We start from the raw sequence: 57,671 nt of genomic DNA on the forward strand, positions 1-57,671 counted from the left end.
AAGGCGGCGGAGGACCAGCAGAAGGGCGTGTTCGGCGAGATGTGGGCCGTGCACGGCGGTGGCTTCTATCACAACCAGAAGTACGCCAGCGCGCCGGCCAAGCTGCCGGCGGACCTGCACTGGTCGTTCTGGAAGGCCTACACCACCTGGCTGTCGGGCTTCGGGCTGTTCGTGCTGCTCTATATGGCCAACCCCGGCTTCTATCTGGTCAACCCGGGCAGCAGCTGGGAATGGGCCGCCAACCTCACCGGCTGGCAGGCCAACATCGTGGCCCTGGCGTTCCTGCTCGGCGGCTGGGTGGTGTACAACGAGATGTGCAAGCGCATCAGCCCCAACATGGAGCGCGACGGCCTCTTGAGCCTCGGCGTGGCGGTGCTGATGGTCGTGGTCGCCTACCTGAGCAGCCAGATCTTCGCCGGCCGCGCGGCCTTCCTGCTCACCGGCGCGGTGATGGCCACCGCCATGTCGGCCAACGTCTTCTTCTGGATCATCCCCGGCCAGCGTCGCATGGTGAAGGCGATGAAGGCCGGCGAGACGCCCAACCCGCTCGACGGCAAGCGCGGCAAGCAGCGCTCGGTGCACAACACCTACTTCACGCTGCCGGTAGTGCTGCTGATGCTCAGCAACCACTACTCCTTCACCTACACCCATGAGCTGTCCTGGGTGATCATGTCGCTGTTCATCTTCGCCGGCGCCCTGATCCGACAGTTCTTCGTGCTGATGCACGCCGGCCAGACCAGGCCCGCCTATCCCGCGGCCGGGGTGGCGCTGATCCTGGTGGCGGTGTGGATCGGCGCGCCGAGCGGTGCCGGCAATGCCGCGCCGATGGCCGCTGGTGAGACAAATGGCGAGACCGATGGCCGGGCCGTTGCCGCCGAGGAAGCGACCGTCGCTTCCGGCGGCCCCCTGGACGAGATCCACGGCATCATGGAGCGGCGCTGTGCGTCCTGCCACGCCCAGCATCCTACCCATGAGGCCTTCACGGCACCGCCCGCCGGCGTGGCCCTGGAGACCCGGGAGCAGCTGCTGCGCCAGGCCGACCAGGTCAAGCAGGTGGTGGCGAGCGGCTACATGCCGCTGGGCAACCTGACCCAGATGACCGACGAGGAACGCGCCAGCATCGCCGCCTGGACGCCCTGAGCCCGGGCCGGCTCGCGGGATCGACCGCCGCCCGTCGCCGACGGGCGGCGGTCGTCTCGTTGGGGAAAAAGCGTATACAATGTGCGTCATGAGTCGTCAGGAGGTGAGCCATTCATGAGTCAGCGCCAGGTCGATGCCGAGCGCAAGCCGGCCTCGGGGAGCGGGCGTCCCGGCAAGAACGGTGACGGCGCCGAGCGCCACGAGGCGATCCATCGCTCGATCAGCGATGCGATCATCGAGCACCGTCTCAAGCCGGGGGCGCGGCTGCGCGAGGACGCCCTGTCGGAGGTCTTCGGCATCAGCCGCACCGGCATCCGCAAGATCCTGCAGCGTCTGGCCCTGGAACAGCTGGTCACCCTCACCCCGCGGCGCGGGGCCAGCGTGACCCGGCCCACCGCCGAGGAGGCCAAGGACGTCTTCGATGCGCGGCAAATGGTCGAGTGCGGGCTGATGCCCGAGGTCGCCCGGCGCATCACCGCCGCCGATCTGGAGCGGCTGCGCGACATGGAGCGCGAGGAGCGCCAGGCCCTGAAGGCCGGCGAACAGAGCAGCGCGATCAAGCTTTCCGCGGCCTTCCATGGCGAGCTGGCGCGGCTCTCCGGCAACGACACCCTGGCGACCTTCGTCGAGCAGCTTTGTTCGCGCTCCTCGCTGATCCTCGCCGTCTACGGCAACGCCGGCCACCTGGGCTGCGAGTCCCACGACCACGATGCCCTGCTGCGCTACCTGGAGCAGGGCGATGGCGAGCGTGCCCGTGCCTTCATGAGCCGCCACCTCAAGGCCATCGAGGCCTCGCTGTCGATCCACGAGCCCGCGGACGAGGCCCCGGATCTCTACGAGATCTTCTCCGGCTGAGTCACCGTCCTTTCGACGTCCCGAATCCGACGCCCTGAAATGCCTGCGCCCCGGCCACTGTCTGTCACAGGGGCCGGGGCGCGTGCGTTGCGGCGGCGACCGGGTCGCCGCTGATCAGGCGGGTTGAGCGGCCGGCAGGCGCTGGCCGCGCATCAGCAGGAAGTAGAGGAGCCCGCCGAGCCCGGCGCCGAGCAGCCAGGCATAGCCGCCCAAGGCCTCCAGCGCCGGCACCCACACCGAGGCAATCGAGAACAGCGCGGCCAGGGCGAAGGCGGCGATGGCGCGCTTGTTCCAGCCCTTCACGTAGTGATAGGCGCCGTCCGGAGCGCTGGAGAACATGTCCTGCAGGTCCAGGCGTTGGCGCTTCACCACGTAGTAGTCGACCACGATGATGCCGTAGAAGGGCGCGACGACGGCTCCCAGGGCGTTGACGAATCCGGCGACGCCGATATCGCTGATCAAGGACACCCACAGCGCGCCGACGAAGAAGGCGATGATGGCGGTGATCAGGCCGCCGAGGCGGAAGCTGACCTTGCTCGGGAAGAGGTTGGCCAGGTCATAGGCCGGCGGAATGAAGTTGGCGACCAGGTTGATGCCCACGGTGGCGGCGAAGAAGGTCAGGGCGGCGACGATGGTCAGCGGCAGCGAGTCGACCCGCTCGATGATGTCCGAGGGATTGGTCAGCGTCTCGCCGAACAGCACCAGGGTGCCGGCGGTGATGATCAGGGCGATGAAGGAGAAGAAGGCCACGTTGAGCGGCAGGCCCACCAGGTTGCCGAGCTTCATCTCGCGCTCGCTCTTCACGAAGCGGGTGAAGTCACCGAAGTTGATCACCACCGCGGCGAAGTAGGCGATCATGGTGCCGGTGATGGCCAGGAAGGCGCCGATCGCACTGCCGTGATAGTCGCTCTGGCCCTCGAAGATGCTGCCGACCGCGGGCAGCAGCTCGTCGCCGGCCTTGACCCAGACGACGATCATCAGCGCCACCATCACCACGTAGACCAGCGGCCCGGCCCAGTTCAGGAAGTGCTTGATGCGCTCGATGCCGGCCCAGAACATCGCCATCTGGAAGGCCCACACGATCACGAACGACAGCCAGCCCAGCGCCGACATGCCGAGGAACTGGCCACCCGGATCGCCGAACAGCGACGTCAGCAGCAGTTTCATGGCGGTGGAGGCGAAGTAGGTCTGCACGCCGTACCAGAAGATGCCGATCACGGCGCGCAGCATGGCCGGCAGGTTGGCGCCGTGCACGCCCATGCTGGCACGGATCATCACCGGAAAGGGCACGCCGTACTTGACGCTGGGCTTGCCGGTCAGGTTGACCAGCCCCATCACCACCACGCCGGCGAGGATGATCGCCGCCATCACCGCCCAGCCATTGAGGCCGTAGGAGATGAACAGCGAGGCCGCCAGGGTGTAGCCGAACAGGCTCTGGATGTCGTTCGACCAGACGTTGAAGATCTCGAACCAGCCCCAGTTTCGATCGCGCTTCTTGATCGGGGCCAGGTCGTCGTTATAGAGGCGCGGATCAATGCGCCGGATTTCCAGCTCTTTGTCGGTCAGGTCCGTCATGGGATGGCCTTGGTCTCTTGTTTTGAATGACGACGATGAAAAACGGCCCGCCCCGAAGGAGAGGGCTGCGTGCCCGGGCGTGCCGCCCGGGCGCGAGGATCAGTCGCGGAAGCGCTGGCAGGGGCCCCAGTGCTTCATCAGCAGGAAGTAGGTCAGTCCGGCGGGAATCAGGCTGGCGTACCAGGACACGGTGGAGACGCTGAAGGCCGCGATCACGCCCACCGCGGTGGCGATCAGCGCCGCATGGTTGACGCCACGATAGGGGCCCTCGGCGTCGTAGAGCTTGCCGAGGTCCAGGGTGCGGCGACGGATCAGGTAGTAGTCCACCACCAGCACCGCGAAGATCGGGCCCAGGAAGGCGGAGTAGGTCTGCACGAAGATCTGCAGGCCGGTCGCGGATTCGTCCTTGACCAGTTCCCAGGGGAAGGTGGCGAAGGCCAGCAGGCCGACGATCACGGTGGCGGTGCGATACTTCAGCTTGAAGGCGTCCATCAGCACGTAGGTCGGCGGCACCACGTTGTTGAGCACGTTGGTGGTGACCTGGGCGAAGGCGATGAACAGCAGCGTGGTCATCAGCAGCGGGGTGTTGTCCACGGCGTTGGCGAACACCTTGATGGGGTCGGCGACGCCGGTGGCCTCGGAGACCATGTAGCCGATCAGGCCCATGAACAGGGTGCAGGGCAGGATCGACATGGCGTAGAGGGTGGTCAGCAGCCCCGGGCCGCTGCCTTCCTTGTGCTCGCGGGAATAGTCGCTGACGTTGAGCATCATGGTGCTGTAGATGCCCAGGAACAGCATGGTGGCGCCCCAGAAGGGCATGCCCCAGGAGCCTTCCATGGTCAGCATGCTGGCCGAGAGCTCGTCGCCGTAGCGTTGCACGGTGCTGTAGAACATGTAGACCAGCGAGGCCAGGATGAAGGCGCTGCCGATGTTCTCCAGCCACTTGATGCCCTGGAAGCCCAGCACCGAGAGGCCGATCTGCAGGAACTGGAAGGCGATGAAGAAGAAGATCAGGTTGTCGAAGCCGAACAGGGTCGCCGAGACCATGTTCAGGGCGCCGGCGCCGATCCAGCTCTGGAAGCCGTACCAGACGATGGCCGGCACGGCCCGCACCAGCCCCGGCAGGCGGGTGCCGGAGAAGCCGAAGGCGCTGCGCGCCTGGACCATGAACGGAATGCCGTACTTGTAGCCGGCGGCGCCGTTCAGCGCCAGGGCGATGCCGATCACGAAACAGCCGATGGCGATCGCCAGGGTGGCCTGGAGCAGGTTCAGCGTGCCGACCACGCTGGAGCCCATGGTGAAGGTACCGATCGAGACGCAGCCGCCGAACCAGGCCAGCAGGTAGGAGGTGCGTCCCATGATGCGGGTCTGCTGCGGGGCCAGTGACTCGTGGCCGGCCCCCTTGGTGTGATGGGCGGAATCGTCCGTGTTGGAGCGTGAAGTCGAGAGGCTCATGGTGGGATCCTCGCTAAGGGTGCCGTGATTGTGGTTATTGTCCGCACGGGGCGGTGGTGGGCGCCGCCAGTCGGCGCCGGGGCTCAGCGTGTCTCGTCGTTGCCCGATGCTTCATGGTCCGAGAAGTGGGCGTAGCGGCCGATGAAGGGCTTGGGCCGCGGGAAGGCCAGGTCGCCGACCTTGCTGGTGCCCAGTCCCAGGCCGACCAGCGCCTCGGTCAGCTTGACCGCCGCGGTCACGCCCTCGACCACCGGCAGGCCCACGGCCTCGGCGATCTCGTCAGTGAGATCGGCCATGCCGCCGCAGCCCAGCACCAGGGCGCCGATGCCGTCCTCGTCGCGGGCGCGGCGGCCTTCCTCGATGATCCGTGTCAGTGCCGCATCGCCGTCGTCTTCCAGGTCGAGCACCGGGATCTCGGCGGCGCGGACCCGACGGCAGTGGTGGCGGAATCCATACTGCTCGAGCAGGTGCTCGGCGATGATGCCGGTGCGGCCCAGGGTGGTGACCACCGAGAAGCGGGTGCTGATCAGGGTGGCCATGTGGAAGGCCGCCTCGGCGATGCCGATCACAGGGGCCCGGGTCAGCTCGCGGGCGGCCAGCAGGCCGGGGTCGCCGAAGCAGGCGATGATGTAGGCGTCCACGCCATCGCGTTCGCCCGCCGCGACTTCCTCGAGCACGCCCGTGGCGCTGATCGCCTCGTCGAAGTGGCTCTCGATGGAAACCGGGCCATGGGCCGGCTGGGTGGCGCTGATGAGGGTGCCGGGGGAGGCGATGGCCTGGGCGGCGTGGCCGATGGTGTCGGTCATGCCGCGGGTGGTATTGGGGTTGATGACGCGAATCTGCATGGGATCTCCGGCTTTGATTATCTTTGTGAACAAGGGAGATTTTCTTTGTACACAAAATAGGCCCAATCCCCGTCGGAAATCAAGGTGCCTCCGGAACCGGTGGAATGCTTTATTACCCCTTGATAAACAGTATCTTGGGAATATTCCAAGAACACCATTGTGTCGTCATTTATTGTATACATTCTTTGGTCTTCAGAATTTGAGGTGATCGGATGTCCATCGAGGTCATCACCCGTCGGATATCGCTTCATGTGCCACCAGGGCGAGATAGCTGCTCCGGTCATCGGTTGGAAGGGCGGCGTCGGGTGGGGATTGGCAATCCGGATGTTTTTGTATACAAAATAGAGGGCGAGCCGTGAGGGCTGATCGCGTGCCGTCGCCATGGCGGCCGGAAGTATTGTCTCGGATCCCGGAGAACGCCGGGGCGCACCGAGGACGGCGCAGGCTGCTTGCAAGCAAGGTGAGCACACCCTAGAATTTAATTGTATACACTTGTTGTTCATCATGGCGCTCCGAGGCGCAAGGGCCGTCGGCAACGACGGCGACAAAGGCGATTTACAACAACCACCTACAACAACAAGGAGGCGTCGCCATGACCGCGACACGCGACTATCCCCGTGACCTGATCGGCTACGGCCGCACTCCGCCCGAGGCCAAATGGCCCGGCAAGGCGCGCATCGCCGTGCAGTTCGTCCTCAACTACGAGGAGGGCGGCGAGAACTGCGTGCTTCACGGCGACGAAGGCTCCGAGCAGTTCCTCTCCGAGATCATCGGCGCCGATGCCTATCCGGACCGCCACCTGAGCATGGAGTCGATCTATGAATACGGCTCCCGGGCCGGCGTATGGCGCATCCTGCGCGAGTTCGAGCGCCGTGGCCTGCCGCTGACCGTGTTCGGCGTGGCCATGGCGCTGGAGCGCAACCCCGAGGTGGCGCAGGCGTTCAAGGAGCTGGGCCACGAGATCGCCTGCCACGGCTATCGCTGGATCCACTACCAGAACGTGCCGGAAAGCGTCGAGCGCGAGCACATGCGCCGTGCCATCGAGATCTTCCAGTCGCTCTACGGCGAGAAGCCGCTGGGCTGGTACACCGGCCGCGACAGCCCCAACACCCGGCGCCTGGTGCTCGACGAGGGCAGCTTCCTCTACGACAGCGACTACTACGGCGACGACCTGCCGTTCTGGACCCGCGAGGCCGACAGCCAGGGCCGCGAGCACAGCCATCTGGTGGTGCCCTACACCCTGGACACCAACGACATGCGCTTCGCCGCGCCGCAGGGCTTCAACACCGCGGATCACTTCTTCACCTATCTGCGCGACGCCTTCGACGTGCTCTACGCGGAAGGCGAGGACACGCCGAAGATGCTGTCGGTGGGCATGCACTGCCGGCTGCTCGGCCGCCCCGGTCGCTTCCGCGCCCTGCAGCGCTTCCTCGACCACATCGAGGCCCACGATCGTGTCTGGGTCACCCGTCGGGTGGACATCGCCCGCCACTGGGCCGAGCATCATCCGGCCAGCTGAGCCATCCGAGGCGTGCCGGGGCCGGCGACATCTCGCCCGCCCTGGTTCGCGTTCCCGCAGGAGAGAACCGCATGCTCGAACTCGAAGCCCGTCCCCTGACGCCCGAGGCCTTCGCCCCGTTCGGCGAGGTGATCGACACCCGGACGTCCGACTACTTCCCCATCAACGCCGGCCGCACCCGCCGCTATCACGACCTCGCGAAGGTCGAGACGCTGGGCGAGCAGGCGCGCACGCTGATCAGCATCTTCGTCAGCCAGCCCGTCACGGTGCCGCTGGAGCTCGCCTTCCTGGAGCGTCATCCCCAGGGCAGCCAGGCCTTCATGCCGCTGCATGAGGAGCGCTTTATCGTGGTCGTCGCCCCGCCCGGCGATGCCATCGACCCCGCCGAGGTGCGCGCCTTCGTCACCGACGGCCGCCAGGGCGTCAACTACGCGGCCGGCACCTGGCACGCCATCCAGTCGGTGCTGGAGCGCGAGGGCGAGTTCCTGGTCGTCGACCGGGGCGGCGAGGGCAACAACTGCGACGAGCACCCCATCGACATCCGCGTGACCCTGCCGTAAGGCCGCCGCGCCGATCCCGGAACAAGACACCAGATCAGAAGAGGACATCTCATGAGCCAGCGCCAGCACTCTCGTCAGTACTATGCTCCCCAGGGCGGCCATCCGGGCCAGAAGGTGATGACCACCGACCGCGCCATGTTCACCGAGGCCTTCGCGGTGATTCCCAAGGGCGTCTACCGCGACATCGTCGCCAGCAAGCTGCCGCACTGGGAGAACACTCGGCTGTGGGTGCTGTCGCGTCCGCTGTCCGGCTTCGCCGAGACCTTCTCCCAGTACATCATGGAGGTCTCGCCCGGCGGCGGCAGCGAGCGCCCCGAGACCGACCCGGGCGCCGAGGGCGTGCTGTTCGTGGTGGAAGGCGAGATGACCCTGACCCTGGCCGGCGAGCAGCACCGCATGGAGCCGGGCGGCTATGCCTTCATCCCGCCGGGCGCCGACTGGCAGCTGCGCAACGAGTCCGATGCCCCGGTGCGCTTCCACTGGATCCGCAAGGCCTACGAATTCGTCGACGGCGTCGAGGTGCCGGAGCCCTTCGTCACCAACGAGAACGACATCGAGCCGTCGGTGATGCCGGACTGCAACGAGGTGTGGGCCACCACCCGCTTCGTCGACCAGGACGACCTGCGCCACGACATGCACGTCAACATCGTCAGCTTCCAGCCCGGCGGTGTGATCCCCTTCGACGAGACCCACGTCATGGAGCACGGTCTCTACGTGCTCGAGGGCAAGGCGGTCTATCACCTGAATCAGCAGTGGGTCGAGGTCGAGGCCGGCGACTACATGTGGCTGCGCGCCTTCTGCCCGCAGGCCTGCTACGCGGGCGGCCCGGGGCCCTTCCGCTACCTGCTGTACAAGGACGTGAACCGGCATATGGCGCTGCCGTACAGCAAGCGCCGCTGATCCCCACGATCGGCCCGGCACGCCACGGTATGACGACACCCGCCTTCTGGCGGGTGTCGTCGTCTGGGGCCGGGCGCGGTCCGGTATACGAGGCATCATCTTCATCGGCCTTCGACCGTTATCGCGAATCGGTGACCCGGCGCGATTGTTGTCAACAATCCTTCTGTCTTGTTTGTTTTTATATGTATGAAATTAAAGGTATTTTTTTGCCTATATAAAATTCTGGAAAAAATTTCCATAAGTCGTTGACGGGGTGCCGGCGGCGAGCCTAGTCTCTGTATACAGAAATATTTTCCAGAAAACATAACAACGCCACTGGAGGATCTCGTCATGGCTCGCATGACCGCCGCGGAAGCCGCCGTTCACGTGCTCAGGAAGGAAGGCATCGATGTTGCCTTCGGCCTGCCTGGCGCCGCCATCAACCCCTTCTATGCCGCCATGCGCACGGTCGGCGGCGTGGACCACGTGCTGGCCCGCCACGTCGAGGGCGCCTCGCACATGGCCGAGGGCTACACCCGTGCCCGGCCCGGCAACGTCGGCGTGTGCATCGGCACGTCCGGCCCGGCCGGCACCGACATGATCACCGGCCTCTACTCGGCTTCCGCCGATTCCATCCCGATCCTGTGCATCACCGGCCAGGCGCCGGTGAGCAAGCTGCACAAGGAAGACTTCCAGGCCGTCGACATCCAGGCCATCGCCGGCCCGGTGACCAAGTGGGCCACCACCGTGCGCGAGGCGGCCCAGGTGCCGCGCGCCTTCCAGCAGGCGTTCCAGCTGATGCGCAGCGGGCGGCCCGGCCCGGTGCTGCTCGACCTGCCGATCGACGTGCAGATGACCGAGATCGAGTTCGATCCCGACACCTACGAGCCGCTGCCGGCCTACAAGCCGACCGCCAGCCGCGCCCAGATCGAGAAGGCGCTGGCCATGCTCAACGAGGCCGAGCGGCCGCTGCTGGTCGCCGGGGGCGGGATCATCAACGCCGACGCCAGCGAGCTGCTGACCGAATTCGCCGAGCTGACCGGGGTGCCGGTCATCCCGACCCTGATGGGCTGGGGCACCATCCCCGACGACCATCCGCTGATGGCGGGAATGGCCGGCCTGCAGACCTCGCACCGCTACGGCAACGCGACCCTGCTCGAGTCCGACTTCGTGATGGGCATCGGCAACCGCTGGGCCAACCGTCACACCGGTAATCTCGAGACCTACACCGAGGGCCGCACCTTCGTTCACGTGGACATCGAGCCGACCCAGATCGGGCGTATCTTCGGCCCCGACTACGGCATCGTCTCCGACGCCAGATCGGCGCTCGAACGCCTCATCGAGGTGGCCCGGGAGTGGCAGGCCGAGGGCCGGCTGAAGGACCGCAGCGCCTGGGCCGAGTCCTGCCAGGAACGCAAGCGCACCCTGCTGCGCAAGACCCACTTCGACGAGGTGCCGGTCAAGCCGCAGCGGGTCTACGAGGAGATGAACAAGGCCTTCGGCAAGAACACCCGCTACGTCAGCACCATCGGCCTGTCGCAGATCGCCGGCGCCCAGTTCCTGCACGTCTACCGGCCGCGTCACTGGATCAACTGCGGCCAGGCGGGCCCGCTGGGCTGGACCATTCCGGCCGCGCTCGGGGTGCGTCGGGCGGATCCCGAGGCCGAGATCGTCGCGCTGTCGGGCGACTATGATTTCCAGTTCATGGTCGAGGAGCTGGCCGTGGGCGCGCAGTTCAACCTGCCCTACATCCACGTGCTGGTGAACAACTCCTACCTGGGGCTGATCCGCCAGGCCCAGCGCGGCTTCGAGATGGACTACCAGGTGCAGCTGTCGTTCGAGAACATCAACTGCCCCGAGATCAACGGCTATGGGGTGGACCACGTCTCCGTGGTCGAGGGCCTGGGCTGCAAGGCGATCCGCGTCACCGAGCCCGGCCGGATCGGCGAGGCCTTCGCCGAGGCCCGCGATCTGATGAAGCAGTACCGGGTGCCGGTGGTGGTCGAGGTGATCCTCGAGCGGGTGACCAACATCGCCATGGGCACCGACCTGACCGGCATCAACGAGTTCGAGGCGCTGGCCGAGAACGTCGCCGACGCCCCGAGCTCGATCGCTGCGCTTCGCTGAGCACGGTCGTCGCCCGGCCATCGGTGGGGACCGGTGGCCGGATGGCGGGACAAGTACGCTGACCCACACCACAAGACACAGGGAGATTCACATGGCCAAGTTCGCCGCCAATCTCAGCATGCTGTTCACCGAGGTTGACTTCCTCGACCGCTTCAAGGCCGCCGCGGACGCGGGCTTCAAGGGCGTCGAGTACCTCTTCCCCTACGACTTCGAGGCCGCCGAGATCAAGAAGCGCCTCGACGACAACGGCCTGACCCAGGTGCTGTTCAACCTGCCAGCCGGCGACTGGGGCGCCGGCGAGCGCGGCATCGCCTGTCACCCGGATCGCGTCGAGGAGTTCCGCGAAGGCGTCGACCGCGCCATCGAGTATGCCAAGGTGCTCGGCAACACCCAGGTCAACTGCCTGGCCGGCATCCAGCCGCAGGGCGTGAGCCTGGAGCAGGCGCGTCGGACGCTGGTCGACAACCTGCGCTTCGCCGCCGGGAAGCTCGAGGCCGCCGGCATCCTGCTGGTCGCCGAGCCGATCAACACCCGCGACATCCCGGGCTTCTTCCTCAACCGCACCGAGCAGGCCCTGGCGATCTTCGACGAGGTCGGCAGCGACAACCTGAAGCTGCAGTACGACATCTATCACATGCAGATCATGGAAGGGGACCTGGCGCCGACCATCGAGGCGAACATCGACCGCATCGCCCACGTGCAGCTGGCCGACAACCCGGGCCGCCACGAGCCGGGCACCGGCGAAATCCATTACCCCTTCCTGTTCGCCCATCTCGACCGCCTGGGCTATCAGGGCTGGATCGGCGCCGAGTACAAGCCGGCCGGAAGCACTCAGGAAGGGCTGGGCTGGCTGGATGCGGCTAGAGGTTGAGGGCGTCGTGCCGATGCCGGGATGAGCTTTCCCGGTGCCAAGACGTCGCGAGGGCGCTGTGAACCCTTCCCTGGGCGCTACCGACGCCCTGCGGCGCTCATGCATCCTGCGCCGCTTGCAGGGCCGGTGCTGGCCATCCATGGCCAGCCCGTTCGGAGGAAGCCTCCTCACCCCTGGCGTAGGACCCTCGCTTTGTCTTGCCCCCGGCGCTCATCAGCTGGTGGCGTGGCCGGGGCCTGCCCCAATGAAAACCCGGCAGCGGTGCTGCCTTCGAGATCACGACGACAACAGAGACAAACGGGAGACGCATCATGAGCAAGATCGGTTTTATCGGACTGGGCATCATGGGCCGTCCCATGGCGGGCCACCTGCTGGACGCCGGCCATGAGCTGACCACCGTCAAGCGCGGCCCCCTGGACGAGACCCTGGCCGGCCAGGGCATGCATGAGCTCGAGAATCCCAAAGCGGTCGCCGAGGCCTCCGAGGTGATCATCACCATCGTCCCGGACACCCCGGACGTCGAGCAGGTGCTGTTCGGCGAGGGCGGCGTCATCGAGGGGCTGAAGCCCGGCACCCTGGTGATCGACATGAGCTCGATCGCCCCGCTGGCCACCCAGGAATTCGCCAGGCGCATCCACGAGGCCGGCGGCGAGTACGTCGACGCCCCGGTCTCCGGCGGTGAGGGCGGCGCCATCAACGCCGCCCTGACCATCATGGTCGGCGCCACCCCGGAAGGCTTCACCCGCGCCGAGCCGCTGCTCGAGGTGATGGGCAAGACCATCACCCATATCGGCGGCCACGGCGCCGGCCAGACCTGCAAGGTGGCCAACCAGATCGTCGTCGCCCTGACCATCGAGGCGGTCTCCGAGGGCCTGCTGTTCGCCTCCAAGGCCGGGGCCGACGTGGCCAAGGTCCGCGAGTCGCTGCTCGGCGGCCTGGCCCAGTCGAAGATCCTCGACGTGCATGGCCAGCGCATGATCGACCGCACCTTCGATCCCGGCTTCAAGATCAAGCTGCACCAGAAGGACCTCAACCTGGCGCTGGAAGGCGCGCGCAGCCTCGACCTCGCGCTGCCCGGCACCGCCAACGCCCAGCAGCTGTTCCAGGCCTGCGTCGCCTACGGCGGCGCCGACTGGGACCACGCCGGCATCGCCCGCGCCCTGGAGGCGCTGGCCGACCACGAGATCGGCAGTCAGTGATGCCATGCCAGCGCGGCCCGGCGTCACACGGCGCCGAGCCACGATGGAGGATGGGGAGGTGACTGCTCCCTGAAGGCAGGCGTCGGGTCGTCGTCTGCCGGGGCCGTCGCTTGACGGCTCCTTGCCCGGTGGCGAGTCTTCCCCTATGGACCCCTGGCTCGTCACCGGGCCCTTTTGCCAAGGAGACCCCTGAATGAATGCCCCTTCCCCGCGGACTGTTTCCCCGGAAGCCTTCGGCGAGCGCCCCGAGGCGGCGCGCGCCTGGCTCGAGCGGCTCGGCGAGATCGCCGTCTCGGCCGTGCACCCCGACACCCTGCTGCCCGACCGGCTGCCCGAGCCGCCGGCCGGCCGCACCCTGGTGGTTGGCGCCGGCAAGGCGGCGGCGGCCATGGCTGCCGCCCTGGAGCGCGCCTGGGACGCCCATCAGCCCGAGGCGCCGCTTTCCGGCCTGGTGGTGACCCGCTACGGTCATGGCCCCCAGCCGTCGGATTCCAAGGAACAGGACGCGCCGGGAGGGGGCGACGCCGATCGCCGCATCGAGATCCTCGAGGCCTCGCACCCGATGCCCGACGACCTGAGCGAGAAGGCCGCCCGCCGCATGCTCGAGGCCGTGGACGGCCTCGGCGAGGACGATCTGGTCATCGCGCTGATCTCCGGCGGCGGCTCGGCGCTGATGACCCTGCCGGCGGCCGGCGTGAGCCTGGCCGAGAAGCAGGCCATCAACAAGGCGCTGCTGAGAAGCGGCGCTCCCATCGGCGAGATCAACACCGTGCGTCGCCACCTGTCGGCGATCAAGGGCGGCCGCCTGGCCGCCGCCGCCCATCCGGCCCGGGTGCTGACCTGGCTGATCTCCGACGTGCCCGGCGACGAGGCCTCGCTGATCGCCTCCGGGCCGACGCTGCCCGACGCCTCCACCCCCGACGAGGCGCTGGCGATCCTGGAACGGCGCGGCATCGAGGTCTCCGCCGCGGTGCGCCGGCAGCTGGAGGCCAACCACGAGGCGCCGCGGCCGGACGATCCGGGCTTCGCCCGCGATGAGAGCGAGATCCTGGCCCGCGCCCGGGACGCTCTGGCGGCCGGCCGGGCCGCCGCCGAGGCCGACGCGGTCGAGGTGCGCCTGCTCGGCGACGACCTCGAGGGCGAGGCCCGCGAGCTCGGCCGCGAGCACGCCCGCATGGCCCTCGAGGCCCAGACCGGGCTCGAGCGGCCGCTGCTGATCCTGTCCGGCGGCGAGACCAGCGTGACGGTGGCCGGCGACGGCCGCGGCGGGCGCAACGTCGAGTACCTGCTGGGGCTGTTCACGGCCCTCGAGGGCGCCGCCGGCATTCATGCCCTGGCCATCGACACCGACGGCATCGACGGCTCCGAGGACAACGCCGGGGCGATCGTCGGGCCGGGCTGCTGGGCGCGCATGGGCGAGCTCGGTCTCGACGCCGACGCCTATCTGTCACGCAACGATGCCTACTCGTTCTTCGAGGCGCTGGACGACCTGATCGTGACCGGGCCCACGCGCACCAACGTCAACGACTTTCGTGCCATCCTGGTACTGCCGAGGAATTCATGACGACACTGCCGCCCCATGCCCCGATCCACGAGCCGATCCGCCGCACCAAGATCGTCGCCACCCTCGGCCCCGCCAGCGACCGTGAGGGCGTGCTGGAGCAGATGATCGCCGCCGGCGTCGACGTGGTGCGCCTCAACTTCTCCCACGGCGCCGCCGACGACCATCGCCGCCGCTTGAGTGCGGTGCGCGAGATCGCCGCCCGCCAGGGCCGAAGCGTCGCCGCCCTCGGCGACCTGCAGGGGCCGAAGATCCGCATCGCCCGCTTCAGCGAGGGCAAGGTCGTGCTGGAGGAAGGCGCGCCCTTCGTCATCGACGTGGCCCTCGACGGCCAGACCGGCGATGCCACCCGCGTCGGCTGCGACTACGAAGCGCTGGCCGACGACGTGACCGCCGGCGACCGCCTGCTGCTCGACGACGGCCGGGTGGTGCTCGACGTCGAACGCGTCGACGGCAGCGCCATCCACACCATCGTGGCGGTGGGCGGCGAGCTGTCCAACAACAAGGGCATCAACAAGCAGGGCGGCGGCCTCTCCGCCCCGGCGCTGACCGACAAGGACAAGGCCGACCTGGAGACCGCCATGGCCATCGGCGTCGACTATCTCGCCGTGTCCTTCCCGCGCAGCGCCGCCGATATGCAGGAAGCCAGAACCCTCCTGGGAGACGCAGGTCGGGAGATCGGCCTGGTGGCCAAGCTCGAGCGCGCCGAGGCGGTGGCCGACGACGCCACCCTCGACGGCATCATCGAGGCCAGCGAGGCGGTGATGGTGGCCCGCGGCGATCTCGGCGTGGAGATCGGCGACGAGGCGCTGATCGGCACCCAGAAGCGCATCATCAAGCATGCCCGCAGCCTCAACCGCGCGGTGATCACCGCCACCCAGATGATGGAATCGATGATCGACTCGCCCTTGCCGACCCGAGCCGAGGTGTTCGACGTGGCCAACGCCGTGCTCGACGCCACCGACGCGGTGATGCTCTCCGCCGAGACCGCCGCCGGCGACTTCCCGGTGGAGACCGTGGAGGCCATGGCCCGGGTGTGCCTGGGCGCCGAGCGCGAGCGCATCGCCCAGTCCTCCGGCCACCGCATTCACGAAGGCTTCGAGCGCATCGACGAGACCATCGCGCTGTCGGCGATGTACGCCGCCAACCATCTCACCGGCGTGGCCGCCATCGCCTGCATGACCTCCACCGGCTATACGCCGCTGATTGCCTCGCGCATCCGCTCCGGGCTGCCGATCGTCGGGCTGGCGCACAATCCGGTCGCCCAGCGGCGTATGGCGCTGTATCGCGGGGTGATCTCGCTGCCCTTCGATACCAGCGAGATGGACGCCGCCGAGCTCAACGACCGTGCCATGGCGCTGCTGGTGGGGCAGGGCGTGGCCGAGCCGGGCGATCACGTGATCCTCACCCGCGGCGATCACATGAACGCCCACGGCGGCACCAATACCCTCAAGATCCTCGACGTCAACGAGCGCCATCGCGCCGGTTAGTGCGAAAACGCCGATGGTGAACCGGTGATCGTGGCTTCGCCTGATATCGCCCCGACCGTTGCCGACGGTCGGGGCATTTTCTGTATACAATGCCGGGATGCGATACAGTCACTCATCCGCCCACACGCGACAGTCCGCGCGGACGATCAGGAGACCCACGTCATGAGCCAAGCCTGGCACGAGGAGTTGCAGGCCGACGTCAAGAGCGGTGCCCGCGTCGGCGACCGCGATATCGCCGACAAGGTGCGCCGAGCGGTGCTGATGCAGCGGCTACCGCCGGGCACCAAGCTGCCCGAAGTGACCCTGGGCGAGGTGTTCGGCGTCAGCCGCTCGGTGGTACGCAAGGCGCTGACCCGACTGGCCTCGGAGCACGTCGTCGACCAGCGCCCCAATCAGGTGGCGCGGGTGCGGGCGCCGAGCATCGAGGAGACCCGCGAGACCTTCGCCGCCCGGCGCCTGGTGGAAGGCGAGGTGGTCGCCCTGCTGGCCGGCACGCTTTCCGCCGAGACGCTGGACGCGCTCAGGATCCAGGCGAACGAGGAGACCGAGGCCCATCGCCGCGGCGACGAGCCGGCGCGCATCGAGCACTCGCTGAACCTGCATCACCTGCTGGCCGAGCACTCGCCCAACCGGGTGCTGGGCGGCATGCTCACCGACCTGGTGCTGCGCACCTCCATCGTGGTGGCGCTCTACAAGCGTTCCGGGCTTTCGTCCTGCTATCAGGAGGCCCAGCACGAGCGGCTGGTCGAACTGCTGGCCGCGGGCGAGGCGGAAGCCGCCCGCGGCGCGATCCACGATCACCTGCTCGGACTGGAAAACCTGCTGGACCTGAGCCCGCGGGAATCGAGCATCGACCTGAAGTCCATCCTGGGCCAGTCACCCGCGATCTGAAATCGTTCGCCGTCGACGTTTCAGACGTCGCCCCCGGCATTCCCAGACGACACCGCCGCGCCTCTTGTCGAGAGACGCGGCGGTGTCGTTTTGCGTCGAGGGCCCTGCCGGCGGCGGGGCGGGTGGCGTCAGGCGCGGGAGGCCGCCTCGGCGCCGGCCTGGGCGCGACGCTCGCGGAAGGCGATCAGGAACAGCACCAGCACCGCCAGGGCGAAGGCCGCCGGGAACAGCCAGATGCCCTGCCAGTCGTGGCCGCCCTCGGCCAGCGCGTAGTGGTCGGTGACCTGGCCGGCGATCCAGAAGCCGATCAGCATGCCGACGCCGTAGGTGGCCAGAGTGATCATGCCCTGGGCGGCGCTCTTGAACTGCTCGCCGGCCTTGGAATCGGTGTAGATCTGCCCGGTGACGAAGAAGAAGTCGTAGCAGATGCCGTGCAGCGCGATGCCCAGCAGCAGCAGGTAGAGCTGCCCCTCGGCGTCGCCGAAGGCGAACATCGCGTAGCGCAGCGCCCAGGCCAGCATGCCGATCAGCAGCGTCTTCTTGATGCCGAAGCGGCCGATGAACAGCGGCAGCAGCAGCATGAACAGCACCTCGGAGGCCTGTCCCAGGGTCATCTTGCCGGTGGGATTGGCCACGCCGACCTCGGCCAGGAAGGGGTTGGCGTTCTGGTAGTAGAAGGCCAGCGGAATGCAGATCAGCACCGAGGCGGCGAAGAAGATCGCGTAGTTGCGGTCCTTCAGCAGCGACAGGGCATCCAGGCCGAGCACCTCGCGCAGGCCGACCCGACTGCTGGCCTTGGGCGGGGTGGCGGGCAGGGTGAAGCTGTACACGCCCAGCGCCAGAGAGGCGATCGCGCCCATCAGGAAGGTGTTGCGCAGCAGGCCCTCGCCGATGCCGGCGGCGGAGTCCCAGGCGAACACGTAGCTGATGCCGAGGCCGGCGACGATCCAGCCGAGGGTGCCCCACACGCGGATGCGGGCGAACTCGGTGGCCGGGTCGCGCAGCTGGTGGAACGAGACCGAGTTCACCAGCGCCAGGGTCGGCATGTAGAGGATCATGTAGGCCAGCACCAGCGGATAGAAGGCCGCGAAGTCCTCGGCCAGGTAGAGCCCGACCATCAGCGCCGCGCCCAGCAGGTGCAGCACCCCGAGCAGGCGCTCGGCGTGGAAGTAGCGGTCGGCGATCAGGCCGATGATGAAGGGCGCGATGATCGCCCCCCAGGACTGGGTGGCGAAGGCCATCCCGATCTGGCCGCCGCTGGCCTCCAGATTACTGGCCAGGAAGGTGCCCAGGGTGACGAACCAGCCGCCCCAGATGAAGAACTGCAGGAACATCATCAGGCTCAGGCGTGAGCGTAGCAGTGACATGGCGTTTTCCTTCTCGTGAGGCTTGTTGTTGTGGGGCGCGTTCTTGTGAGGCTCGTTGGCGCGGCTCTGTCGGGGCGGCGCGCTAGCGCGCCAGCCCCAGGATGCGGCGATTGCGGGCCGGGCTGGTGTCCTGGCCGGCGAAGTCGTCGAAGGCGCGGCCGGCGCGGGTGATCAGGTGCTCGGCGATGAAGGGCGCGCCCTCGGCGGCGCCCTGGGCGGCGTCCTTCAGGCAGCACTCCCATTCGAGCACCGCCCAGCCGTCGTAGCCGTACTGGGTCAGGCGGCTGAAGATGTCCTTGAAGTCGACCTGGCCGTCGCCCAGCGAGCGGAAGCGCCCGGGACGATCGACCCAGCCCTGATAGCCGCCGTAGACGCCGCTGCGCGCGTCGGGAGTGAACTCGGCGTCCTTGACGTGGAACATGCCGATGCGTTCGTGGTAGCGGTCGATGAAGCCCAGGTAGTCGAGCTGTTGCAGCAGCAGGTGGCTCGGGTCGTAGAGGATCCTGGCCCGCGGATGATGATCCACCGCCTCGAGGAAGCGCTCGAAGGAGGCGCCGTCGTGCAGGTCCTCGCCGGGATGGATCTCGTAGCACAGGTCGACCCCGGCCTCCTCGAAGGCGTCGAGGATCGGCCGCCAGCGCCGGCCGAGCTCGGCGAAGCCTTCCTCGACCAGTCCGGCGGGGCGCTGCGGCCAGGGATAGAAGAACGGCCACAGCAGGGCGCCGGAGAAGGTGGCGTGGGCCTTGAGCCCGAGCCGCTGGCTGGCCTTCGCCGCCAGCTTGAGCTGGGCGGTGGCCCACTCGGTGCGGGCCTCGGGATCGCCGTGCAGCTCGGCCGGGGCGAAGCCGTCGAACAGCTCGTCGAAGGCCGGATGGACCGCCACCAGCTGACCCTGCAGATGGGTGGAGAGCTCGCTGATCTCGACGCCGGCCGCGGCGCAGCGGGCCTTGAGCTCGTCGCAGTATGGCTGGCTCTCGGCGGCGCGCTCGAGGTCGATGAAGCGCGGGTCATGGGTCGGCAGCTGGATGCCGCGGTAGCCCTGGTCGGCGGCCCAGCGGGCGATGGCGTCGAGGCCGTCGAAGGGCGCCTCGTCGCCGATGAACTGGGCCAGGAAGATCGCCGGGCCGCGGATGCCGGAAGACGTGTCGCTCATGGAAGGCTCCCGTTCAGTCGATGGAGGGCAGGTCGGTCCAGCGGCTGCCGCCGGCCTGGCTCTGGGTGACCGCCTCGATGAAGGCCATGCCGCGCAGCCCCGAGGCCATGCCGGGCACGCCGGCGATGTCGCCGCGGTCGCCGCGCCGGATCGCCGTGGCGGCGTTGCCGTAGAGGTTGGCCAGCGCCTCGAGATAGCCCTCGGGGTGGCCGCCGGGCAGGCGCAGCCGCGACAGGGCCGCGTCGACCAGCTCGGGCTGGTCGATGCCGGCGCGCAGCACGCGCATCGGCGCGCCCCGCGAGCGGTGGACCAGGCTGTTGGGCTCCATCTGGCGCCATTCCAGGGCGCCGTCCTCGCCGTAGAGGCGCAGCTTCAGCGCATTCTCCTCGCCGGTGCTGACCTGGCTGGCCATCAGGGTGCCGCTGGCGCCTTCGGCGGTGCGCAGCAGCACGTCGCCGTCGTCGTCCAGCCGGCGGCCGTCGACGTGGCTGCCGAGCGAGGCGCACAGCGATGCGACGCGCTGGCCGGAGACGAACTCGGCCAGTCCGAAGGCATGGGTGCCGATGTCGGCCATGCAGCCGCTGGGGCCGGCCAGGGCCGGGTCGGTGCGCCAGCCGGCCTGCTTGTTGCCCTGGGCCTCGAGGGTCTCGCCCAGCCAGCCCTGGGGATACTCGACGTGGATCTTGCGCAGCCGGCCGAGCGCGCCGGCGTCGACCATGGCGCGGGCCTGCCACACCATCGGGTAGCCCAGATAGGTGTGGGCCAGGCCGTACAGGCCGCCATGCTCGCGCCAGGTGGCCTCGAGGCCGCGGGCCTCGTCCAGCGACAGGGCGGCGGGCTTCTCGCAGAAGACGTGGAAGCCGGCGGCGAGGGCGGCCTCTGAGATCGGCACGTGCAGGTGATTGGGGGTAACGATCACCAGCAGCTGCATGCGCTGGTCGGCGGGCAGGGCGCGCTCGCCGTCCAGCAGGCTCTGCCAGTCTGCGTACAGGCGCGATGACGCCACGCCGCAGGCGGCGCCGGTGCGAGTGTTGTTGTCGGCATTGCGGCTGAAGGCGCCGCAGACCAGCTCGAAGTGGCCGTCGAGGTTGGCGGCCAGGCGATGGACCTGGCCGATGAAGGCGCCTTCTCCGCCGCCGACCATGCCCAGGCGGACTCTCGGGGTGGGGGACATCGATCGCTCCCGGATCGTGGGTGAACAGTGGTGATGTAACCGGTTACATGCTGTGTTTCGCAAAGTAGGGGACGCGGCGTGGATCGAGCAATGCGACCAAAGGCTATGCGGCCAATGTCTAGTCTTCGCGGGAAGAAGCGGGCATACGCCGCTGTGCCGGGGCTCGCAGGGTGATCGATGCTGTCGCGAGGGTAGTGATGGATGGGTTGCTCCATTGCGGCACGAAGGGTGATGACCTAAATAGTGTAACCGGTTACATAGCTGCTGGATGCGGTCATGGCTCGCCATCGAGCCCTCAACGACACGGAGACACGCCTCATGCACAACAACACGACACGCCCGCTCGCTGCCTTCCGCCCCCGCACGCTGCTGGCCTGCCTGTGGGCCGCCCTGGCACTGCCGGGGCTGGCCCACGCCCAGTCTCAGGACCCGGCCGCCTCGCCGGTGGCCGCCCAGATGTACACCCTGCGCGACGTCGGCTCGCTGGAGCAGCAGTTCGCTGCCGTCGAGCGCGCCGGCATCGCCTCGGTGGAACTGGTCGGCGACCAGGGCGTCGTGGCCGAGGAGATGAACGCGCTGCTGGCCGAGCACGAGCTGTCGGTCAGCTCCAGCCACGTGCCCCTCGACGACCTGCGCCACGATCTCGACGACGTGGTCGCCTTCCATCGCGCGATCGGCAACGACACCCTGGTGATTCCCTACCTGGCCGAGGACGAGCGCCCCGACAGCGCCGAGGGCTGGCGGGCGCTCGGCGAGGAGATCGGCGGCCTGGCCAGCCGACTCGCCGAGGACGACATGCGCCTGGCCTACCACAACCACGACTTCGAGATGCGGACCTTCGACGGCCGCACGGCGCTGGAGATCCTGCTGGAGGCCGCCGGCCCCGAGGTGATGGGCGAGGTCGACCTGGCCTGGGTGGCCCGCGGCGGCCAGGACCCGGCCGAGTACCTCGAGCACTTCGACGGCCGGCTGTTCGCGATCCACGCCAAGGACAACGCCCCGGCCGGCACTGCCGAGGACCAGCGCGGCTTCGCCATCATCGGCCAGGGCGTTCTCGACTGGGACGAGCTCCTGCCCGCCGCCCGCGAGGCCGGCGCCGAGGTCTACGTCATCGAGCACGACCAGCCGAAGGATGCCCAGGCGGTGCTGACCGAGGGCAACCGCTTCCTCGAGGCGGCGCTGTCGGCGCAGGCCGATTGATAACCGCCGGCGGAACCGCTCGAGGCTGTTCCGTCGACAGGTCTACGAGGGGGCGCTGTGAACCCTTCCCTGGGCGCTACCGATTCCATCCCTGGAATAGGACCCCCTCTGCGACCTGTCCCCGGCGCCTCTCGCCTGGATGACGCCAGGCCGGAGCGAAACGGCATAACGACAAGGACAGGGAGACCGATCGTGGCAGATCATCATTACGACGCCATCGTGGTGGGTTCGGGCATCAGCGGCGGCTGGGCCGCCAAGGAGCTCACCGAGAAGGGACTCAAGGTGCTGCTGCTGGAGCGCGGCCGCAACATCGAGCACATCAAGGACTACCACAACGCCCACAAGGAGGCCTGGGACTACCCGCACCGCGGCGAGCCGACCCAGCAGATGAAGGCCGACTATCCGGTGCTCAGCCGCGATTATCCGCTCAACGAGCAGACCCTGGGCATGTGGGCCGACGAGCGGGCCAACCCCTACGTCGAGCAGCAGCGCTTCGACTGGTTCCGCGGCTATCACGTCGGCGGTCGCTCGCTGCTGTGGGGGCGCCAGAGCTACCGCTGGGCGCCGACGGACTTCGAGGCCAACCAGCGCGAGGGCGTGGCCGTCGACTGGCCGATCCGCTACGAGGATCTGGCGCCCTGGTACGACTACGTCGAGCGCTTCGCCGGCATCGCCGGGACCCGCGAGGGGCTGGATATCCTGCCCGACGGCGAGTTCCTGCCGCCGATCCCGCTGAACCGCGTGGAGAAGGACGTGGCTGCGCGCCTCCAGCAATCCTTCGGCGGCCGTCGCCATCTCATCCACAGCCGGACGGCCAACATCACCCAGCCCAAGCCGGAGCAGAATCGGGTCAACTGCCAGTTCCGCAACAAGTGCTGGCTGGGCTGCCCCTACGGCGGCTACTTCAGCACCCAGTCGGCGACCCTGCCGGTGGCCATGGCCACCGGCAACCTGACCCTGCGGCCCTTCTCGATCGTCACCCAGGTGCTCTACGACAGGGACCGCGGCCGCGCCCGGGGCGTCGAGGTGCTGGACGCCGAGAACGGCCAGACCTTCGAGTACACCGCCGACGTGGTGTTCCTCAACGCTTCCACCTTCAACTCCACCTGGGTGCTGATGAACTCGGCCACCGACGTCTGGCCGGGCGGGCTCGGCAGCAGCAGCGGCGAGCTCGGCCACAACGTCATGGACCACCACTTCCGGGTCGGCGCCAGCGGCGAGATCGAGGGCTACGAGGACACCTATTACTTCGGGCGACGCCCCGCGGGCTTCTATATTCCGCGCTTCCGCAACGTCGGCGACGACCGCCGCGACTACCTGCGCGGCTTCGGCTACCAGGGCTCGGCCAGCCGCGAGCGCTGGGAGCGCGAGGTCGCCGAGGTCAGCCACGGCGCCGCGCTCAAGCAGGCGCTCAGCCAGCCGGGGGGCTGGAGCATCGGTATGACCGCCTTCGGCGAGATGCTGCCCCGCCACGCCAACCGCATCTCGCTGGACCCTGGCGTCACCGACGCCTGGGGCCTGCCGGTGCTGGCGATGGACGTCGGGCTCGGTGACAACGAGCGCGCCATGCGCCGCGACATGGTGCAGGACGCGGTGGACATGCTCGAGGCCGCCGGGGTGCGGAACGTGACGCCCGAGGAGGGCGACTACGCGCCGGGCATGGGCATCCACGAGATGGGCACCGCGCGCATGGGGCGCGATCCCGCCACCTCGGTGCTCAACGCCCACAACCAGGTATGGGACGCGCCCAATGTCTACGTCACCGACGGCGCCTGCATGACCTCGTCGTCCTGCGTCAATCCATCGCTGACCTACATGGCGCTGACCGCCCGGGCGGTCGACCACGCCGTGCGCGAGCTGAAGAGGGGGAACCTGGCATGAATCGCCGCGAACTGCTCAAGATGATCGCCGTCGCTACCGGCACCGCGCTGGTCGGCGGCCAGGCCCTCACCGCCTTCGCCGGCGGCAGGGGCGAGGAGGCACTGACGGACGCGGACGTGCGCCTGCTCGACGAGGTGGCCGAGACCCTGCTGCCGCGTACCGATACCCCGGGCGCAAGGGACGCCGAGGTCGGCGACTTCATGCGGGTGTTCGTGCGCGACTGCTACACCGCCGAGCAGCAGGCGCGGTTCCGCGACGGCATCGCCCGGATCGAGGCCCACAGCCGCGCGGCCCATGGCGCCGGCTTCCTGGCCCTGGACGCGCCGCGCCGCGGCGAGGTCGTCGCCGCCCTCGACCGCGAGGCTCGGGCGCGGGTCGCCGCCGAGGGCGAGCTCCACGGCTTCACCCTGATCAAGCAGCTGACCCTGTTCGGCTTCTTCACCTCGAAGGTCGGCGGCACCGAGGTACTGCGCTACGTGGCCATCCCCGGCCGCTACGACGGCGACCTGGCCTACGAGCCCGGCGAGCCGGCCTGGGCGACCACCTGAGCGCCTTCGCGCCATCCCGGCGCGGGCGTCACCGCCCGCGCGGCTCATGCAACGAGAGGAGACATCTTATGCACAAGGGAGTATCTGCGGGCGCGCTGATGACCGGGCTGGCCACGCTGGCCACCCTGGCGTCGACCGCTCCCCAGGCCGACGCGTCGAGTGACGCCGAGCGGGCGGCTAGGACGGAGGTCTGGGAGCCGGCGCCGCCGGTGGTGGCGGCACCGGCCGGCGGCGTGCCGTCGGACGCCGTGGTGCTGTTCGACGGCACGGATCTCTCCGCCTGGGAAGGCGAGGCGGGCGGGCCGGCCGAGTGGCGGGTGGAGGACGGCGCCATGACGGTGGTGCCCGGCGCCGGCGGTATCCGCACCCGGGAGGCGTTCTGCGATGTCCAGCTGCATCTTGAATGGCGCACCCCGGCCGACATCGACGGTTTCGACGGCCAGGATCGCGGCAACAGCGGCGTCTTCCTGCAGCAGCGCTACGAGATCCAGGTGCTGGATTCCCACGACAACCCCACCTACGCCAACGGTCAGGCGGCCTCGATCTACAAGCAGCACATGCCGCTGGTCAACGCCTCCCGGGGGCCGGGCGAGTGGCAGGCCTACGACATCCTCTACACCGCGCCGCGCTTCGACGAGGACGGCGAGCTGGACGCGCCGGCCCACGTCACGGTGCTGCACAACGGCGTGCTGGTGCAGCATCACGCCACGATCCAGGGCACCACCGAGTGGATCGGCGCGCCTTCCTACGACGAGGCCCACGGCTGCGCGCCGCTCGCCCTGCAGGATCACGACGCGGCGGTGAGCTTTCGCAACGTATGGATCAGAAGGCTCTAAGGATATCGCCGGCCGCATGCGATAAGCTGGGGCGTCCGCCGCGGCCGGTTCGTCGGGCGAGCCGGGGCGGCGGATCGTGTCGCATCGAGAAGAGGACGCATGTCCAATATACGCAAGGTCGCCGAACTGGCGGGCGTCTCCGTGGCCACGGTGTCGCGGACCCTCAAGTCGCCGGATATCGTGTCGCCGGCCACCCGCGACAAGGTGCGCCGAGCCATCGAGGCCTCGGGCTATCGCCCCAACCAGATGGCCGTGCAGTTCCGCTCCCGGCGCAGCCACAACCTGGCGGTGCTGGTGCCGACCATCGCCAACACCTTCTTCGCCCGGGTGATCGCCGGGGTCCAGCAGGCGGCCCGCGAGCAGGGCTACGGCGTGCTGCTGTGCAACACCCTGGGGCAGGAAGAGGACGAGATCCAGTACGCCGGCATGGTGGCCGCCCGCCAGGCCGACGGCGTCATCCAGCTGCGCGCCTTCAACCCCTTTCCGGACGATGCCGTCGAGCCGGGCCGGCCGCTGCCCATGGTCAACGCCTGCGAGGTGCTCGACGACGCCCCTTGCCCGACGCTCCGGATCGACAACCGGGCGGCGGCGCGTACCCTCACCGAGCATCTGATCGCGCTGGGCCACCGGCGCATTGCCATGATTCAGGGGCCGCGGCGCAGCCCGCTGACCCGCGATCGCGTGGCAGGCTATCGCGATGCGCTGGCGGCCGCGGGCATCGCGCCCGACGAGACCCTGCTGTGCCCCGGCGACTTCACCCCGGCTTCCGGACATGCGGCGGCGGGCAGCCTGCTGGCCGTCGAGTCGCCGCCGACCGCGATCTTCTGCGAGAGCGACGAGATGGCCATCGGCGCCATCAGTCGCCTCCGGCAGGCGGGGCTGTCGGTGCCCGCCGACGTCTCGGTGGCCGGCTTCGACGATATCGCCTTCGCCTCCTACAGCGATCCGGCGCTGACCACCATCGCCCAGCCCGCCGAGGCCTTCGGGCGTCGCGCCGTGGAGATGCTGATCGCTATCCTGGAGGGGCGCGGCGAGGTCGCGCCCAGGGTCGTGCTGCCCCACGAGCTGGTGATTCGCGACAGCACCGCGCCGCCCCGCGACGACATCCGGGACCGCGGATAGCGCCATCGGCTACCCTGTTCGGCAACCGCGCCGCATCTCCCTGAGAGGAACGTCATGAATCCGACCCGTCGCCGCCTGCTCCAGGCGCTTTCCTTGTTTCCCGCGCTGCCACTGGTTGCCTCGTGGCCCGGCCTCGCCATGGCCCAGGAGGCACGCCTGCCGCGGGTGCCGCTGACGGTGCACGGCGAGGCGGGCCCCCGGCGGCTGACCGTCGAGGTGGCGCGCCGCCTGGCCGAGCGCGCCCAGGGGCTGATGGGGCGCGAGCGTCTGCCGCAGGATGCCGGCATGCTGTTCCTCTACGACCGTACCCAGCCGTCGCGCAACGGCTTCTGGATGTACCGCACCCTGATCCCGCTGGACATCGCCTTCATCGACGAGGCCGGGCGCATCGTCGATATCCGTCGCATGGCGCCCTGCACCTCGGCGTCGGCCCGGGACTGCCCGGTGACGCGCCCGGATGCGCCCTATCAAGCGGCGCTGGAGGTCAATGCCGGCGTCTTCGAGGCGCACGGTATCGCGGTGGGCGACTGCGTCAGCTGGCCCGGTGATGGCGGTGAATGTGTCATCGACGAGTCCCGGCCTCGTGCTCAGGCTGCGCCGGGCAGCTGAATCGCCGGCGTCATTCTGCTGCCCGGCGTGAGAGGCGGCCACGGAAGCGCACCACGATCAGGGCGATGCCGGCCACCACCAGGCCGCCGCCGATCAGCTTGTTGGGGCCGAGCGGGTCGCCCAGCAGCAGCATGCCCAGCGCCACCGCCAGCACCGGCATCAGCAGCATCAGCGGCACCACGCGGTTGACCGGGTGGCGCCGCAGCAGGCCGTACCAGATGCCGTAGGCGACGATCGACGACATCACCGCCGTGTAGAGCACCGCGCCCCAGCCGCGCCAGCCGGCCTCGGTCAGGGCGGCCCAGTGCGCCTGCTCGAACCACCAGGATCCCAGCGCCACCTGCGGGGTGGCGAACAGCGCGATCCAGCCGGCCAGCGCCATGGGGGGCACCGGCGGGCCCTGCTTGATCAATAGCTGCGACACCGCCCAGGCCAGGGCGCTGGCCAGCAGCAGGGCGGTGGGCAGCGGGGCGGGCAGCGTCGGGCCGCCGGCCAGCACCACCACGCCGGCGAACGACAGCAGCAGGCCCGCCAGCCGCCGCGGGCCCAGCTTCTCCTTGAGAAATATCACTGCCAGCAGGGTGGCGAAGGGCGTGCCCATCTGCACCAGCAGGGCGCCGGTACCGGCCTCGGCCTGGCCGAGGCCGATGAACAGCAGGGCGAAGTGCAGGGTGCCGAAGGTCACCGACAGCAGCGCCAGGAACGGCAAGCGCGCCCGTGACACCGGATGGAAGGGCACCAGCAGGGCGGCCACCAGGGCGAAGCGCAGGGTGGTCAGCAGCAGTGGCGGAAGCTCGGTCACGCCGAGCTTGATGACGATGATGTTGAGCGCCCAGATGACGATGACGCCCAGTCCCAGGGCCAGGTCCTTGAGGGGCACGGCTCTTCCTTGATCGGTCGTGGAATGAAGCCACAGCCTAGCAGGAATCGCCGTGCCGGTGCCGCGCGTCACGACATCAGAAGGTCCAGCGGATCATGGCCTGGGGCAGCGACTCGTCGGTGTGCTCGAGGCCGAACTTGTTCTCCCAGTACTGATATTCCAGCCCCACGCCGAGGTGCTCGGTGGCGTGCCAGACCAGCTGTGGCTGGGTCAGCACCTGGGTGGCGAGATCGCCTTCCTCGGTGATGACGTCGATGAAGCCCTCGAAGCTGAAGTCGGCGCCGCCCAGTCGGAACGGCGCGTTCCAGGCCGCCGTGTACTGCATCGCGCTGCCCTCGGCGGTCTCGTCGTCGCGATACAAGGCGTACACCTTGAAAAAATCGAAGCCCGGCATCGCCACGTCGGCGGAAAGCCCTGCCATGTGGGTGGTCTTGCGCACGGACGCGTTGCGGTCGATGTCCAGCTGGCCGGTCAGATAGAGGCCGGTCAGCGGGCCGACGGACAGATCGAGGCCGGTGGCCTTGCCGATATTGCCGCGCAGGTTCCACTCCGCGTGGGTGCTGCCATGGTCCTGCTCGCTCGCGCTGCCCTGGTCGAGGTTGGTGAAATCGGCGAAGAAGAAGCTGTCGCCGTAGGTCCAGCCGGTGGCGTTGGCCACGGTGAAGATGGCGTGCTCGGCGTTGTCGATGCCGAAGCCGGCGTCGGCGGTGTCCTCGTAGTCCCAGCCGTAGAGCGCCTCGACCTTGGTGGTGCTGTAGACGGCGGCGCTGGCGCCCTGGGCCGCGAACAGCGCGGCGGCAAGGGCGAGCGGGGCGGTGGTCTTGATGGGCATCCGGGATCTCCGTTGTTGGTGTTGGTCGTGGAGTGGGCGATGCATGCTGGGCGCGTCGTGGTGCCGGGGACTGTCTGGCAGGGCCTGCTCGGTGTGGCTCGTCTCGGCGAGAGACGGGCGCTCCGCCCGGCATGACGTGCTCATTTTGTATTCAATGATGTTCATCATTGGTGGTTGTTATTGTGAACAGCCAATAGGCGTTTATAGGCATTATTGTCGACTTTATCAATATGTTTGTGTATACAATTTGGTGGTGACAATAGTGAGTCGACCAACGTCGACTCTTGTCGTGGCGGGGGACAGCAGGCATATTTTCTTTTTGTGAAGTATCCATAACGCCGATAACCGCTCCCCGCGGACACAAGGACACGCTATGCCCACCTCCCGCTCTCTCGGGCGTCTCGCCGCCACCCTGGCCGGCGCCGCCCTGCTGACCTCGACGCTGACCGCCCAGGCCCGCGAGCTTTCCGTCTCCACCGTGCTGTCCGACGCCTTCCCCTGGGGGCAGGCCGCCGAGAAGTGGGCGGAACTGGTGGAGGAACGCTCCGACGGCGAGCTGACCCTGCGCGTCTATCCCAACGCCCAGCTGGTCAGTGGCGACCAGACCCGCGAGTTCTCTGCCATGCGTTCCGGACTGATCGATCTGGCCGTGGGCTCGACCATCAACTGGTCGCCCCAGGTGCCGGCGCTCAATCTCTTTTCGCTGCCGTTCTTCCTCCCCGACGAGGACGCCGTGGACGCGGTGACCGGCGGCGAAGCCGGCGACATGATCTTCTCCGCCATCGAGGACAAGGGCGTGGTGCCGCTGGGCTGGGGCGAGAACGGCTTCCGCCAGCTCTCCAATTCCCGCACCGACATCGATGCGCCGAGCGATCTCGAGGGCCTGAAGATCCGGGTGGTGGGCTCGCCGCTGTTCCAGGACACCTTCACCGCACTGGGTGCCAACCCGACCCAGATGAGCTGGGCGGATGCCAAGCCGGCGTTGACCACCGGCGCCGTGGACGGTCAGGAGAACCCGCTGTCGGTGTTCGACGTGGCGCGCATCGATCAGGTCGGCCAGGCCCACCTGACGCTGTGGAACTACATGAACGACCCGCTGGTGTTCGCCGCCAACCGCCAGGTGTGGGGCTCGCTGTCCGAGGAGCAGCAGCAGATGCTGCGCGAGACCGCCGTTGAGGCCGGCGCCTGGGAGATCGCCAAGACCCGCGAGGAGCAGGCCGGGCGCCTGGCGGCGATCCGCGAGCGCGGCGTGACCGTCACCGAGCTCGACGAGAGTCAGTACCAGGCCTTCGTCGAGGCGACCGAGAGCGTTCACGACACCTGGGTGCCGCGCATCGGCGAGGAGATCGTCGAGGCCGCCCGCCGCGACATCGACGCGCCCTGACGCTCGCCTCACCCTCATGAGACGTCGCCCGGCCTCGGCCGGGCGACGTCGTCGTTCCTCACCCGTCAAGATCCCCCGTCATGAAACGTCCCGACGCAAGACTCGAGCGCGTGCTCGCGACCCTGGCCATCCTGATCATCGGCCTGATCAGCCTGGCCAACGTGGTGGTGCGCTACGTCACCGACGCCTCCTTCGCCTTCACCGAGGAATTCTCGGTGTTCCTGCTGGTGCTGCTGACCTTCGCCGGCGCCTCGGTGGCGCTGCGCCGCCATCGCCATATCCGCATCGCCCTGCTGGAGCGGGCCCTGCCGCCGGGGCCGCGGCGCGCGCTGATCCTGTTCCAGGGCCTGTGCGGGCTGGTCGTGCTGGGGCTGGTGGCCTGGTACGGCGGCAAGCTGGCGTGGCAGGAATACCAGTGGGAGACCCTGTCGCCGGGCCTGGGACTGCCCCAGTGGTGGTACCTGGTATGGCTGCCGCTGCTCGCCGGGCTGATGCTGTGGCGCCAGTGCCAGCAGACCCTCGACCGCCTGCGCGGAGGGCTCGACGATGAGTCCTGACCTGTGGATGCTGCTGGCCTTCGCCGGCCTGCTGATCGCCGGGGTACCGGTGGCCTTCTCGCTGGGGCTGTCCGGGGCGGTGGGCATCGTCGCCGGGCTGTCGCCGGCGATGCTGGCGACGCTGGGCACCAACACCTACAACAGCGTCGCCAAGTACCCGCTGATCGCCATTCCGCTGTTCATCCTCACCGGGCTGATCTTCGAGCGTGCCGGGGTGGCGGCGCGACTGGTGCGCTTCGCCCAGGCGCTGATCGGCCCGCGCCACGGGGGCCTGGCGCTGGTGGCGGTGCTGGTGTGCATGATCATGGGCGGCATGAGCGGCTCCGGCCCGGCCGATGCCGCGGCCGTGGCCATGGTGATGCTGCCCAGCATGACCAAGGCCGGTTATCCCAGGCCCTTCTCGGCGACGCTGATCGCGGCGTCGGCCTCCACGGCGATCCTGATTCCGCCCTCGGTGGCGCTGATCCTGTATTCCATCGTGGTGCCGGGAGTGGACCTGCGGGCGCTGTTCGCCGCGGGCCTGTTTCCGGGCATGCTGGCCGGGGCGGCGCTGCTGGTGCCGGCCTGGTGGCTGTCGAAGCGTAACGGCTGGGAGGCCCCCGGCGAGACGGAGCGTCCGCCGATCGGCGAGAGCTTCCGCCAGGCGATCCCGGCGCTGTTCGCCCCGGTGCTGATCCTCGGCGGGCTGCGCTCGGGACTGTTCACGCCCACCGAGGCGGCGGTGGTGGCGGTGGCCTATGGCGTGGTGGTGGGCCTGTGGCTGACCCGCGAGCTCGGCTGGCGCGACCTCTGGGCGCTGCTCGGCGAGGCCGCGGTGATCTCCGGGGTGGTGATGCTGATCATCGCCCTGGCCGGCATCTTCGCCTGGGCCGGCACCATGCTGGGCACCTTCCGCCACCTGGCGGAGTGGGTGATCGGGCTGTCGGACAACGGCACGCTGCTGCTGGTGCTGATCATGCTGGCGGTGCTGCTGGCCGGGATGCTGCTGGATGCCATCTCGATCTACCTGATCATGATGCCGATCCTGGTGCCGGTGATGCAGCACTTCGGCTGGAACCCGGTGTGGTTCGGCATCCTGCTGGCGATGAACATCGCCATCGGCCAGTTCACGCCGCCGGTGGCGGTCAACCTGATGGTCACCACCGAGGTGGCGCGGGTGCGCCTGGAGCAGACCGTGGGCTGGGCGCTGGTGTTCGTGGCGGCCATGGCCAGCGCGCTGGCGCTGGTGGTGATCTTCCCGCAGCTCGCCCTGTGGTTGCCGGAGCTGTTGGGCTACAACGTCTGAGTCAGCCTGCGCTCAGGGCCTCGAGGGTGTGCCGATGCAGCTCGGCGCCGGCGGCGTCGAACAGCACGAAGCGTACCTGCCTGACCGCCGGACAGTGGGGCAGGGTGGTGAGCACGGTGGACAGGGCGATGCGCGCCGCCTCGGCCGCCGGATAGCCGAAGGCGCCGGTGGACAGCGCCGGAAAGGCGAGGCTCTCGATGTCATGCCGCTGCGCCAGTTCCAGGGCGTGGCGGTAGCAGTCGGCCAGCAGCGCGTCGGAGGGCTCATCGACGCCGTAGACCGGCCCCAGGCAGTGAATGACATGGCGGTTGGGCAGGCCGAAGGCGTCGGTGATCACGGCCTCGCCGGGATGGATCGGCGCCAGGGGCGCGCAGGCCTCGGCGAGCTCGGGGCCGGCGGCGCGGTGCAGGGCGCCGGCCACCCCACCGCCGCTCATCAGCCGGGCGTTGGCGGCGTTGACCACCGCCTCGATGTCGTCCTGCCGGGCGATGTCGCCCTGACGGCATTCGATGCGCGATGCGTGGGCGTGCATGTCGGGATCCTCCTGGGCTGGGTGCCCTTCCCAGTCTGGCGGCCGTCCCGGGCGGCTGACAAGGCGCCGCTTGCCGCCGCGGTGCGGGCGTTGGCCAAGGCAATGGGCCACGAACGTTGACGGCAACTACACTGGGGTGGAAGCAATAAACTCCATCGGACAGACGTTTTTTCGCTAAAGTAGGTATTGTCGAATAGATCGAACTGGCTCAGGATGCGCCGTCGATCGAATGGCTTTGCCAAACGTTTTGCCAACAACGTCAACGAGGTGCGTCAATGAAACGCCATGCTTTCTCCACCGCCGCCTTCTCCGGTGCGCTGCTGGGTGCTGCCATGTTCGCGTCGCCGGCCATGGCGCAGGACGAAGAGCAGTTCATCACCATCGGCACCGGTGGCCAGACCGGCGTGTACTACGTGGTCGGCCAGTCCGTCTGCCGCCTGGTCAATCGTCTCGACGACGCCAACATCAAGTGCAACGCGCCCTCCACCGGCGGTTCCGTGGCCAACATCAACGGCATCAAGTCCGGTGAGCTGGACATGGGCGTGGTGCAGTCCGACGTCCAGTTCCAGGCCTACAACGGCACCGGCAACTTCGAGGACGAGGCCTACGACAAGCTGCGGGCCGTCTTCCGCGTGCACGGCGAGCCGCTGACCATCCTGGCCCGCGCCGACGCCGACATCGAGACCCTCGACGATCTGGAAGGCAAGCGCGTCAACATCGGCAACCCGGGCTCCGGCCAGCGCAACACCATGGAAGTGGTGATGGACGCCAAGGGCTGGACCCAGGATTCCTTCTCGCTGGCCTCCCAGCTGGATGCCGCCGAGATGGCCTCCGCCCTGGCCGACAACAACATCGACGCCATGGCCTACGTGGTCGGCCACCCCAACGGCGCGATCCAGGAAGCCACCACCACCGTCGATTCGCGCCTGGTGCCGCTCAACGACGAGGACGTCCAGGGCATCGTCGACGAGTATCCCTACTACTCCATGTCGGTGATCCCGGGCGGGCTCTACAAGGGTAACCCGGACGACGTCGAGACCTTCGGCGTGGCGGCCACCTTCGTGACCGATTCCGATACCAGCGACGAGGTGGTCTACCAGACCGTCAAGGCGATCTTCGACAACTTCGATCGCTTCAAGCAGCTGCACCCGGCCTTCGCCAACCTGGACCCGCAGGAAATGGTCACCCAGGGGCTCTCGGCACCGCTCCACGAAGGGGCCGCGCGCTACTACCGCGAACAGGGCTGGATCGAGTGATCGTCAGCCGCTGAACCTGCGTCATTCGCCAAAGCATGCGCGGCCCTCGCCGAGGGCCGCGCATTGCGTTTGTGATTCCGAAAAAAGAGTAAAGAGAGCGTCGAGCACGCCATGTGTCATCTTAACCAACCAGGGCACGCTTATGACTGACGACAAGACAAGGGCGCCGGGCGCCGAGGTCGATCTGGAGGACATGGTCGCCTCCAGCGACTCGGGGGCGCGCAAGCCGGCGGGAACGCCGGGCAAGCTGCTGGTGAGCATCGCCGCGGTCTGGTCGCTGTTCCAGCTGTGGATCGCCTCGCCGATCCCCTTCGTGCTGGGATTCGGTGTCTTCAACGCCACCGAGGCGCGCTCCATCCACCTGGCCTTCGCGCTGTTCCTGGCCTACATGGCCTATCCGGCCCTCAAGCGCTCGCCGCGGGATCGCATCCCGCTGCTGGACTGGGGCCTGGCCTTCGCCGCGGCGTTCTGCGGCGCCTACATGTTCATGTTCTACGAACAGCTGGCCCAGCGCCCCGGCGCGCCGATCACCCAGGACGTGATCGTCGGCGTGATCGGCATCGTGCTGCTGCTCGAGGCGACGCGCCGTGCCCTGGGGCCGCCGCTGATGATCGTGGCCCTGGTGTTCCTCGTCTACAGCTTGGCCGGGCCCTGGATGCCGGGTATCCTCGCCCACGGCGGGGTCAGCCTCAACGGGCTGGTCAACCACCAGTGGCTGACCACCCAGGGGGTGTTCGGCATCGCCCTGGGCGTGTCGACCAGCTTCGTGTTCCTGTTCGTGCTGTTCGGTGCCCTGCTCGACAAGGCCGGGGCCGGCAACTACTTCATCAAGGTCGCCTTCTCGCTGCTCGGCCACTATCGCGGCGGTCCGGCCAAGGCCGCCGTGGTGGCCTCCGGCATGACCGGCCTGATCTCCGGCTCCTCGATCGCCAACGTGGTGACCACCGGTACCTTCACCGTGCCGATGATGAAGCGCGTCGGCTTCCCGGCCGAGAAGGCCGGCGCCGTGGAGGTGGCCTCCTCGGTCAACGGCCAGATCATGCCGCCGGTGATGGGCGCCGCGGCCTTCCTGATGGTCGAGTATGTCGGCATCTCCTACGTGGAGGTGATCAAGCATGCCTTCCTGCCGGCGCTGATTTCCTATATCGCGCTGGTCTATATCGTCCACCTGGAGGCCCTCAAGGCCAACATGCAGGGCCTCGAGAGCAGCAATCCGCCGAAGCCGCTGGTGCGCAAGGCGGTGGGTTTCCTGGCCGGGCTGCTGCTGATGATGATCACCGCCCTGGTGGTCTACTACGGCCTCGGCTGGCTCAAGCCGGTGCTCGGCGATGCCACGCCCTGGGTGGTCGCCGTGGTGCTGGCCGCGGTCTACGTGAGCCTGCTCAAGCTGGCCTCGGGCTATCCGGAGCTGGAGCTCGATGACCCCGACGAGCCGGTCTACAAGCTGCCCCAGACCCGCCCCACGGTGATGGTCGGCCTGCAGTACATCCTGCCGGTGATCGTGCTGATCTGGTGCCTGATGGTGGAACGCCTGTCGCCTGGGCTGTCGGCCTTCTGGGCCACGGTGTTCATGGTCTTCATCATGATCACCCAGCGCCCGATCACGGCCATGTTCCGTCACCGCAGCAACCTGGCGGCGGACGTGCGCGAAGGCTTCCACGACCTCTGGGACGGCCTGGTCACCGGTGCCCGCAACATGATCGGCATCGGCATCGCCACCGCCACGGCGGGCATCATCGTCGGCGCCGTGTCCCAGACCGGCGTGGGCCTGGTACTGGCCGATGTGGTGGAGATCCTCTCCATGGGCAACCTGCTGCTGATCCTGCTGCTCACCGCGGTGCTCAGCCTGATCCTCGGCATGGGCCTGCCCACCACGGCCAACTACATCGTGGTGTCGGCGCTGCTGGCGCCGGTGATCGTCCAGCTCGGCGAGCAGAACGGCCTGCTGGTGCCGCTGATCGCGGTGCACCTGTTCGTGTTCTACTTCGGCATCATGGCCGACGTGACGCCGCCGGTGGGGCTGGCCTCGTTCGCCGCGGCGGCGGTCTCCGGGGGCGACCCGATCCGTACCGGCTTCCAGGCGTTCTACTACAGCCTGCGGACTGCGGCGCTGCCGTTCCTGTTCATCTTCAACACCGACCTGCTGCTGATCGATGTCTCGCTGTTGCAGGGCATCCTGATCTTCGTGGTGGCGACGGTGGCGATGCTGATCTTCGCGGCGGCGACCCAGGGCTTCATGATCGCCCGCAATCGCTGGTACGAGTCGCTGCTGCTGCTGCTGGTGGCCTTCACGCTGTTCCGCCCGGGCTTCTGGATGGACATGATCCATGATCCCTACCAGGACGTGCCGCCGGCGCAGTTCGTCGAGGCGCTGGGCAACGCCGACCCCGACTCCTCGCTGCGCCTGCAGATCAGCGGCCTGGACGCCTACGGCGATCCGATGACCACCTACATGACGCTGCCGGTGCCGGACGGCGAGACCGGCGAGGATCGCCTGTCGAACCTGGGGCTGATGCTCAATGTCGAGGACGATCGTGCCATGGTCGACATGGTCACCTACGGCAGCGAGGCGGCGAAGCTCGGCTTCGACTTCGACCAGGAAATCATCCAGGTGCAGGCGCCGGTGGATCGCTGGACCAAGGAGTGGATGTGGATTCCCGCCTTCCTGGTGCTGGCCCTGGTGGTGATGCTTCAGCGGCGGCGCCGCGATCGCGGTGGCAAGCCGATCTCGGCCTGATGGAGGTGACCCATGTATAGCAAGATCCTGTTGCCGGTGGACCTCAACGAGGAGGCCTCCTGGAGCAAGGCGCTGCCCACGGCGCTGGCACTGTGCAAGAGCTTCGGTGCCTCGCTGCACGTGGTGACGGTGATGCCGGACTACCGCATGCCGCTGGTGGGGGCCTATTTCCCCGAGGACTTCGCCGCCAAGGCTCACCAGGAAGTGACCAAGGCACAGCACGAGTTCATCCAGCAGCACGTGCCGGACAACGTCCAGGTGCAGAGCGTGATCGTCGAAGGCTCGCCCTGGGAGGCGATCATCAAGGCCGCCAAGAAGCTCGACATCGACCTGATCGTGATGGCCTCCCACAACAAGCGCAAGTTCGCCGATTACGTGCTCGGTCCCAACGCCGAGCATGTGGTGCATCACAGCAAGATGTCGGTGATGATCGTGCGCTGAGGCGCGTTCCGCGTTCCGCGACGCCCACGTCCCCACCCGGGGGCGTGGGCGTCGTCGTGTCGGCGGGAATGATCCGGATCACGGCGGGGTGGCGGGGGAACGACTAGAGTAACCAGTGACAGGCGGCGATGCCGGGCCGAAGGGGCGACGGCGGTCGCCTGCTCGACCCGGCAAATCCGGGACTCCAGCGTCGGCAAACGGGGGTGTCACCATGTGTGCAGCAGCCACGAAGAGCGGCGGTAAGGACAGTTCTCAGGTGCGAATCCGCATTCGTCCGATCGGCATGGACAAGCCTCGAATCTGGCTGGCCGAAGGGTTCGCCGACTTCCGGCGTGCCACGACGGTGAGTCTGGCCTACGGGCTGTTCTGGGTGGGGCTGAGCCTCGCCATCACCGCGGGGGCCTTCGTGCTGGGGCTGTGGCACTGGCTGCTGCCGCTGATCGCCGGTTTCATGTTCCTCGGTCCGCTGGTGGCGGTAGGCTCCTACGGCATCAGCCGGGCGCTGGAAGCCGGGCGCGAGCCGACCCTCGGCGACGCCTTCGGTGCCTGGACCGGCCATGTCGGCTCGCTGGCGATGATGGGCGTGATGATGATGATCTTCTTTCTCGCCTGGATCCGCCTCGCCACCCTGCTGTTCGCGCTGTTCTTCGGCCTCGGCGCCCCGGACCCGGCGACTCTCTACGCGACGCTGCTGACCACGGTGGAAGGGCTCGGCATGCTGGCCGTGGGGACGGCGGTCGGGGCGCTGCTGGCCTTCGGCGCCTTCGCCATCAGCGTGGTGGCCATTCCGACCCTGATGGACCAGGACCTGACCTTCATGGAGGGCATCGAGGCCAGCATCCGGGCGGTGGCCGGCAACCTGCGCCCGATGATGCTGTGGGCCGCCATCATCACCGGGTGCGTGATGGTCGGGGTGGCCACCTTCTATATCGGCCTGGCGCTGATCCTGCCGGTGCTCGGCCATGCCAGCTGGCACGCCTATGAGGACCTGGTGCGCATCGATACCGACGAGGGGGATACGCGGGCCTGAGCCGCAGGCGCGCGCTTCCGCTGCCGTGCCTGACGGCGTGGCGGGATTCGCGTAATCTTGGCGCCGAGACTGCCAATCCGGAGCCCCGACATGCGCCTTCGACGCCTGCTGCCCTTGATCCTGGTCCTGCCCTGGTGCCTGGCGGCGACCGCCGCCGAGCCCCTGCCCGAGCCCGAGGGGCGCGTGATGCTGACCGTCAGCGGCGACATCACGCGCACCAACGGCGAGGGCAAGGCGCGCTTCGATCGCGCCATGCTCGAGGCCCTGCCGTCCCGTATCATCGAGACTCACACCCCCTGGCACGAGGCGTCGGCCCGCTACGAAGGCCCGCTGGGCGAGGCGATATTCGAGGCGGTGGGCGCACGGGGCGACCAGGCCAGGGTGATGGCGCTGAACGGCTTCGAGGCCGAGGTGCCGCTCAGCGACTTCACCCGCTACGGCGTCATCCTGGCGATGACGCGCGACGGGGAGCCCATGCCGATCCGCCGCTTCGGCCCCCTGTTCGTGCTCTATCCCTTCGACGAACGCCCCCACCTGCTCAACGAGGAAACCCGCTTTCGCTCGGTGTGGCAGGTCGTGCGCATCGAGATCCACTGACCGACGAGGAGCCGCCCGGTGCGCCATTCTCCGCTGCGCCTGAAGCTCGGCGTCGTCGCGGCCCTGCTGCTGTTCGTCGCCGCCATCCTGCTGGTCGGACTGGTCGCCTGGCGCCAGGACAGCCTGGTCTGGCGGGTCGGCGGCGATACCGTCTGGCACGCCTACAAGCTCGACCGTGACGCCGTCGAGCTGCGCAGCTACCTGGCCATGAGCGAGGCGGCCCCCGAGGCCCTCGACGAGGCGCGGTTGCGCTTCGAGCTTCTTTACAGCCGGCTGACGCTGCTGCGTGGCGGCAAGATCGCCGATCTCATCGATCGGGTGCCCGGCTCCGAGTCGCTGGTCGACGAGATCGAGCAGCAGCTGCAAGCGCTGGACAGGCGGCTGCAGGGGCTCAATACCCTGACCCCGGTCGCCCGCCAGGACATGATCGAGCGCCTGGGCAGGATCAGCCGGCCGGCCGAGCGGTTGATCATCACCATCAACGGGCATCTGGCGAGCGTCTCGACCCACGAGCGTGATCGCCTGCAGTGGCTCTATGGCCTGTTGCTGGCGCTGATCCTGGGCATGAGCGTGGCGGCCATGCTGGTGGTGACCTTCCTGATTCGCGAGGCCCGTGACAACGCCGCCGCGCGTCGCGCCCTGGAATCGCTCAGCCGCGAGCTGGAGACCACGGCGCGTCGCGCCGAGTCGGCCAGTCAGGCCAAGTCCGAGTTCCTCGCCACCGTCAGCCACGAGATCCGCACGCCGCTCAACGGCGTGATCGGCATGAGCGACCTGCTGGTGGAGCAGTCCCTGCCCGAGCGGGCCCGTCATTACGCCGACACCATCCATGAGAGCGCCAGCCGCCTGATGGAACTGATCAACGATATCCTCGACTTCTCCAAGATCGAGGCCGGTCGCCTGGAGCTCGAGCATCGCACCCTGAATGTGTCCGAGCTCGTCGATGGCGCGGTATCGCTGTTTCGCCCCCACGCCGAGGCCCGTGGCCTGCGGCTCGAGCGAATCCTCGATCCGACGCTGCCGGCCCATGTCATCAGCGACCCCGGCCGGCTGCGTCAGGTGCTGCTGAACCTGCTGTCCAACGCCTTGAAGTTCACCGACGAGGGGACGGTTCGCGTCGAGGTGGAGCGCGACGGCGAAGGGGAGCTGTGCTTCGCGGTGATCGATACCGGCTGTGGCATCACCGCCGATCAGCGCTCCCGACTGTTCGAACCCTTCCGCCAGGGCGATCCCGGCACGGCGCGTCGCTTCGGCGGCAGCGGCCTGGGGCTGGCGATCAGCAAGCGACTGGTGGAGGCGCTAGGCGGCGAGATCGGCATGGAAAGCCGGCCCGGCGAGGGCAGCCGCTGCTGGTTCCGGGTGCCGTTGCTCGAGGCGGCGGCTCCGGCAGAGGCCTCGACGACCGCGCTGGCCTTGGACAGCCCCGCCCTGCACGACGCCCGCCTGCTGGTGGTCGAGGACAATCCGGTCAACCAGCAGGTGGCGCTGGCCATGCTCACCAAGCTTGGGTGTCGCGCCAGCCTGGCGAGCTCCGGCGCCGAGGCCCTGGCGAGCGTCGCCCAGGAGCGCTTCGATCTGGTGTTCATGGACGTGCAGATGCCGGACATGGACGGCCTCGAGGTGACCCGGCGCATCCGCTCACGGGGCGGCTGGCTGGCCGACATGCCGATCGTGGCGATGACCGCGGGCGGGCCGCTGGGCGATCAGGCGCGCTGCCTGGCGGCGGGCATGAACGGCTATCTGGCCAAGCCGCTGTTGCAGGCCTCGCTGCTCAAGGTGCTGCATCGCCATCTGGCATGTCGGGAGACGCTGGCACGACCGGCCTCGCCGACGCTCTCCGGCGAGCCCGTGACGGCGGCGGAGCCGACGCTGGACGACGAGGCGATGGCGGCGCTGCGCGAGAGTCTCGACGCCGAGGCGATGGTGGCGCTGGTGGCGCGCTATCGCCAGGAAGCCGAGGGGCATCTCGCGTCGCTGGACGCCGCCTTCGCCGCGTACCAGGCCGAGGACGTGCAGCGCCTGGCGCATCAGCTCAAGGGCGAGTCCGCCACCCTCGGGGCGGTACGGGTGGCCGCGCTGGCCGCCCGGCTGGAGCATGCCGCCCGGGACGATGCCCTGGCCGGCGAGGAGGCGACCCTGGCCGCCCTGCGCCGGCGGCTGGACGAGGCCCTGGCGGCGTTGGAGGGCGAGACCGCCGCTCCCTGAGCCTGGCATCGGACGCGGGGCGTTGTGGCCGTGGCCGGCCGCCGCCTACACTGCGCAGATCGTCGTCTCGCGAGGTCGCCATGCCCGCTGCTTCCGCCTCTCCCGCTTCTTCCCACCGGCCCGCCTCGCCGCGCACGGCCGCCAGCGACAGCCTCGACCCCGAACGGGCCGCCGCCGAGCTGTCCGAGGCGCTGGCCGGGCCAGCGCTCGGCTTCGTGCTGTTCTTCTGCAGCGCCGACTATCCGCTGGCGGCACTCGGCGAAGCCCTGGAGCGTGCCTTCGCCCCTGTGCCCCTGGCCGGCTGCACCACGGCCGGCGAGATCACTCCCGTGGGCTACGGCCGCGGCTGCATCGTGGCCATCGGCTTCGACCGGCCCGAGTTCGCCATCGCCTGCGCGCGGGTCGCCGACCTCGACGCCTTCGCGCTGCCCCAGGCGCAGCGGATGGTCGACGGCCTGCTCGCCGACTGTCGTCGCCGGTCGCCCGGCGACGACGTTCGTCCCTTCGTGCTGACCCTGCTCGATGGCCTCTCCAGCCGCGAGGAGCAGGTGCTGTCGACCCTCGAGGCCGCGCTCGGCGGCATCCCGAACTTCGGCGGCTCCGCCGGCGACGACAACCGTCTGAGTCACACCTACGTCTATGCCGATGGCGGCTTCCATGATGCCTCGGCGGTGGTGGTGATGATCGCCAGCCGCCGGCCCTTCGAGGTCTTCACCACCCATCATCTGCGGCCACGCCGCGAGAAGCTGGTGGTCACCGCGGTGGACCGGGAGCGGCGGCGGGTGCTGGAGCTCAATGCCGCGCCCGCCGCCGAGGAGTATGCCCGCCTGGTGGGGCGTTCGGTCACCGAGCTCGACCCCGGGGTCTTCGCCCACCATCCGCTGGCGGTGCGCATCGGCGAGTCCCACTACGTGCGCTCGATCCAGCGGGTCGACGACGACGGCGGCCTGCGCTTCTACTGTGCGGTGGAGAACGGCATCGTGCTGACCGCCATGGAGCCGGCGCCGCTTCTCGAGGAGCTTTCCGGAATGCTGGAGGGGCTGGAGCGACGCCTCGGGCCGCCGGCGCTGATCCTCGGCTGCGACTGCTTCCTGCGGCGCCTGGAGCTGGAGGCCCAGGGGCGGATGGAGGAGGCCTCGCGTCGGCTGGCCGAGGCACGGGTGGTGGGCTTCAACACCTACGGCGAGCAGCACCAGGGACGGCACATCAACCAGACCTTCACGGGGGTGGCGATTGGATCTCGGGACTGAGCGAGCGGACATCGAGCCCGCCACCGAGCGCGAACGCGCGCTGGTGGAGGAGAACGCGCGACTGCGGCGCATCTGCGGCGCGCTGATCGAGCGGGTGGAATCCGCCGGCATGGCCGACGGTGCGCCCTACGGCGCCTTCGAACACGCCGTGCTGCTCGCCGAGCAGGTGCGCGAGCGCACCGACAGCCTGCATCGCACCCTCGAGGCGCTGGAGGAGGCCCGGGCCGAGGCCGAGGCGGCCAATCGTTCCAAGACCCGTTTCCTGGCCGCCGTGAGCCACGACCTGCTGCAGCCGCTCAACGCCGCCCGCCTGTTCGCCAGCGCCCTGGAGGACCAGGCCCTGCCCGAGGCGGCGGCGCGCCAGGTCGGCCATATCGGCCGTTCGCTCAAGGACGTCGAGGCGTTGCTCGGCACCCTGGTGGACATCTCGCGGCTGGACGCGGGCGTGCTGACGCCGGATATCGCGACCTTCCCGGTGGCCGAGCTGCTCGACGTCATCGCCGAGGAGTTCCGCCAGCTGGCCGGTGCCCGGGGGCTCGACTTCCGCTACGTGCCCAGCGAGGCCGTGGTCAGCTCCGACCTGGCGCTGCTCGCCCGGGTGGTGCGCAACTTCCTGACCAACGCGGTGCGCTACACCGAGCACGGCCGGCTGCTGCTGGGCTGCCGGCGCCGCCGCGACGGGCTCGAGATCCTGGTCGGCGATACCGGGCCCGGCATCGACGAGGCCCAGCAGCAGGCGATCTTCCTCGAGTTCCGTCGCGCCGTGAGCGAGCCGGCCGAGGGCGATCGCGGCCTGGGGCTGGGGCTCGCCATCGTCGACCGCATCGCCGCCATGCTCGATCACCCGCTGCATCTGGCCTCGCGGCCGGGGCGCGGGGCGCTGTTCTCGATCCGGGTGCCCTATGGCCGGCGCGAGGAGGCGCCGACGGCGGAGGTGCCGCCGGGCATGCACGATCTGTCCGGCGCGCGGATCTGGGTGCTCGACGACGACCCGGCGATCCTCGAGGGCATGGCGGCGCTGCTGGAGGGCTGGGGCTGTCGGGTGCGCTGCGCGGCCACGCCGGCGGCGCTGGAGGCCGCCGGCCGGCGCGAGCGCGCCGACCTGCTGCTGGTCGACTACCAGCTGGCGCCAGGCGACCCGGACGGTCTCAGCGTGGCGGACCGGCTGCGCCGACGCCACCCCGGGCTCGGCGTGGTGGTGATCTCCGCTCATCAGGATGGCGAGCTCACGCAGCGGGCCCGGGATCGCGGCTACGACTGCCTGCTCAAGCCGGTGAAGCCGCTGCGGCTGAGGCTGTTGATCGCCCATCGGCTGGAGGCGGGCGGCGCCTAGTCGTGCTGTGGCGTCGTGGGCGACAGGCGTGCCAGCCGGGCGGCCAGCTCACCCTGGTCGGCGGCCAGGATGGCCTGGACCCGGCTGCCGACGTTGAGCTTGCGCAGGATCGCCGAGACATGCGTCTTGACCGTGGTCTCGGCGATGTCGAGATCCCGGGCGATCACCTTGTTGGCGTCGCCCCGCACCAGGCGGGCGAGCACCTCGAGCTGCTTGTCGGTGAGGGCGTCCAGCGGCGAGGGCGCCTCCGGGGTGGGGGGTGCGGCGAACGAGGCATGATCCTCCAGCGTGGGCGAAGGCGGACGGCGCATGATGTCCGGGGGCAGGTAGATCTGGCCGCTCAGCACCTGGCGCAGCGCCTCGAGCATCGCGCGGCGCGGCGTCGACTTGGGAATGTAGCCCACCGCGCCCAGGGCGATGGACTCGAGGATCAGGTTGCGTTCGCGCTCGGCGGAGACCACCACCACCGGCAGCGCCGGACAGGCCTCGCGCAGCCGCTCGAGCCCGGCCAGCCCGGCGGCATCGGGCAGCCCCAGGTCGAGCAGCAGCAGGTCGAGCTCTTCGCTCTCCTCGGCGATGCCCTTCAGGGCATCCTCGAGGCTGCCGGCCTCGAGCAGCCGACAGTTGGGCAGGCCGGCACGAATCGCCGCGCCGATCGCCTCGCGAAACAGTGGGTGGTCGTCGGCCACCATCAGGGTGTTCATGGGGGACTCCTTGGAACGCTCGGGCGCCGGTCCGTCTTTCCCTGGGCCCTCCTACCGAAGGAGGAGGCGTTCTCCTGCCATCGCAGTATGTCCTAGACGTCGGGGCTGGCCAAGACTGGGGTGGCAGTCACATAACCACAACAGCGGGAGACACGCCATGATCTACGCCAACCCCGGAAGCCCCGAGTCCGCGGTGAGCTTCGACGCGCGCTACGGCAACTACATCGGCGGCGAGTTCGTGCCGCCGGTCAAGGGCCAGTATTTCGACAACGTCAGCCCGGTCAACGGCAAGCCGTTCTGCGAGATTCCCCGTTCCACCGTCGAGGACATCGACAAGGCGCTGGACGCCGCCCACGCCGCGGCACCGGCCTGGGGCAAGACCTCGGCCGCCGAGCGCGGCAATATCCTGCTGAGGATCGCCGACCGCATCGAGCAGAACCTCGAGCTGCTGGCCGTGGCCGAGACCTGGGACAACGGCAAGGCAGTGCGCGAGACCCTGAACGCCGACCTGCCGCTGGCGGTGGACCACTTCCGCTACTTCGCCGGCTGCATCCGCGCCCAGGAAGGCACCGCGGCGGACATCGACGCCAATACCGTGGCCTATCACTTCCACGAGCCGCTGGGCGTGGTGGGGCAGATCATTCCCTGGAACTTCCCGATCCTGATGGCGGTGTGGAAGCTGGCGCCGGCGCTGGCCGCGGGCAACTGCGTGGTGCTCAAGCCCGCCGAGCAGACCCCGGCCTCGATCCTCAAGCTGATGGAGCTGATCGGCGACCTGCTGCCGCCGGGCGTGGTCAACGTCGTCAACGGCTACGGCGCCGAGGCCGGCCAGGCGCTGGCCACCAGCACCCGGATCGCCAAGATCGCCTTCACCGGCTCGACCCCGGTGGGCTCGCACATCCTCAAATGCGCCGCCGAGAACATCATTCCCTCCACCGTGGAGCTGGGCGGCAAGTCGCCGAACATCTACTTCGCCGACATCATGGACGCCGAGCCCGAGTTCATCGACAAGGCCGCCGAGGGCCTGGTGCTGGCCTTCTTCAACCAGGGCGAGGTGTGCACCTGCCCGTCGCGGGCGCTGATCCAGGAAGACATCTACGACGCCTTCATGGCCAAGGTGATGGAGAAGGTCGCGACCATCACTCGCGGCAACCCGCTGGACACCGACGTCAAGGTCGGCGCCCAGGCCTCCCAGGAGCAGTTCGACAAGATCATGTCGTACATGGAAGTGGCCCGCGAGGAGGGCGCCGAGTTCCTGACCGGCGGCGACAAGGAGCACTTCGATCCGGCCTATGACAGCGGCTATTACATCCAGCCGACCCTGCTCAAGGGCCACAACAAGATGCGCGTCTTCCAGGAGGAGATCTTCGGCCCGGTGGTGGCGGTGACCACCTTCAAGAACGAGGAAGAGGCGCTGGCCATCGCCAACGACACCGAGTTCGGCCTCGGCGCCGGGGTCTGGAGCCGCGACATCAACGTCGCCTTCCGCATGGGCCGCGGCATCCAGGCCGGCCGGGTGTGGACCAACTGCTACCACCAGTATCCGGCCCACGCCGCCTTCGGCGGCTACAAGAAGTCCGGCGTCGGCCGCGAGACCCACAAGGTCGCCCTCGAGCACTATCAGCAGACCAAGAACCTGCTGGTCAGCTATGACACCAATCCCCTCGGCTTCTTCTAGGAAAGACTGACGTGTCGCTGTGCCAGTGACATGGCGCCGTCATTCCCGGAAAGCCCCGACCCCGGGCATCGAACCCGGGGCATTCCCTCCCTGACGCAGCCTGCTCCGTCGCCTCCGGCGGCGGGGCTCTCCTACCCGTTGTTGAGGAGAAAGCACATGGACAGCACGATGCAAGCCGCCGTGGTGCGGGCCTTCGGTGAGCCGCTGAGTCTCGAGGAGGTCGAGGTGCCGCGGCCCGGGCGCGGCGAGATCCTGGTCAAGGTGGCCGCCTCCGGCGTCTGCCACACCGATCTTCACGCCGCCCACGGCGACTGGCCGGTCAAGCCCGAGCCACCCTTCATCCCGGGGCACGAGGGCGTCGGCCACGTGGCCGCGGTGGGTGAGGGCGTGACCCATCTCAGGGAAGGCGACCGGGTCGGCGTGCCCTGGCTGTATTCCGCCTGCGGCCACTGCGAGCACTGCCTGGGCGGCTGGGAGACCCTCTGCGAATCGCAGCAGAACACCGGCTACTCGGTGAACGGCGGCTTCGCCGACTACACCCTGGCCGATGCCGGCTACGTGGGGCGTCTGCCGGACAACGTCGACTTCCTCGAGATCGCGCCGGTGCTGTGCGCCGGGGTCACCGTCTACAAGGGCCTCAAGATGACCGACACCCGCCCCGGCCAGTGGGTGGTGATCTCGGGCATCGGCGGGCTCGGCCACATGGCGGTGCAGTACGCCCGGGCCATGGGGCTCAACGTCGCCGCGGTGGACATCGACGACGACAAGCTGGCGCTGGCCAGGCGCCTGGGCGCCAGCGTGACGGTCAACGCCCTGACCACCGATCCGGCGGCCTACCTGAAGCGCGAGATCGGCGGCGCCCACGGCGTTCTGGTCACCGCGGTCTCGCCCAAGGCCTTCGAGCAGGCCCAGGGCATGGTGCGCCGCGGCGGCACCATCTCGCTCAACGGCCTGCCGCCCGGCGACTTCCCGCTGCCGATCTTCGATACCGTGCTCAACGGCATCACCGTGCGTGGTTCCATCGTCGGCACCCGCCAGGACCTGCAGGAGGCCCTGGACTTCGCCGGCGAGGGCAAGGTCAAGGCCACCGTCCACGGTGACCGGCTGGAAAACATCAACGACGTCTTCCAGCGCATGATCGACGGCAACATCGAGGGCCGGGTGGTGCTCGACATGCAGTAGGCCGTGGGCGAGCCAGGGCCCGGCAAGCGGCAACAGAACGAGGCGGGGCACGACGTGAGTCGTGCCCCGCCTTCTTTCGATGCTCGGTCGGGCATGCCTCGGGCATCGAGCGGGACAAGGAACCGATAGGCGGGCCGGACACGACGACGGCGACCCGAGGGTCGCCGTCGCCAGGGCACGGAGCGTCAGACTCAGGCCGGATTCAGGTCCTGGGGCGGTTCGCCCACCGAGCCCGGCATCGCCTGGACGTTGGCGTTGTCCTGACCGGCCCGGGCCAGGAAGTAGAGATGGCGCTCGTACTCGGTGACCACGTTATGGATCACCTGGGCCCGGGTGTAGCCGTTGAGGTCCTGCTCAAGCCCGCCCTCGTTGAGGTAGACGTCGAAGCGCACGTAGTAGTCGTCGTCCACCGGCAGGAAGCTCGGGGTGCGTAGGCGGTGGGCGCGGACCTGGTAGACGAAGCTGGCGGCGTCGTCGAAGTCCACCTGCAGGGTCAGCTGGCGCAGCGGCTCGCCCTCGACGGCCTCCTCGGTCACCGTGGCCGTCTGGCCGCGGCTCTCCAGCTCCTCGGCGAACTGGCGCAGGGCCGGCCGGATGGCGTGCTCGAGGGTGGCGGCGGCGCCGGCGCGGTTGGAGGTGTCCAGCGCCCGGTCGAGGCGCTCGCGCCAGTCGCTGTGGGTGCCGGTGGCGCCGATCTGGCGGCGGGTGTCGGCCTTGGTGCACTCCAGCTTCAGGGCGCGGCTCATGCCGGCCATGATGGCGAAGATCACCAGCGAGAAGGGCAGGGCGGTGATCACCACCGCGCTTTGCAGCGCCGAGAGGCCGCCGGCCATCAGCAGCGCCACGGTCACCAGGCCGATGGTGGCCGACCAGAACACGCGCAGGCGGATCGGGGCGTCGTGGTTCACGTCCGACAGGATGGAGGTGAAGTTCGCCAGCACCAGGGCGCCGGAGTCGGCGGAGGTGACGAAGAACACGATGCCGAGGATGGTCACCACCGAGGCGGTGATGCCGATGTACGGATACTGTTCCAGGAAGGTGTAGATGGTGGTCTGCGGCGCGCTCAGCGCCTGCTCGCCGAGTTCGACGAGGCCCTGGTTGGCGACCATCTCGATGCCGCTGTTACCGAAGATCGACATCCAGGCCATCATGAAGCCGAGCGGCAGCAGCAGGGCGCCGAGCACGAATTCGCGGATGGTGCGGCCGCGCGAGATGCGGGCCAGGAACAGGCCGACGAAGGGCGTCCAGGCGATCCACCAGCCCCAGAAGAAGATGGTCCACCAGCCTTTCCACTGCTGGGCATCCTCGCCGGCGAAAGCGTAGGTGTCGAAGCTCTTGCCGACGAAGCTGCTCAGGTAGTCGCCGGCGTTGAGCACCATGGCATCGAGCAGGTGCAGGGTGTTGCCGGCGAACAGCACGAACAGCAGCAGCGCCACGGCCAGCGCCATGTTGAACTCGGACAGGCGGCGGATGCCCTTCTCGACCCCGGTGATCACGGAGATGGTGGCCAGGATCATCACCAGCACGATCAGCACCACCTGAGTGGCCAGGCTCTCGGGCACGCCGAACATGAAGGTCAGGCCGTAGTTCAGCTGCATCACGCCGATGCCGAGGCTGGTGGCGATGCCGAACACGGTGGAGATCACCGCGGTGATGTCCACGGCATTGCCGATCGGGCCGTTGATGCGCTTGCCGAGCAGCGGGTAGAGGGCGCTGCGGATGGCCAGCGGCAGGCGATGGCGATAGCTGAAGTAGGCCAGCGCCATGCCCATCAGCACGTACATGCCCCAGCCGGACAGGCCCCAGTGAAGGAAGGTCTGCGGCACGGCGGCGCGCATGGCCGCGGCGCTCTCCGGCGCCATGTCCGGCGGCGTTAGATAGTGCGACAGCGGCTCGGCCACGCAGAAGAACAGCAGGTCGATGCCGATGCCCGCGGCGAACAGCATCGAGGCCCAGGACAGCAGCGAGAACTCGGGCCGGGCGTGGTCGGGGCCGAGTCGGATGTTGCCGACGCGTGAGCAGCCGATGGCGATCACGAAGACCAGATAGACCACGGCGGCCAGCATGTAGTACCAGCCGAAGGTGTCGCTCACCCAGGCCAGGGCGGCGTCGAAAAAGGCGCCGGCCTCCTCGGTGAACGTCATGGTCAGCACCAGGAAGACCAGAATGCCTGTCACGCTGCCGTGAAAGACGGTGCGATTGATGCGATCTCGTCGCTCGGGATGGGCGGTGTAATCCGACATTCGCAAATGACTCCTGTCGCAGGGGTGACTTCTTTTTTTGAATGAACGTTCAAATAAAATACGCACATCCCCTGATGCCTGCAACAGCACGGATCGCAAGGCGAAGTATTCTTTTGCTTTCGGACACGAAAACGCCCGGCCAGTGGCCGGGCGTGGTGTGCTGTAACTTTATGAAATTTAATCGTTAATAGGCGTCTTGCTCGGCCCGCTCGGGACCGCCATGCGAGCCGGGCTTGCCGTGATGGCCTCGCTCGCCGCGATGGCCCGGGCCGTCATGGGGCGGGCGCATGGCCTGCTCCAGCTCGGCGATCTGGGTCTCGCTCAGGAGCTCGGCCAGGGCATCATGGTGCTGGTCGCGCATCGCCTTCCAGGCCTGGCGGCGTTCGTCTCGCGAGTCGAACGACTGGGCCTTCAGCGCCTGGGCATCATCCATGAAGGCGTGGTGCAGCTCGTCCAGCGACTGGCGGGTCTCGTCGTCCAGGTCCCAGCCGTCGATCACCGCATCGACCCGGGCCTTGATCGCCTCCCGCGCCTCGGTGCGATGTTCCTGGCGGATCTGCTGGCGGGCCTCGTCCAGGGCCGCGCGCTGCTCGTCGTCGAGGATCCCGTCGATCTGCTCGCGATAGTCCTGACGCAGTGCCTGGATGGCCTCGCGATGCGCCTGCTGGGCCTCGGCGAGCTCGTCACGGGTCTCGGCATCGATGCCGGCGCGGTCGAACAGTGCCTCGCGCTGCTCGGCGTGGAAGCCGGGCTGGCCATGGGCCTCGCCGTGGGCGGGGGCGGCGCTGGCGGAGAACGCCAGCGGCGCGATGGCGGCGGCCAGCAGGGCGGGGGCGAACAGCGTGCGGGTCAGGTGCGTCTTCTTCATCTCGGGCAATCCTCTTGGCCTCGAATGGACACCTTCACTGTCGCCCCCGGGTGTGCAAGCGGTTTGCAGCCAGCGTGCAAACTTCGAGGACGCCGTCCGGCTCGTGCCCTGTCACTCCTCCGGCTGGTACTTGTAGCCGACGCCGTAGACCGAGCGGATGATCTCGCGCTCGGGCCAGATCTCGGCGATCTTCTTGCGCAGTTTCTTGATGTGGCTGTCCACGGTGCGTTCGGAGACGATGCGATGGTCGCGGTACATGTGATCCATCAGCTGCTCGCGGGAAAAGATGCGCCCGGGGGAGTGCATCATCACCCGCAGCAGCTGGAACTCCACCGCGGTCAGCCCCAGGTCGTGGCCATCGGCCAGCGCTCGCCAGCCCTCGTCGTCGAGGCTCAGCTGGGCCTCCTCCGGTGCCTCCTCCGGCGCGGTGGCGGCGCGGCTGCGACGCAGCACGGCCCGGGCTCGGGCCACCACCTCGCGGGGGCTGAACGGCTTGCAGATGTAGTCGTCGGCGCCGAGCTCCAGGCCCAGCAGGCGGTCGACCTCCTCGACCCGGGCGGTGAGCATGATGATCGCCACGCCGGGCCAGCGCTGGCGGATCTCGCGGCACAGCGTCAGGCCGTCGGTGCCGGGCAGCATGAGGTCCAGCAGCACCAGCTCGGGCAGCACCTCGCGCTCCTCCAGCCAGGGCATCACGGCGTCGCCGTGCTCCAGGTGATGCGGCGCGAAGCCGCTGCCCGTCAGGTAGTCGGCCACCAGGCGGGCGATCTTGGGTTCGTCCTCGACGATCAGGACGGTATCGGTCGCGAGTTCCGTTGTGCTCATGCGTCTTCCTCCCTGAGCTGATGATCGGCGATGGCGGGAAAGGTCAGGGTCCAGCATAGCCCGTTGAGCGACGAGGCACTGGGCGTCATCTCGGCGCCGTGGGCACGGGCCAGGGCCATGGCGATGGAGAGGCCCAGGCCGCTGCCGCCGCTGGCGCGATTGCGCGAGCCCTCGACCCGGTAGAGGCGCTCGGTGAGCCGCGGCATCTCCGCCTCCGGCACGCCGGGCGCGCTGTCTTCCCAGCACAGCCGGTAATGGTCGCCTACCGCAGTGAGCGTGACCCGCAGCCGTCCTGGCGTGTGGGTGTAGGCACAGGTGTTGTCGAGCAGATTGGTCCACAGCTGGCGTAGGCGCTGGGTGTCGCCGCGGATCCAGGCCGGGCCGGGGATGTCGGTCTCGAGCGTGATGTCGGCATCCTTCAGCCAGGTGCCGGCCTCGTCGAGGCGATCGCCCAGGCTGGCGGCCAGGTCCAGCGGTGCCAGCTGCACCTCCAGGGCGCCGGCATCGCTCTGCGACAGCAGCCGAAGGTCGGCCACCAGGCGCTCCAGCTGCCCGACCTCCTGGCCCAGCGAGCCGAGGCTGTCGAGGTCCAGCGGACGGATGCCGTCCTGCATCGCCTCGATTTCGCCGCGCAGCACGGCCAGCGGGGTGCGCAGCTCGTGGGCGATGTCCGAGACCCAGCGGCTGCGGGCCTCGCGGCTGGCCTCCAGGGTCGCGGCCAGCACGTTGAAGTCCCGCGACAGGCTCGACAGTTCATCGCGGCCGCGTTCGGGCAGGCGGATGCTGTAGTCGCCCTCGGTGAGCCGGCGGGTGCCGAGCATCATGCCCCGGGCCCGCCGCCCCAGCCACCAGGAGAGCCCCCCCGCGAGCAGCAGCGAGGCCAGTCCCAGGGCGCCGACGATGATCGTCAGGTTGCGCTGCTGCTGTGTGAGAAAGATGCGATCCATGCGCGCCATCAGCTGCTGTGGCGGACGATAGCCGAGGGTGCCGACCCGCTCGCCGTCGCTAACGATGGGCAGCCAACGCAGCTCCGCGGCCTCGAGATCGTTGTCCGGCGGCAGGCCGATGACCGGCAGGCCGCCGGCGTCGTGGAGCACGAAGTCCTTGGGGTCGCCCAGGCGGCGTTCGATGCCCTCAGGTGGCGCCTCGCCGGGCCACAGCTGGCGGCGCACCACCTGATGCCAGGCCCGTGGCGACTGGCGCAGCCACTGCCAGTCGCCGCGCCTTGCCCACTCGTCGGCGAGCCCGGTGGCCAGGGTCTCGGCGCGGCGGGTCTGGGTCCGGTCCAGGTACTCGATGAAGCCCTGGTCGAGGCTTCTCGACACGGCAATGAAGACCAGCCCCGAGATGGCGACGTTGACGATCAGGATGATCGCGAACAGCTTGACGCCGAGTCGGGACACGGCCGGATTCAGGGCGTGGCGAAGGGACATGGCATGGGCTCTCGGCTGAACGGGCAAAGTGCCCTAGCGTAGCGCACCGGGTCACCGGGAGGATGCAATTCCGGTGCAAGTCCGCTCAGGGGCAGCTTTCGCCGATCAGCAGCTCGGTGGCCAGCAGCCGGGGGCTGGCAGGCTCCAGCCCCAGCACCATGCGTGCCGCGATGCGGCCCTTCTCGACGCTGTCCTGGCGCACCGTGGTCAGCCGCGGCGAGCGGTACTGGCCTTCGGCGATGCCGTCGAACCCGGTGATGCGCAGATCCTCGGGAATGCGAATGCCACGCCGTTCGGCCAGGGTCAGTACCGTCAGGGCGATGCGGTCGGACATGCACAGCAGCAGGTCGGGCCGCTCCTCGTCGGGGAGGTCGAGAATCGCCTCGATCACCGGGGTGCAGACATCGAAGGTGTTCTCCTCGATGTTCCACATCGGCAGCGTGGCGGGATCGATATCGTGCTCGGCGAAGGCCTGGAAGAAGCCGTCCAGGCGTGCGCGGGTGATGGTCTGATCCGCCGACAGCAGTGTCTGGTCGTCGCCGATGCGACCGTTGCAGGCCTGCTCGGTGAGGCGCAGGTTGATGATGCCGGCGCGACGCGGCGGACTCCTCAGCGCATGACAAGCGATGGCATGTGCCGCGGGCGCGTTGTCCACATGGACGCTGGCCTGACCCGAGATGTCGAAGTCCACCGCCACCTGGGGCCGTTGCGAGGGCAGGTCGCCGAGCAGCGATGGGCTGGGCATCAGGCCGTAGACGATGAAACCGTCAGCGATGCTCGCCGAGCCCGGCATGCGATCGTTCGCCTGTCGCCCGGATAGCAGCAGCAGGGTGTGGCCATGGGCGTCCAGCACCTCGGCGATGCCCGACAGCAGTTCGCTGGCCACGGCATCGTTGAGGCTGTAGGTCAGGCTCTCGGCGAGCAGTACCGCGACGATCTGCGAACGGCCGGTACGCAGGCTGCGCGCCTTGGCGTCGGGGCCGCGGTAGCCCAGCTGGCGGGCCTCGGTGAGGATCCGTTCGCGCAGGTCCTGGGACAGCTGGTCCGGGCGGTTGAAGGCGTTGGACACGCTGGCCGTGGATACGCCGAGGTGTTGGGCCAGCTCCTTCAGGGTGATGCGGCGTGACGAAGACACGGGATGGCTCGCTTCTCTGGCGGCGATACAGGGTCGCCTCTGAATCGATTTAGTTAGGGGCCTATCCTAGCCGCCCCTGGCGGCGATGAACAGTGACCGAGGGCCGCTTCATCGGCAGTATGCCCGCCCGTGCCATGGCGCGGGCGGCATGGTGAGCGGCGCCGTACGGCGTCAGGCCCAGGCCAGCCAGGCGGCGGTACCCGGTCTCAGGCTCAGCTTGCGTTCCTTCAGGGCAGGAGACGGCATGCCTGGCAGGTCGAGGGCGCGGCCCTCCTCGGGGCCGGCATCCAGCGCCTCGAGGTCGATCTCGATCGGTGCATCGCCATGGCCGAGATGTGCCAGGCACAGCAGGCGCTGGCCGCCCCGAGTGCGGATCACGCCGAAGACCTCGTCGGGCAGGGCCTCGGGAGCGATCAGCTGCTGGTCGCCCTGACGCAGGAGGTCGCTGTCGGCGCGCCGCCGGAGCAGCTGGCGGACCCGGTTCAGCAGGCTGTCGGCGTCCTTGTCCTGTCGTGCCACGGCCAGCGGCCGGTGACGCGACTCGATCGGCAGCCAGGGAGTGGCGCCTGCGTCACAGAAGCCGCCGTTGGCGGCCTCGTTCCATACCATCGGGGTGCGGCAGCCATCCCGGCCCTTGACCTCCGGCCACAGGTTGATGCCGAACGGGTCCTGCAGGTCCTCATAGGCCAGCTCGGCCTCGGGCAGGCCCAGCTCCTCACCCTGATAGAGGCACAGGCTGCCGCGTAGCGAACAGAGCACCGTCAGTGCCAGCAGGGCGCGTTCCTGGCCCCAGCTGCTGGCGCTGCGCTGGACGTCGTGGTTGGAAAGTGCCCAGCAGGGCCAGGTGTCGTCGCCGAGTTCGGCGAGGCGCGCCAGGACGTCGTGGAGCTCGCGCGCCTCACCGGTGCTGTCCAGCAGGTCGAAGGTATAGGCCATGTGCAGGCGCGATTCGCCGGCGGTGTAGGCGGCCATGGTCGGCAGCGGATCGTTGCCGCCGATCTCGCCCACGGTGGTCGAGCCCGGGTATTCGTCGAGCAGGGCACGGACACGCTCGAGGAACGCCAGATTCTCGGGCTGTTCGATGTTGTGTCGCTGGCACTGGTAGCTCTGCGGGTTGCCGGGCCGGCGTTGCGCAAGAGGCATCGGCGGATTGTCGGTGAGGGCGCGATCGTGGAAGTAGTAATTGACCACGTCGAAGCGGAAGCCATCGACGCCGAGTTCCAGCCAGAAGCGCAGGTTGTCGAGCTGCGCCTGCTGCACCTCGGGGTGGTGGAAATTGAGGTCCGGCTGGCTGGGCAGGAAGTTGTGCAGGTAGTACTGCCGGCGCCGGGCATCGAAGGTCCAGGCGCGACCGCTGAAGGCCGCCATCCAGTTGTTGGGCGGATTGCCATCGGGCTCGGGGTCGGCCCAGACGTACCAGTCGGCCCTGGGATTGGTGCGGTCCTGGCGGCTCTCCTGGAACCAGGCGTGCCGGTCGGAGCTGTGCGACAGCACCTGGTCGATGATCACCCGCAGCTCGAGTTCGTGGGCGCGATCGATCAGCGTGCGGAAGTCGCCGAGCGTGCCGAACATCGGGTCGACGTCGCGATAGTCGCTGACGTCGTAGCCGAAGTCGTCCATCGGCGAGGTGAAGAAGGGCGACAGCCAGATGGCGTCGACATTGAGGCTCGCCACGTGCTCGAGCCTCTCGGTGATGCCCTGGAGATCACCGATGCCGTCGCCGTTGGCGTCCATGAAGCTGCGTGGATAGATCTGGTAGAGGGTGGCGCCGCGCCACCAGTCGTGTCGAGCGTCGTGCTGGTCGTGAGATAACGGCATGCGCGTCTCCAGAGACGGGAGCCGGGGCTCCCGTCACCAAGGGAAAGGAAGGGTGAGGAGGGCGTCGGTTCAGGCGGCGCGACGCTGGCCGGCAAGCGCCAGTGCCCGGTCATCGGCATCGAACAGATGCACGTGCTGGAGTTCGGGAGCCAGTGCCACCCGTTGGCCGACGTCCCAGCGGCTCGGGGCCTCGCTGCGATGGATCAGCAGGGTGTCCCCGGCCTTGGGCTCGAGGTAGACGTAGACCTCGTTGCCCAGGTACTCGACGTTGACGATCTCGAAGGCGTTGTCGCCCTCCGCTTCGGTCAGGTGCAGGTGCTCGGGGCGTACGCCGAGGGTCAGGCCGGTGCCTTGGGCGGCGCTGCCAGCGTCCTGGGGCAGGGCCAGCTCGCCGAGGCCCGGGGCCTGGACCTTGCAGCCGTCGCCATCGCTGCCGAGCAGCTCCGCCGGCATGAAGTTCATGGTCGGCGAGCCGATGAAGCCGGCCACGAACTTGGTGGCCGGTTGCTGATAGAGCGTCTGGGGGCTGCCGACCTGCTCGACGCGGCCGTCGCGCAGCACCACGATCTTGTCGGCCAGGGTCATGGCCTCGACCTGGTCGTGGGTGACGTAGACCATGGTCGAGCCCAGGCGGTGGTGCAGGCGGGCGATCTCGTTGCGCATCTGCACGCGCAGCGAGGCGTCGAGGTTGGACAGCGGCTCGTCGAACAGCAGGATGCGCGGCTCCCTGGCCATGGCGCGGCCCATGGCCACGCGCTGGCGCTGGCCGCCGGACAGCGCCTTGGGCTTGCGGTCGAGCAGCTCCTCGAGCTGCAGGATGCGGGCGGTGGCCATCACTCGCTGCTCGACGGTCTCCTTGTCGGTCTTGGCCAGCTTGAGACCGAAGGCCATGTTCTCGTACACCGTCATGTGCGGGTAGAGGGCATAGGACTGGAACACCATGCCCACGCCGCGTTCGCGGGGCGGCAGGTCGTTGACCACGTCGCCGGCGATCCTGAGCTCGCCGTCGGTGATCGATTCGAGCCCGGCGATCAGCCGCAGCAGGGTGGACTTGCCGCAGCCCGAGGGGCCGACGAAGACCACGAATTCGCCGTCGCCGATCTCGAGGTCGACGTCCTTGATGATAGGGGTGTGGCCAAAGACCTTGTTGAGCTTTTCCAGGGTCACGCTTGCCATCTGGCGACTCCTCGCCGGCCCCCGGGGCCGGCGTTGTTGTGTAGTGTTAACGGTCGAGCTGGAGAAAGGCGGCCTGGTAGGGCGGCAGGGTCAGCGTCGCGCCGTCCAGATCGGCGGTGAAACCATGACCGCCGAGCAGGGGGCCGGCCATCGGCAGTGTCGTGCTACGCGTCTCGTCGTCCAGGTTGAAGACGCACAGCAGCGTCTCCTCGCCTCTCTTGCGGAGGAAACCGAGCAGGTCCTGGCCGACGTCGACCAGTTCGAGGTCGCCGTCGACCAGCGCCGGGTGTTCGCGGCGGAACGCCAGTAGCCGACGGGTGGCATTGAGCACCGAGGCGGCGTCATCCTGCTGGCGCGCCACGGCCAGCGGCAGATGGCGGGCGTCGACCGGCAGCCACGGCTCCACGGCCTCGGCGGTGAAGCCGGCCCGCGGCGCATCGGTCCAGGGCATCGGCGTGCGGCAGCCGTCGCGGCCCTTGAATTCCGGCCACAGCACCTTGCCGTAGGGATCCTGGATACGCTCGAAGGGCACCTCGGCCTCGGGCAGTCCCAGCTCCTCGCCCTGGTAGAGGCAGACGCTGCCGCGCAGCGACAGCACCATCGCCAGCGCCACCTTGGGATAGGCCAGCGGGTCCTCGTCGGCGCCCCAGCGCGTCGCGCTTCTCACCACGTCGTGGTTGGACAGCGCCCAGCATGGCCAGGCGTCGCCGGCCAGACGCTGGAAGCGTTCGATCACTTCGCGGATATAGGCCGGCGAGTGGGGGTCGTTGAGCAGGTCGAAGCCGTAGGCCATGTGCAGCTTGTCGCCGCCGGCGGTGTACTCGGCCATGCGCTCGAGGGGGTTGTCATCGCCGATCTCGCCCACCGTGGTGGTACCGGGGAACTCGTCCATCAGCGCGCGCAGCTCGCGCAGGAAGTCGAGGTTCTCCGGGCGGCTCAGGTCATAGACGTGGCGCTGCCAGGTGTAGGGATTGCTGTCCGGGGCGCCCAGGGTCTTGGCCGCGCCCGCCGGCACCGGCGGGTTGTCGCGCAGCTCGGTGTCATGGAAGTAGAAGTTGACGGTGTCCAGGCGGAAGCCGTCGACGCCGAGTTCCAGCCAGAAGCGCAGGTTGTCCAGCTGGGCCTTCCTGACCTCCGGGTGATGGAAGTTCAGGTCCGGCTGGCTTGCCAGGAAATTGTGCAGGTAGTACTGGCGGCGCCGGGAGTCGAAGGTCCAGGCCGAGCCGCCGAAGATCGACAGCCAGTTGTTGGGCGGCGTGCCGTCGGGTCTGGGGTCGGCCCACACGAACCAGTCGGCCCTGGGGTTGGTGCGGTCCTGGCGGCTCTCCCGGAACCAGGGATGCTGATCCGAGGCATGGCTGATCACCTGGTCGATCATCACCTTCAGGCCCAGGGCATGGGCACGGGCCAGCAGGGCCTTGAAGTCGTCCAGG

The 57,671-nt window shown here is 68.6% G+C and carries 48 protein-coding genes (2 of these 48 only partly in view); 30 read left to right on the forward strand and 18 right to left on the reverse strand.

What is annotated here, in order from left to right; all coding sequences use genetic code 11:
* Positions 1-1,140, forward strand: partial view of a urate hydroxylase PuuD gene (locus QWG60_RS03110; RefSeq protein ID WP_146907593.1) — the 3' portion only. Its footprint begins 123 nt before the window's first position; 1,140 of the gene's 1,263 nt are visible here — the last part of the coding sequence; its start codon lies off the left edge, out of view; its stop codon occupies positions 1,138-1,140.
* A gap of 114 nt (positions 1,141-1,254) precedes the next feature.
* Positions 1,255-1,995 carry a GntR family transcriptional regulator gene (locus QWG60_RS03115; protein WP_046079393.1) on the forward strand — a complete coding sequence of 247 codons (741 nt, stop codon included), beginning with the start codon at positions 1,255-1,257 and terminating at the stop codon, positions 1,993-1,995.
* Positions 1,996-2,109: 114 nt separating this feature from the next.
* Here the strand turns inward: QWG60_RS03115 and QWG60_RS03120 are convergent, their stop codons facing one another.
* The 3 genes from QWG60_RS03120 to QWG60_RS03130 form a co-directional block, all read right to left on the reverse strand.
* Positions 2,110-3,570 (reverse strand): NCS1 family nucleobase:cation symporter-1, encoded by a 1,461-nt coding sequence (locus QWG60_RS03120; protein ID WP_046079392.1) that lies wholly within the window; start codon positions 3,568-3,570, stop codon positions 2,110-2,112.
* A gap of 99 nt (positions 3,571-3,669) precedes the next feature.
* Positions 3,670-5,025 carry an NCS1 family transporter gene (locus QWG60_RS03125; protein WP_046079391.1) on the reverse strand — a complete coding sequence of 452 codons (1,356 nt, stop codon included), beginning with the start codon at positions 5,023-5,025 and terminating at the stop codon, positions 3,670-3,672.
* Positions 5,026-5,108: 83 nt separating this feature from the next.
* A complete protein-coding gene (locus QWG60_RS03130; protein ID WP_046079390.1) occupies positions 5,109-5,870 on the reverse strand; it encodes an aspartate/glutamate racemase family protein in 762 nt (253 codons plus the stop codon).
* Between the two features lie 592 nt (positions 5,871-6,462).
* Between QWG60_RS03130 and puuE the strand changes: the two genes are divergently transcribed.
* The 9 genes from puuE (at position 6,463) to QWG60_RS03175 (ending at position 16,967) form a co-directional block, all read left to right on the forward strand.
* A complete protein-coding gene (gene puuE / locus QWG60_RS03135) occupies positions 6,463-7,389 on the forward strand; it encodes an allantoinase PuuE (protein ID WP_046079389.1) in 927 nt (308 codons plus the stop codon).
* Positions 7,390-7,460: 71 nt separating this feature from the next.
* The gene (locus QWG60_RS03140; RefSeq protein ID WP_046079388.1) at positions 7,461-7,949 is read left to right on the forward strand and encodes an ureidoglycolate lyase; all 489 of its coding nucleotides are present in this window, start codon (positions 7,461-7,463) and stop codon (positions 7,947-7,949) included.
* A gap of 51 nt (positions 7,950-8,000) precedes the next feature.
* Positions 8,001-8,849, forward strand: a complete 849-nt coding sequence (locus QWG60_RS03145; protein WP_046079387.1) for a bifunctional allantoicase/(S)-ureidoglycine aminohydrolase — start codon at positions 8,001-8,003, stop codon at positions 8,847-8,849.
* Positions 8,850-9,179: 330 nt separating this feature from the next.
* The gene (gene gcl, locus QWG60_RS03150; RefSeq protein ID WP_107181247.1) at positions 9,180-10,955 is read left to right on the forward strand and encodes a glyoxylate carboligase; all 1,776 of its coding nucleotides are present in this window, start codon (positions 9,180-9,182) and stop codon (positions 10,953-10,955) included.
* A 91-nt stretch (positions 10,956-11,046) separates the two neighbouring features.
* Positions 11,047-11,826, forward strand: coding sequence for a hydroxypyruvate isomerase (gene hyi / locus QWG60_RS03155; RefSeq protein ID WP_146907590.1), 780 nt, complete (start codon positions 11,047-11,049; stop codon positions 11,824-11,826).
* A gap of 311 nt (positions 11,827-12,137) precedes the next feature.
* The gene (locus QWG60_RS03160; RefSeq protein WP_146907588.1) at positions 12,138-13,025 is read left to right on the forward strand and encodes a 2-hydroxy-3-oxopropionate reductase; all 888 of its coding nucleotides are present in this window, start codon (positions 12,138-12,140) and stop codon (positions 13,023-13,025) included.
* Positions 13,026-13,218: 193 nt separating this feature from the next.
* Positions 13,219-14,589 carry a glycerate kinase type-2 family protein gene (locus QWG60_RS03165; RefSeq protein WP_146907586.1) on the forward strand — a complete coding sequence of 457 codons (1,371 nt, stop codon included), beginning with the start codon at positions 13,219-13,221 and terminating at the stop codon, positions 14,587-14,589.
* Entirely contained in the window at positions 14,586-16,076 is a 1,491-nt protein-coding gene (gene pyk, locus QWG60_RS03170; RefSeq protein ID WP_290130917.1) for a pyruvate kinase, read from the forward strand. Before QWG60_RS03165 ends, pyk begins: the two co-directional genes overlap by 4 nt.
* Positions 16,077-16,238: 162 nt before the next feature.
* Positions 16,239-16,967 (forward strand): GntR family transcriptional regulator, encoded by a 729-nt coding sequence (locus QWG60_RS03175; RefSeq protein ID WP_046079327.1) that lies wholly within the window; start codon positions 16,239-16,241, stop codon positions 16,965-16,967.
* Positions 16,968-17,095: 128 nt separating this feature from the next.
* Here the strand turns inward: QWG60_RS03175 and QWG60_RS03180 are convergent, their stop codons facing one another.
* The 3 genes from QWG60_RS03180 to QWG60_RS03190 form a co-directional block, all read right to left on the reverse strand.
* Positions 17,096-18,334, reverse strand: a complete 1,239-nt coding sequence (locus tag QWG60_RS03180) for a nucleoside permease (RefSeq protein WP_046079326.1) — start codon at positions 18,332-18,334, stop codon at positions 17,096-17,098.
* An 82-nt stretch (positions 18,335-18,416) separates the two neighbouring features.
* Positions 18,417-19,487 (reverse strand): sugar phosphate isomerase/epimerase family protein, encoded by a 1,071-nt coding sequence (locus QWG60_RS03185; RefSeq protein ID WP_146907775.1) that lies wholly within the window; start codon positions 19,485-19,487, stop codon positions 18,417-18,419.
* 13 nt (positions 19,488-19,500) lie between these two features.
* On the reverse strand, positions 19,501-20,661 hold the full coding sequence (locus QWG60_RS03190; protein WP_246124628.1) for a Gfo/Idh/MocA family protein: 1,161 nt from the start codon (positions 20,659-20,661) through the stop codon (positions 19,501-19,503).
* Between the two features lie 318 nt (positions 20,662-20,979).
* On the opposite strand from QWG60_RS03190, the gene QWG60_RS03195 reads away from it, so the two are divergent.
* The 6 genes from QWG60_RS03195 (at position 20,980) to QWG60_RS03220 (ending at position 26,857) form a co-directional block, all read left to right on the forward strand.
* Complete coding sequence (locus tag QWG60_RS03195; protein ID WP_146907777.1) at positions 20,980-21,861, forward strand: sugar phosphate isomerase/epimerase family protein; 882 nt, start codon at positions 20,980-20,982, stop codon at positions 21,859-21,861.
* Between the two features lie 192 nt (positions 21,862-22,053).
* On the forward strand, positions 22,054-23,742 hold the full coding sequence (locus QWG60_RS03200; protein WP_146907779.1) for a GMC oxidoreductase: 1,689 nt from the start codon (positions 22,054-22,056) through the stop codon (positions 23,740-23,742).
* Positions 23,739-24,290, forward strand: coding sequence for a gluconate 2-dehydrogenase subunit 3 family protein (locus QWG60_RS03205; protein WP_046079322.1), 552 nt, complete (start codon positions 23,739-23,741; stop codon positions 24,288-24,290). Before QWG60_RS03200 ends, QWG60_RS03205 begins: the two co-directional genes overlap by 4 nt.
* Positions 24,291-24,358: 68 nt before the next feature.
* On the forward strand, positions 24,359-25,126 hold the full coding sequence (locus QWG60_RS03210; protein ID WP_046079321.1) for a 3-keto-disaccharide hydrolase: 768 nt from the start codon (positions 24,359-24,361) through the stop codon (positions 25,124-25,126).
* Positions 25,127-25,225: 99 nt separating this feature from the next.
* Complete coding sequence (locus tag QWG60_RS03215; protein ID WP_046079320.1) at positions 25,226-26,248, forward strand: LacI family DNA-binding transcriptional regulator; 1,023 nt, start codon at positions 25,226-25,228, stop codon at positions 26,246-26,248.
* A 54-nt stretch (positions 26,249-26,302) separates the two neighbouring features.
* The gene (locus QWG60_RS03220; protein WP_046079319.1) at positions 26,303-26,857 is read left to right on the forward strand and encodes a DUF192 domain-containing protein; all 555 of its coding nucleotides are present in this window, start codon (positions 26,303-26,305) and stop codon (positions 26,855-26,857) included.
* Between the two features lie 10 nt (positions 26,858-26,867).
* On the opposite strand, the gene QWG60_RS03225 is transcribed toward QWG60_RS03220, so the two are convergent.
* A complete protein-coding gene (locus tag QWG60_RS03225; protein ID WP_046079318.1) occupies positions 26,868-27,737 on the reverse strand; it encodes a DMT family transporter in 870 nt (289 codons plus the stop codon).
* Between the two features lie 76 nt (positions 27,738-27,813).
* Positions 27,814-28,569, reverse strand: a complete 756-nt coding sequence (locus tag QWG60_RS03230; RefSeq protein WP_107182191.1) for an outer membrane protein OmpK — start codon at positions 28,567-28,569, stop codon at positions 27,814-27,816.
* 373 nt (positions 28,570-28,942) lie between these two features.
* On the opposite strand from QWG60_RS03230, the gene QWG60_RS03235 reads away from it, so the two are divergent.
* The 3 genes from QWG60_RS03235 to QWG60_RS03245 all read left to right on the forward strand — a co-directional run bounded on the left by QWG60_RS03235 (position 28,943) and on the right by QWG60_RS03245 (position 31,795).
* Positions 28,943-29,953, forward strand: coding sequence for a DctP family TRAP transporter solute-binding subunit (locus QWG60_RS03235; RefSeq protein ID WP_035594929.1), 1,011 nt, complete (start codon positions 28,943-28,945; stop codon positions 29,951-29,953).
* A gap of 80 nt (positions 29,954-30,033) precedes the next feature.
* On the forward strand, positions 30,034-30,510 hold the full coding sequence (locus tag QWG60_RS03240) for a TRAP transporter small permease (protein ID WP_035594926.1): 477 nt from the start codon (positions 30,034-30,036) through the stop codon (positions 30,508-30,510).
* Complete coding sequence (locus tag QWG60_RS03245; RefSeq protein ID WP_035594922.1) at positions 30,500-31,795, forward strand: TRAP transporter large permease; 1,296 nt, start codon at positions 30,500-30,502, stop codon at positions 31,793-31,795. Before QWG60_RS03240 ends, QWG60_RS03245 begins: the two co-directional genes overlap by 11 nt.
* Position 31,796: 1 nt before the next feature.
* Here QWG60_RS03245 and QWG60_RS03250 read toward each other — a convergent pair whose 3' ends face one another.
* On the reverse strand, positions 31,797-32,327 hold the full coding sequence (locus QWG60_RS03250; protein WP_035594919.1) for a macro domain-containing protein: 531 nt from the start codon (positions 32,325-32,327) through the stop codon (positions 31,797-31,799).
* 275 nt (positions 32,328-32,602) lie between these two features.
* Here QWG60_RS03250 and QWG60_RS03255 point away from each other — a divergent pair, with 275 nt between their 5' ends.
* From QWG60_RS03255 to QWG60_RS03290, 8 genes are all read left to right on the forward strand, one after another.
* Positions 32,603-33,583, forward strand: coding sequence for a TAXI family TRAP transporter solute-binding subunit (locus QWG60_RS03255; protein WP_046079316.1), 981 nt, complete (start codon positions 32,603-32,605; stop codon positions 33,581-33,583).
* Between the two features lie 142 nt (positions 33,584-33,725).
* A complete protein-coding gene (locus QWG60_RS03260) occupies positions 33,726-36,320 on the forward strand; it encodes a TRAP transporter permease (RefSeq protein ID WP_046079315.1) in 2,595 nt (864 codons plus the stop codon).
* A gap of 12 nt (positions 36,321-36,332) precedes the next feature.
* On the forward strand, positions 36,333-36,761 hold the full coding sequence (locus QWG60_RS03265; RefSeq protein WP_146907780.1) for a universal stress protein: 429 nt from the start codon (positions 36,333-36,335) through the stop codon (positions 36,759-36,761).
* 211 nt (positions 36,762-36,972) lie between these two features.
* Complete coding sequence (locus tag QWG60_RS03270) at positions 36,973-37,791, forward strand: DUF2189 domain-containing protein (RefSeq protein ID WP_146907781.1); 819 nt, start codon at positions 36,973-36,975, stop codon at positions 37,789-37,791.
* 90 nt (positions 37,792-37,881) lie between these two features.
* Positions 37,882-38,388, forward strand: coding sequence for an oxidoreductase (locus tag QWG60_RS03275; protein WP_035594906.1), 507 nt, complete (start codon positions 37,882-37,884; stop codon positions 38,386-38,388).
* 18 nt (positions 38,389-38,406) lie between these two features.
* Positions 38,407-40,593, forward strand: a complete 2,187-nt coding sequence (locus QWG60_RS03280) for an ATP-binding protein (RefSeq protein WP_146907782.1) — start codon at positions 38,407-38,409, stop codon at positions 40,591-40,593.
* An 80-nt stretch (positions 40,594-40,673) separates the two neighbouring features.
* On the forward strand, positions 40,674-41,843 hold the full coding sequence (gene nosP, locus QWG60_RS03285; RefSeq protein WP_046079312.1) for a nitric oxide-sensing protein NosP: 1,170 nt from the start codon (positions 40,674-40,676) through the stop codon (positions 41,841-41,843).
* Positions 41,827-43,176 (forward strand): ATP-binding response regulator, encoded by a 1,350-nt coding sequence (locus QWG60_RS03290; RefSeq protein ID WP_146907783.1) that lies wholly within the window; start codon positions 41,827-41,829, stop codon positions 43,174-43,176. Before nosP ends, QWG60_RS03290 begins: the two co-directional genes overlap by 17 nt.
* On the opposite strand, the gene QWG60_RS03295 is transcribed toward QWG60_RS03290, so the two are convergent.
* Positions 43,173-43,880, reverse strand: a complete 708-nt coding sequence (locus tag QWG60_RS03295; protein WP_046079310.1) for a response regulator — start codon at positions 43,878-43,880, stop codon at positions 43,173-43,175. The two genes, QWG60_RS03290 and QWG60_RS03295, sit on opposite strands and share 4 nt — an antisense overlap.
* A 157-nt stretch (positions 43,881-44,037) precedes the next feature.
* On the opposite strand from QWG60_RS03295, the gene exaC reads away from it, so the two are divergent.
* Together exaC and adhP are read left to right on the forward strand one after the other, a co-directional pair.
* Positions 44,038-45,558, forward strand: coding sequence for an acetaldehyde dehydrogenase ExaC (gene exaC, locus QWG60_RS03300; protein WP_146907784.1), 1,521 nt, complete (start codon positions 44,038-44,040; stop codon positions 45,556-45,558).
* Positions 45,559-45,714: 156 nt separating this feature from the next.
* A complete protein-coding gene (adhP, locus tag QWG60_RS03305) occupies positions 45,715-46,740 on the forward strand; it encodes an alcohol dehydrogenase AdhP (protein ID WP_173834944.1) in 1,026 nt (341 codons plus the stop codon).
* Positions 46,741-46,931: 191 nt separating this feature from the next.
* Here adhP and betT read toward each other — a convergent pair whose 3' ends face one another.
* From betT to QWG60_RS03345, 8 genes are all read right to left on the reverse strand, one after another.
* Positions 46,932-48,983, reverse strand: a complete 2,052-nt coding sequence (gene betT, locus QWG60_RS03310) for a choline BCCT transporter BetT (protein ID WP_046079308.1) — start codon at positions 48,981-48,983, stop codon at positions 46,932-46,934.
* Between the two features lie 184 nt (positions 48,984-49,167).
* Entirely contained in the window at positions 49,168-49,851 is a 684-nt protein-coding gene (locus QWG60_RS03315) for a hypothetical protein (protein ID WP_146907785.1), read from the reverse strand.
* A gap of 111 nt (positions 49,852-49,962) precedes the next feature.
* Positions 49,963-50,676 (reverse strand): response regulator, encoded by a 714-nt coding sequence (locus QWG60_RS03320; RefSeq protein ID WP_146907786.1) that lies wholly within the window; start codon positions 50,674-50,676, stop codon positions 49,963-49,965.
* The gene (locus QWG60_RS03325) at positions 50,673-52,109 is read right to left on the reverse strand and encodes an ATP-binding protein (RefSeq protein WP_146907788.1); all 1,437 of its coding nucleotides are present in this window, start codon (positions 52,107-52,109) and stop codon (positions 50,673-50,675) included. Before QWG60_RS03325 ends, QWG60_RS03320 begins: the two co-directional genes overlap by 4 nt.
* Before the next feature lie 85 nt (positions 52,110-52,194).
* Positions 52,195-53,244: a LacI family DNA-binding transcriptional regulator gene (locus QWG60_RS03330; RefSeq protein ID WP_181454248.1), complete on the reverse strand. Its 1,050-nt coding sequence runs from the start codon at positions 53,242-53,244 to the stop codon at positions 52,195-52,197.
* Positions 53,245-53,415: 171 nt separating this feature from the next.
* Positions 53,416-55,062 carry an alpha-amylase family glycosyl hydrolase gene (locus tag QWG60_RS03335; RefSeq protein ID WP_146907790.1) on the reverse strand — a complete coding sequence of 549 codons (1,647 nt, stop codon included), beginning with the start codon at positions 55,060-55,062 and terminating at the stop codon, positions 53,416-53,418.
* A gap of 69 nt (positions 55,063-55,131) precedes the next feature.
* The gene (locus tag QWG60_RS03340; RefSeq protein WP_046079305.1) at positions 55,132-56,238 is read right to left on the reverse strand and encodes an ABC transporter ATP-binding protein; all 1,107 of its coding nucleotides are present in this window, start codon (positions 56,236-56,238) and stop codon (positions 55,132-55,134) included.
* Positions 56,239-56,284: 46 nt separating this feature from the next.
* On the reverse strand, positions 56,285-57,671 hold the 3' portion of the coding sequence (locus QWG60_RS03345) for an alpha-glucosidase family protein (RefSeq protein ID WP_046079304.1). The gene runs 236 nt beyond the window's last position; the window shows 1,387 of its 1,623 coding nt (coding positions 237-1,623); its start codon lies off the right edge, out of view — the gene reads right to left on this strand; the stop codon is at positions 56,285-56,287.

The organism is Halomonas halophila, from assembly GCF_030406665.1.
GTDB lineage: Bacteria > Pseudomonadota > Gammaproteobacteria > Pseudomonadales > Halomonadaceae > Halomonas > Halomonas halophila.

Coding starts and splice junctions, on each gene's coding strand:
- QWG60_RS03295 (WP_046079310.1), bottom strand. CDS start 43,880: ATGAACACCCTGATGGTGGCCGACGACCACCCACTGTTTCGCGAGGCG.
- QWG60_RS03175 (WP_046079327.1), top strand. CDS start 16,239: ATGAGCCAAGCCTGGCACGAGGAGTTGCAGGCCGACGTCAAGAGCGGT.
- QWG60_RS03275 (WP_035594906.1), top strand. CDS start 37,882: ATGCGCCTTCGACGCCTGCTGCCCTTGATCCTGGTCCTGCCCTGGTGC.
- exaC (WP_146907784.1), top strand. CDS start 44,038: ATGATCTACGCCAACCCCGGAAGCCCCGAGTCCGCGGTGAGCTTCGAC.
- QWG60_RS03140 (WP_046079388.1), top strand. CDS start 7,461: ATGCTCGAACTCGAAGCCCGTCCCCTGACGCCCGAGGCCTTCGCCCCG.
- QWG60_RS03250 (WP_035594919.1), bottom strand. CDS start 32,327: ATGCACGCCCACGCATCGCGCATCGAATGCCGTCAGGGCGACATCGCC.
- QWG60_RS03190 (WP_246124628.1), bottom strand. CDS start 20,661: ATGTCCCCCACCCCGAGAGTCCGCCTGGGCATGGTCGGCGGCGGAGAA.
- QWG60_RS03340 (WP_046079305.1), bottom strand. CDS start 56,238: ATGGCAAGCGTGACCCTGGAAAAGCTCAACAAGGTCTTTGGCCACACC.
- QWG60_RS03245 (WP_035594922.1), top strand. CDS start 30,500: ATGAGTCCTGACCTGTGGATGCTGCTGGCCTTCGCCGGCCTGCTGATC.
- adhP (WP_173834944.1), top strand. CDS start 45,715: ATGGACAGCACGATGCAAGCCGCCGTGGTGCGGGCCTTCGGTGAGCCG.
- QWG60_RS03215 (WP_046079320.1), top strand. CDS start 25,226: ATGTCCAATATACGCAAGGTCGCCGAACTGGCGGGCGTCTCCGTGGCC.
- hyi (WP_146907590.1), top strand. CDS start 11,047: ATGGCCAAGTTCGCCGCCAATCTCAGCATGCTGTTCACCGAGGTTGAC.
- QWG60_RS03230 (WP_107182191.1), bottom strand. CDS start 28,569: ATGCCCATCAAGACCACCGCCCCGCTCGCCCTTGCCGCCGCGCTGTTC.
- gcl (WP_107181247.1), top strand. CDS start 9,180: ATGGCTCGCATGACCGCCGCGGAAGCCGCCGTTCACGTGCTCAGGAAG.
- QWG60_RS03205 (WP_046079322.1), top strand. CDS start 23,739: ATGAATCGCCGCGAACTGCTCAAGATGATCGCCGTCGCTACCGGCACC.
- QWG60_RS03235 (WP_035594929.1), top strand. CDS start 28,943: ATGCCCACCTCCCGCTCTCTCGGGCGTCTCGCCGCCACCCTGGCCGGC.
- QWG60_RS03325 (WP_146907788.1), bottom strand. CDS start 52,109: ATGTCCCTTCGCCACGCCCTGAATCCGGCCGTGTCCCGACTCGGCGTC.
- QWG60_RS03145 (WP_046079387.1), top strand. CDS start 8,001: ATGAGCCAGCGCCAGCACTCTCGTCAGTACTATGCTCCCCAGGGCGGC.
- QWG60_RS03185 (WP_146907775.1), bottom strand. CDS start 19,487: ATGAGCGACACGTCTTCCGGCATCCGCGGCCCGGCGATCTTCCTGGCC.
- QWG60_RS03260 (WP_046079315.1), top strand. CDS start 33,726: ATGACTGACGACAAGACAAGGGCGCCGGGCGCCGAGGTCGATCTGGAG.
- QWG60_RS03210 (WP_046079321.1), top strand. CDS start 24,359: ATGCACAAGGGAGTATCTGCGGGCGCGCTGATGACCGGGCTGGCCACG.
- QWG60_RS03315 (WP_146907785.1), bottom strand. CDS start 49,851: ATGAAGAAGACGCACCTGACCCGCACGCTGTTCGCCCCCGCCCTGCTG.
- betT (WP_046079308.1), bottom strand. CDS start 48,983: ATGTCGGATTACACCGCCCATCCCGAGCGACGAGATCGCATCAATCGC.
- QWG60_RS03320 (WP_146907786.1), bottom strand. CDS start 50,676: ATGAGCACAACGGAACTCGCGACCGATACCGTCCTGATCGTCGAGGAC.
- QWG60_RS03120 (WP_046079392.1), bottom strand. CDS start 3,570: ATGACGGACCTGACCGACAAAGAGCTGGAAATCCGGCGCATTGATCCG.
- QWG60_RS03255 (WP_046079316.1), top strand. CDS start 32,603: ATGAAACGCCATGCTTTCTCCACCGCCGCCTTCTCCGGTGCGCTGCTG.
- QWG60_RS03220 (WP_046079319.1), top strand. CDS start 26,303: ATGAATCCGACCCGTCGCCGCCTGCTCCAGGCGCTTTCCTTGTTTCCC.
- QWG60_RS03115 (WP_046079393.1), top strand. CDS start 1,255: ATGAGTCAGCGCCAGGTCGATGCCGAGCGCAAGCCGGCCTCGGGGAGC.
- nosP (WP_046079312.1), top strand. CDS start 40,674: ATGCCCGCTGCTTCCGCCTCTCCCGCTTCTTCCCACCGGCCCGCCTCG.
- QWG60_RS03270 (WP_146907781.1), top strand. CDS start 36,973: ATGTGTGCAGCAGCCACGAAGAGCGGCGGTAAGGACAGTTCTCAGGTG.
- QWG60_RS03125 (WP_046079391.1), bottom strand. CDS start 5,025: ATGAGCCTCTCGACTTCACGCTCCAACACGGACGATTCCGCCCATCAC.
- QWG60_RS03335 (WP_146907790.1), bottom strand. CDS start 55,062: ATGCCGTTATCTCACGACCAGCACGACGCTCGACACGACTGGTGGCGC.
- puuE (WP_046079389.1), top strand. CDS start 6,463: ATGACCGCGACACGCGACTATCCCCGTGACCTGATCGGCTACGGCCGC.
- QWG60_RS03130 (WP_046079390.1), bottom strand. CDS start 5,870: ATGCAGATTCGCGTCATCAACCCCAATACCACCCGCGGCATGACCGAC.
- pyk (WP_290130917.1), top strand. CDS start 14,586: ATGACGACACTGCCGCCCCATGCCCCGATCCACGAGCCGATCCGCCGC.
- QWG60_RS03165 (WP_146907586.1), top strand. CDS start 13,219: ATGAATGCCCCTTCCCCGCGGACTGTTTCCCCGGAAGCCTTCGGCGAG.
- QWG60_RS03180 (WP_046079326.1), bottom strand. CDS start 18,334: ATGTCACTGCTACGCTCACGCCTGAGCCTGATGATGTTCCTGCAGTTC.
- QWG60_RS03160 (WP_146907588.1), top strand. CDS start 12,138: ATGAGCAAGATCGGTTTTATCGGACTGGGCATCATGGGCCGTCCCATG.
- QWG60_RS03195 (WP_146907777.1), top strand. CDS start 20,980: ATGCACAACAACACGACACGCCCGCTCGCTGCCTTCCGCCCCCGCACG.
- QWG60_RS03240 (WP_035594926.1), top strand. CDS start 30,034: ATGAAACGTCCCGACGCAAGACTCGAGCGCGTGCTCGCGACCCTGGCC.
- QWG60_RS03265 (WP_146907780.1), top strand. CDS start 36,333: ATGTATAGCAAGATCCTGTTGCCGGTGGACCTCAACGAGGAGGCCTCC.